54 protein-coding genes and 2 pseudogenes (2 of these 56 running past the window's edge) are annotated in these 57671 nt (G+C 39.6%); 25 read left to right on the plus strand and 31 right to left on the minus strand.

Going from position 1 to position 57671, the window contains the following annotated elements; genetic code table 11:
* Both DSM106972_RS30540 and DSM106972_RS30545 read right to left on the minus strand, forming a co-directional pair.
* A protein-coding gene (locus DSM106972_RS30540; RefSeq protein ID WP_127084211.1) for a DUF3531 family protein crosses the window boundary here: on the minus strand, positions 1-82 show its 5' portion. It extends 371 nt beyond the left edge of the window; only the first 82 of its 453 coding nucleotides appear in the window; it begins with the start codon at positions 80-82; its stop codon lies beyond the left edge, outside the window.
* Positions 83-144: 62 nt separating this feature from the next.
* Positions 145-1077: a Sll0314/Alr1548 family TPR repeat-containing protein gene (locus tag DSM106972_RS30545; RefSeq protein ID WP_127084212.1), complete on the minus strand. Its 933-nt coding sequence runs from the start codon at positions 1075-1077 to the stop codon at positions 145-147.
* Between the two features lie 297 nt (positions 1078-1374).
* On the opposite strand from DSM106972_RS30545, the gene DSM106972_RS30550 reads away from it, so the two are divergent.
* From DSM106972_RS30550 to DSM106972_RS30570, 5 genes are all read left to right on the plus strand, one after another.
* Complete coding sequence (locus DSM106972_RS30550; protein WP_127084213.1) at positions 1375-2058, plus strand: ABC transporter ATP-binding protein; 684 nt, start codon at positions 1375-1377, stop codon at positions 2056-2058.
* Positions 2059-2315: 257 nt separating this feature from the next.
* Positions 2316-3050, plus strand: a complete 735-nt coding sequence (locus tag DSM106972_RS30555) for a phycocyanobilin:ferredoxin oxidoreductase (RefSeq protein WP_127084214.1) — start codon at positions 2316-2318, stop codon at positions 3048-3050.
* Between the two features lie 631 nt (positions 3051-3681).
* Positions 3682-5100: an HlyD family efflux transporter periplasmic adaptor subunit gene (locus DSM106972_RS30560; RefSeq protein WP_127084215.1), complete on the plus strand. Its 1419-nt coding sequence runs from the start codon at positions 3682-3684 to the stop codon at positions 5098-5100.
* A gap of 9 nt (positions 5101-5109) precedes the next feature.
* Positions 5110-6264, plus strand: coding sequence for an ABC transporter permease DevC (devC, locus tag DSM106972_RS30565; protein ID WP_127084216.1), 1155 nt, complete (start codon positions 5110-5112; stop codon positions 6262-6264).
* A gap of 192 nt (positions 6265-6456) precedes the next feature.
* On the plus strand, positions 6457-7173 hold the full coding sequence (locus tag DSM106972_RS30570; protein WP_127084217.1) for a DevA family ABC transporter ATP-binding protein: 717 nt from the start codon (positions 6457-6459) through the stop codon (positions 7171-7173).
* A gap of 98 nt (positions 7174-7271) precedes the next feature.
* Here the strand turns inward: DSM106972_RS30570 and DSM106972_RS30575 are convergent, their stop codons facing one another.
* Positions 7272-8153, minus strand: a complete 882-nt coding sequence (locus tag DSM106972_RS30575; protein WP_127084218.1) for a hypothetical protein — start codon at positions 8151-8153, stop codon at positions 7272-7274.
* Between the two features lie 98 nt (positions 8154-8251).
* Here DSM106972_RS30575 and DSM106972_RS30580 point away from each other — a divergent pair, with 98 nt between their 5' ends.
* Complete coding sequence (locus DSM106972_RS30580; protein ID WP_127084219.1) at positions 8252-9004, plus strand: HAD family hydrolase; 753 nt, start codon at positions 8252-8254, stop codon at positions 9002-9004.
* A gap of 35 nt (positions 9005-9039) precedes the next feature.
* Here the strand turns inward: DSM106972_RS30580 and DSM106972_RS30585 are convergent, their stop codons facing one another.
* Positions 9040-10368 (minus strand): hemolysin family protein, encoded by a 1329-nt coding sequence (locus tag DSM106972_RS30585; RefSeq protein WP_127084220.1) that lies wholly within the window; start codon positions 10366-10368, stop codon positions 9040-9042.
* Positions 10369-10590: 222 nt separating this feature from the next.
* Here DSM106972_RS30585 and mfd point away from each other — a divergent pair, with 222 nt between their 5' ends.
* Positions 10591-14217, plus strand: a complete 3627-nt coding sequence (gene mfd / locus DSM106972_RS30590; RefSeq protein ID WP_127084221.1) for a transcription-repair coupling factor — start codon at positions 10591-10593, stop codon at positions 14215-14217.
* A 53-nt stretch (positions 14218-14270) separates the two neighbouring features.
* On the plus strand, positions 14271-14447 hold the full coding sequence (locus DSM106972_RS51620) for a hypothetical protein (RefSeq protein ID WP_158632901.1): 177 nt from the start codon (positions 14271-14273) through the stop codon (positions 14445-14447).
* A gap of 158 nt (positions 14448-14605) precedes the next feature.
* Here DSM106972_RS51620 and DSM106972_RS30595 read toward each other — a convergent pair whose 3' ends face one another.
* Both DSM106972_RS30595 and DSM106972_RS30600 read right to left on the minus strand, forming a co-directional pair.
* Positions 14606-14998: a DUF3291 domain-containing protein gene (locus tag DSM106972_RS30595; protein WP_127084222.1), complete on the minus strand. Its 393-nt coding sequence runs from the start codon at positions 14996-14998 to the stop codon at positions 14606-14608.
* 347 nt (positions 14999-15345) lie between these two features.
* The gene (locus DSM106972_RS30600) at positions 15346-16530 is read right to left on the minus strand and encodes an FAD-dependent oxidoreductase (protein ID WP_127084223.1); all 1185 of its coding nucleotides are present in this window, start codon (positions 16528-16530) and stop codon (positions 15346-15348) included.
* A 743-nt stretch (positions 16531-17273) separates the two neighbouring features.
* On the opposite strand from DSM106972_RS30600, the gene DSM106972_RS30605 reads away from it, so the two are divergent.
* The 3 genes from DSM106972_RS30605 (at position 17274) to DSM106972_RS30615 (ending at position 18719) form a co-directional block, all read left to right on the plus strand.
* Complete coding sequence (locus tag DSM106972_RS30605; RefSeq protein WP_127084224.1) at positions 17274-17633, plus strand: Mo-dependent nitrogenase C-terminal domain-containing protein; 360 nt, start codon at positions 17274-17276, stop codon at positions 17631-17633.
* A 79-nt stretch (positions 17634-17712) separates the two neighbouring features.
* A complete protein-coding gene (locus tag DSM106972_RS30610; protein WP_127084225.1) occupies positions 17713-18456 on the plus strand; it encodes a creatininase family protein in 744 nt (247 codons plus the stop codon).
* Between the two features lie 71 nt (positions 18457-18527).
* Positions 18528-18719 (plus strand): hypothetical protein, encoded by a 192-nt coding sequence (locus DSM106972_RS30615; protein WP_127084226.1) that lies wholly within the window; start codon positions 18528-18530, stop codon positions 18717-18719.
* A 25-nt stretch (positions 18720-18744) separates the two neighbouring features.
* Here DSM106972_RS30615 and DSM106972_RS30620 read toward each other — a convergent pair whose 3' ends face one another.
* The 3 genes from DSM106972_RS30620 to DSM106972_RS30630 form a co-directional block, all read right to left on the minus strand.
* On the minus strand, positions 18745-20136 hold the full coding sequence (locus DSM106972_RS30620) for a malic enzyme-like NAD(P)-binding protein (protein WP_127084227.1): 1392 nt from the start codon (positions 20134-20136) through the stop codon (positions 18745-18747).
* A 112-nt stretch (positions 20137-20248) separates the two neighbouring features.
* Positions 20249-21430: an RNA-guided endonuclease InsQ/TnpB family protein gene (locus DSM106972_RS30625; RefSeq protein WP_127084228.1), complete on the minus strand. Its 1182-nt coding sequence runs from the start codon at positions 21428-21430 to the stop codon at positions 20249-20251.
* Positions 21399-22058 (minus strand): IS607 family transposase, encoded by a 660-nt coding sequence (locus DSM106972_RS30630; protein ID WP_127084229.1) that lies wholly within the window; start codon positions 22056-22058, stop codon positions 21399-21401. The genes DSM106972_RS30625 and DSM106972_RS30630 overlap by 32 nt, the downstream gene beginning before the upstream one ends.
* A 293-nt stretch (positions 22059-22351) precedes the next feature.
* Between DSM106972_RS30630 and DSM106972_RS30635 the strand changes: the two genes are divergently transcribed.
* Complete coding sequence (locus DSM106972_RS30635; RefSeq protein ID WP_127084230.1) at positions 22352-23764, plus strand: serine/threonine-protein kinase; 1413 nt, start codon at positions 22352-22354, stop codon at positions 23762-23764.
* Here DSM106972_RS30635 and DSM106972_RS30640 read toward each other — a convergent pair.
* A complete protein-coding gene (locus DSM106972_RS30640; protein ID WP_127084231.1) occupies positions 23756-25651 on the minus strand; it encodes a response regulator in 1896 nt (631 codons plus the stop codon). The two genes, DSM106972_RS30635 and DSM106972_RS30640, sit on opposite strands and share 9 nt — an antisense overlap.
* A gap of 412 nt (positions 25652-26063) precedes the next feature.
* On the opposite strand from DSM106972_RS30640, the gene DSM106972_RS30645 reads away from it, so the two are divergent.
* The 4 genes from DSM106972_RS30645 (at position 26064) to DSM106972_RS30660 (ending at position 33077) form a co-directional block, all read left to right on the plus strand.
* Complete coding sequence (locus DSM106972_RS30645) at positions 26064-27491, plus strand: CheR family methyltransferase (protein ID WP_127084232.1); 1428 nt, start codon at positions 26064-26066, stop codon at positions 27489-27491.
* A gap of 633 nt (positions 27492-28124) precedes the next feature.
* Positions 28125-29987: an ATP-dependent zinc metalloprotease FtsH gene (gene ftsH4 / locus DSM106972_RS30650; protein WP_127084233.1), complete on the plus strand. Its 1863-nt coding sequence runs from the start codon at positions 28125-28127 to the stop codon at positions 29985-29987.
* A gap of 763 nt (positions 29988-30750) precedes the next feature.
* Positions 30751-31089, plus strand: coding sequence for a hypothetical protein (locus DSM106972_RS30655; RefSeq protein WP_127084234.1), 339 nt, complete (start codon positions 30751-30753; stop codon positions 31087-31089).
* A 38-nt stretch (positions 31090-31127) separates the two neighbouring features.
* On the plus strand, positions 31128-33077 hold the full coding sequence (locus DSM106972_RS30660) for a scytonemin biosynthesis sensor histidine kinase (protein WP_127084235.1): 1950 nt from the start codon (positions 31128-31130) through the stop codon (positions 33075-33077).
* Here the strand turns inward: DSM106972_RS30660 and DSM106972_RS30665 are convergent.
* From DSM106972_RS30665 to DSM106972_RS30680, 4 genes are all read right to left on the minus strand, one after another.
* Positions 33051-36656 carry a chemotaxis protein CheB gene (locus tag DSM106972_RS30665; RefSeq protein WP_127084236.1) on the minus strand — a complete coding sequence of 1202 codons (3606 nt, stop codon included), beginning with the start codon at positions 36654-36656 and terminating at the stop codon, positions 33051-33053. The genes DSM106972_RS30660 and DSM106972_RS30665 overlap by 27 nt on opposite strands.
* 150 nt (positions 36657-36806) lie before the next feature.
* On the minus strand, positions 36807-37493 hold the full coding sequence (locus DSM106972_RS30670) for a S1 family peptidase (protein WP_127084237.1): 687 nt from the start codon (positions 37491-37493) through the stop codon (positions 36807-36809).
* Positions 37494-37527: 34 nt separating this feature from the next.
* On the minus strand, positions 37528-38313 hold the full coding sequence (locus DSM106972_RS30675; RefSeq protein ID WP_127084238.1) for a S1 family peptidase: 786 nt from the start codon (positions 38311-38313) through the stop codon (positions 37528-37530).
* Positions 38314-38336: 23 nt separating this feature from the next.
* Complete coding sequence (locus DSM106972_RS30680) at positions 38337-38993, minus strand: COP23 domain-containing protein (protein ID WP_325052227.1); 657 nt, start codon at positions 38991-38993, stop codon at positions 38337-38339.
* Between the two features lie 249 nt (positions 38994-39242).
* Between DSM106972_RS30680 and DSM106972_RS30685 the strand changes: the two genes are divergently transcribed.
* Positions 39243-39722 (plus strand): GNAT family N-acetyltransferase, encoded by a 480-nt coding sequence (locus tag DSM106972_RS30685; protein WP_127084239.1) that lies wholly within the window; start codon positions 39243-39245, stop codon positions 39720-39722.
* Between the two features lie 77 nt (positions 39723-39799).
* Positions 39800-40111 (plus strand): hypothetical protein, encoded by a 312-nt coding sequence (locus DSM106972_RS30690; protein WP_127084240.1) that lies wholly within the window; start codon positions 39800-39802, stop codon positions 40109-40111.
* 686 nt (positions 40112-40797) lie between these two features.
* On the opposite strand, the gene DSM106972_RS30695 is transcribed toward DSM106972_RS30690, so the two are convergent.
* Positions 40798-42498: a tetratricopeptide repeat protein gene (locus DSM106972_RS30695; RefSeq protein ID WP_127084241.1), complete on the minus strand. Its 1701-nt coding sequence runs from the start codon at positions 42496-42498 to the stop codon at positions 40798-40800.
* Here DSM106972_RS30695 and DSM106972_RS30700 point away from each other — a divergent pair.
* Positions 42479-43213 carry an FHA domain-containing protein gene (locus DSM106972_RS30700; RefSeq protein ID WP_233787167.1) on the plus strand — a complete coding sequence of 245 codons (735 nt, stop codon included), beginning with the start codon at positions 42479-42481 and terminating at the stop codon, positions 43211-43213. The two genes, DSM106972_RS30695 and DSM106972_RS30700, sit on opposite strands and share 20 nt — an antisense overlap.
* Here the strand turns inward: DSM106972_RS30700 and DSM106972_RS30705 are convergent.
* The 7 genes from DSM106972_RS30705 to bchB form a co-directional block, all read right to left on the minus strand.
* On the minus strand, positions 43210-43758 hold the full coding sequence (locus DSM106972_RS30705; protein WP_127084242.1) for a hypothetical protein: 549 nt from the start codon (positions 43756-43758) through the stop codon (positions 43210-43212). The genes DSM106972_RS30700 and DSM106972_RS30705 overlap by 4 nt on opposite strands.
* Positions 43755-44303, minus strand: a complete 549-nt coding sequence (locus DSM106972_RS30710) for a restriction endonuclease (RefSeq protein WP_127084243.1) — start codon at positions 44301-44303, stop codon at positions 43755-43757. Before DSM106972_RS30710 ends, DSM106972_RS30705 begins: the two co-directional genes overlap by 4 nt.
* A 171-nt stretch (positions 44304-44474) precedes the next feature.
* Entirely contained in the window at positions 44475-44822 is a 348-nt protein-coding gene (locus tag DSM106972_RS30715; protein ID WP_127084244.1) for an immunity protein CdiI family protein, read from the minus strand.
* A 99-nt stretch (positions 44823-44921) separates the two neighbouring features.
* Entirely contained in the window at positions 44922-45146 is a 225-nt protein-coding gene (locus DSM106972_RS55455; RefSeq protein WP_325052228.1) for an immunity protein CdiI family protein, read from the minus strand.
* Positions 45124-45294: an immunity protein CdiI family protein gene (locus DSM106972_RS55460; RefSeq protein ID WP_325052229.1), complete on the minus strand. Its 171-nt coding sequence runs from the start codon at positions 45292-45294 to the stop codon at positions 45124-45126. Before DSM106972_RS55460 ends, DSM106972_RS55455 begins: the two co-directional genes overlap by 23 nt.
* Positions 45295-45313: 19 nt before the next feature.
* On the minus strand, positions 45314-45523 hold the full coding sequence (locus DSM106972_RS30725; RefSeq protein ID WP_127084245.1) for a hypothetical protein: 210 nt from the start codon (positions 45521-45523) through the stop codon (positions 45314-45316).
* A 14-nt stretch (positions 45524-45537) separates the two neighbouring features.
* Positions 45538-47064 carry a ferredoxin:protochlorophyllide reductase (ATP-dependent) subunit B gene (bchB, locus tag DSM106972_RS30730; protein WP_127084246.1) on the minus strand — a complete coding sequence of 509 codons (1527 nt, stop codon included), beginning with the start codon at positions 47062-47064 and terminating at the stop codon, positions 45538-45540.
* A 266-nt stretch (positions 47065-47330) separates the two neighbouring features.
* Between bchB and DSM106972_RS30735 the strand changes: the two genes are divergently transcribed.
* Positions 47331-48005 carry a hypothetical protein gene (locus DSM106972_RS30735; RefSeq protein ID WP_127084247.1) on the plus strand — a complete coding sequence of 225 codons (675 nt, stop codon included), beginning with the start codon at positions 47331-47333 and terminating at the stop codon, positions 48003-48005.
* 78 nt (positions 48006-48083) lie between these two features.
* On the opposite strand, the gene DSM106972_RS30740 is transcribed toward DSM106972_RS30735, so the two are convergent.
* From DSM106972_RS30740 to DSM106972_RS30765, 6 genes are all read right to left on the minus strand, one after another.
* A complete protein-coding gene (locus DSM106972_RS30740; RefSeq protein WP_127084248.1) occupies positions 48084-48827 on the minus strand; it encodes a M50 family metallopeptidase in 744 nt (247 codons plus the stop codon).
* A 72-nt stretch (positions 48828-48899) separates the two neighbouring features.
* Complete coding sequence (locus DSM106972_RS30745; RefSeq protein ID WP_127084249.1) at positions 48900-49223, minus strand: FHA domain-containing protein; 324 nt, start codon at positions 49221-49223, stop codon at positions 48900-48902.
* 14 nt (positions 49224-49237) lie between these two features.
* Positions 49238-50179 carry a double zinc ribbon and FHA domain-containing protein gene (locus DSM106972_RS30750; RefSeq protein ID WP_127084250.1) on the minus strand — a complete coding sequence of 314 codons (942 nt, stop codon included), beginning with the start codon at positions 50177-50179 and terminating at the stop codon, positions 49238-49240.
* A 190-nt stretch (positions 50180-50369) separates the two neighbouring features.
* Positions 50370-51101 (minus strand): 6-phosphogluconolactonase, encoded by a 732-nt coding sequence (gene pgl / locus DSM106972_RS30755; protein ID WP_127084251.1) that lies wholly within the window; start codon positions 51099-51101, stop codon positions 50370-50372.
* Between the two features lie 74 nt (positions 51102-51175).
* Positions 51176-51895: a ribonuclease PH gene (gene rph, locus DSM106972_RS30760; protein WP_127084252.1), complete on the minus strand. Its 720-nt coding sequence runs from the start codon at positions 51893-51895 to the stop codon at positions 51176-51178.
* A 98-nt stretch (positions 51896-51993) separates the two neighbouring features.
* Entirely contained in the window at positions 51994-52542 is a 549-nt protein-coding gene (locus DSM106972_RS30765; RefSeq protein ID WP_127084253.1) for an adenylate kinase family protein, read from the minus strand.
* 343 nt (positions 52543-52885) lie between these two features.
* On the opposite strand from DSM106972_RS30765, the gene DSM106972_RS30770 reads away from it, so the two are divergent.
* Both DSM106972_RS30770 and dcd read left to right on the plus strand, forming a co-directional pair.
* Positions 52886-53422 (plus strand): P-loop NTPase family protein, encoded by a 537-nt coding sequence (locus tag DSM106972_RS30770; RefSeq protein ID WP_127084254.1) that lies wholly within the window; start codon positions 52886-52888, stop codon positions 53420-53422.
* 63 nt (positions 53423-53485) lie between these two features.
* Positions 53486-54055 carry a dCTP deaminase gene (gene dcd / locus DSM106972_RS30775; RefSeq protein WP_222596594.1) on the plus strand — a complete coding sequence of 190 codons (570 nt, stop codon included), beginning with the start codon at positions 53486-53488 and terminating at the stop codon, positions 54053-54055.
* 91 nt (positions 54056-54146) lie between these two features.
* Here the strand turns inward: dcd and thyX are convergent.
* Together thyX and DSM106972_RS55470 are read right to left on the minus strand one after the other, a co-directional pair.
* A pseudogene (thyX, locus tag DSM106972_RS55465) lies at positions 54147-54581 on the minus strand (FAD-dependent thymidylate synthase); the annotation flags it as partial.
* 12 nt (positions 54582-54593) lie between these two features.
* Positions 54594-55478 (minus strand): annotated as a pseudogene (locus DSM106972_RS55470) (FAD-dependent thymidylate synthase); the annotation flags it as partial.
* 175 nt (positions 55479-55653) lie between these two features.
* Here DSM106972_RS55470 and DSM106972_RS30785 point away from each other — a divergent pair.
* A complete protein-coding gene (locus tag DSM106972_RS30785) occupies positions 55654-55869 on the plus strand; it encodes a CAB/ELIP/HLIP family chlorophyll-binding protein (protein WP_127084257.1) in 216 nt (71 codons plus the stop codon).
* Between the two features lie 135 nt (positions 55870-56004).
* On the plus strand, positions 56005-56583 hold the full coding sequence (locus DSM106972_RS30790; protein WP_127084309.1) for a thioredoxin family protein: 579 nt from the start codon (positions 56005-56007) through the stop codon (positions 56581-56583).
* A gap of 137 nt (positions 56584-56720) precedes the next feature.
* Here the strand turns inward: DSM106972_RS30790 and DSM106972_RS30795 are convergent, their stop codons facing one another.
* Complete coding sequence (locus DSM106972_RS30795) at positions 56721-57224, minus strand: hypothetical protein (RefSeq protein WP_026092952.1); 504 nt, start codon at positions 57222-57224, stop codon at positions 56721-56723.
* A gap of 208 nt (positions 57225-57432) precedes the next feature.
* Between DSM106972_RS30795 and aroA the strand changes: the two genes are divergently transcribed.
* On the plus strand, positions 57433-57671 hold the beginning of the coding sequence (gene aroA / locus DSM106972_RS30800; protein ID WP_127084258.1) for a 3-phosphoshikimate 1-carboxyvinyltransferase. 1114 nt of this gene lie beyond the right edge of the window; 239 of the gene's 1353 nt are visible here — the first part of the coding sequence; it begins with the start codon at positions 57433-57435; the stop codon falls past the right edge of the window.

Below are 57671 nucleotides of genomic sequence, written 5' to 3' on the forward strand. Positions count from 1 at the left end.
TCTCGCGTTGTGATGGTACGGTACTAAATTTAAACCAAATCCAAATATCGAAAGGGTTAACCTCACGGAACTGTACAAGCATAAAAGGAAGGGGGAAAGAAGAGAGTCACAATATAATATACTTCCTTCCTTACCTTGCTTATCCTATTTCCCTAAATTAGCTACACTACTATCGGCGTTACGTCGTTCGCGTTCAATTTGCTTGACCAACCCAGACGGAAGCTGAGATTTTCTGGTTAAAGCTTTATCGAACATGCTTACAGCTTCGCGCATCATGGTTGGGTTTTTGTCTTTATTGGCTTTCGCGCGTAAAATCTGTGCCTTCAAATATTGTACTTCTGGATTATCTGGTGTACCCTTTAATGCTCTGTCGGCATATTGAAGCCCTTTATCGTACTGCTTTAAGTCGCGGTAAGCAATGGCAATACCTCTATCTGCCAGATATTGAGGAGCTGCATTTTTTTCTAAACGCTGGATAGCTTGGGATGGGTCGGCAAATGGTAAGTTGACGGCTAACATCAAGTCCATGTAACCCTTCAATAAATTCAACTCTGGGTCTTGCGGTGATATTTTTTCTGCTTTATCTAAAAGATCATACACTTTTCGTAGTCTACTCAAAGCAGCAGGCGCCCCATTCACTGTTCCCTGACGAGTTAAAATAACTGCTCCTCCCAAAAACTCTCCAACTGCTGCGTATAAATTACCACGTAGTGCATCGGTAGAAATTAACTTTTGAGCAGTTTCCAAGGTTTTCTGACTGTAAGTATCAAGCCCAGCAATATCATTATTTGTATACGCCAATGAAGCTTTCATAGCATACGCAAGGGGTTCCGAAGGCTCTGTGGCTATTGCTTTTTGCAAAAAACGGTCGGCAGCTTGATAATCTCCCTGTAAAAAAATAGCTTTAAATGCGGCTTCTGTGTTGTCGCCAATGTTACGCGGTTGAGTCGTTCGGAATGGATCCAAAGCATTGGCGCCTAATGTGCTGCTAAGTGTAACAAATACCGCCAATCCTGCACTTGCGAGTTTTGTTAAATTAAAAGTGTGGATTGATGGATAACAAAACCGTTTGTCCATAAACTTCCTCAGTGATTATACTATTGTAGCTGTCTTATGTGTTACTTATAATCGCAATAACTATCCCCTATTGCCAGCGCACAGGTTGCGTTCGTTGCTCCTACGGTAGCTGACAATGGAGATTTTTTAAGGTTCCCGTTATGAAAGTAGCTATTATAAACATGCTAAGTTTGCCACAATAGAGATGTAACTGATATAAGAATTTTTCCACTAATCAGGGGAATCTTTCGGAACTTTATCGTTGTTCGTAGTGTAGTTAATAAGTAAGTTGCTGCCTTTTTTTGGTAATCTTAACAAATGCTCTATCTCAGAAACCTGACCTATCATCCCACGGCTTGCCCAGACCCAATTCTCAAATCTGTTAACCTAGACCTAGAATCTCAAAAGCTCGGTCTAATTATCGGGCCAAGCGGTTCTGGTAAAAGTACAATGCTCGAAATTTTATCTGGACTCGCCGAACCAACCTCTGGCAAAATGTTTTGGCGCGAACAAGAACTTGTCCCAGAACAGATGCAGCAACTAGCTGGATTAGTATTTCAGTTTCCAGAACGTCACTTTTGTGGTGGGACAATTTTAGAGGAATTGCGGTTAGGACATCCAGAGATAGGTACCGAAAGAGTTAGAGAAGCACTTGTCTCAGTTGGACTAGACCATTTATCGTTATCGACCAAACCACATGCTTTAAGTGGAGGTCAACAAAGGCGCCTAGCACTAGCAGTACAATTAATTCGCCAGCCACATATATTATTATTAGACGAACCTACCGCTGGTTTAGATTGGTCAATGCGGCGCCAGTTAGTAAACCTACTTGCCAAATTAAAACAGCACTGGACACTATTAGTAGTCACACACGATGCAGGTGACATGCTAGAAATAGCAGATTATTGCTGGAATATCAGCCACGGAGAATTAAAATCCATCGACCCCATCGCCTTACAAGCCAAAACCAAACACCCGTTGCCAGTCGTAGGGGCGGGTTAACCAAAATCTTCTACTAACATCAAAATATAACTAAACCCGCCCCAAAACCCGCCCCAAAACCCGCCCCACCAAACGGACGGGTGATTTAATTTACCAAACAAACAATACAAATTCGCCATAGTCAGGCGCCCAAGCAATCCATTTGATTAATAAACATAACTTTACGTTGCGTTGCAGCTAGTTAACACCCTTACTCCAGTGGTACACGTGGGGCAGTACACTGGCAAATAGATAATATTCTTTAATTAAATTAAGATATGTCAAGGACTTCTATGCCCTCAGTGCGTGAGCAACAACACCCACTTATTCGTCAATTAGCTAATTGTATCGAAGAGGTTTGGCAATATAAGCTCGATTTATCGCCTTATACTTTGCCCCCAGAGCTAGGATATGTTGAAGGTAAACTAGAGGGTGAGAAATTGGTGATTGAAAATCGCTGCTATCAAACACCTCAGTTTCGGAAAATTCATCTGGAACTAGCGCGTGTAGGAAACATGCTTGACATTTTACATTGCGTGATGTTTCCTCGCCCTGAGTATAATTTACCAATGTTTGGTTGTGACTTAGTTGGTGGTAGAGGACAAATCAGCGCTGCAATTGTAGACTTGTCACCAGTTAATTCACGCACTTTACCAGAAGCGTACAATAAAGCACTATCATCACTCGAACCTCCAAACTTTTCAAACCCGCGCGAGTTACCCCAATGGGGCGATATATTTTCTGAGTTTTGCACTTTTGTACGTCCCTCTGATGACGGAGAAGAGGAAAAATTTGTATCGCTTGTTCGAGACTTTTTGAACATACACTGTCACTTGGCCGTCAACTCTAAACCTGTTCCACCAGAGCAAGTAACACAAATTCTAGCTGGACAGCGTAATTATTGTACTAAGCAACAGCGAAACGATAAAACCCGTCGAGTGTTGGAAAAAGCTTTTGGTTCTGATTGGGCCGACCATTATATGACTACGGTTCTGTTTGACTTACCAAATTAAAACATAGAAACCTCTAAGAAACCGGGTTTCTACGCAAAATCTTCATTTTTTTACAAGATTTTGGATAAAGAAACCCGGTTTCTGGTTTCTGTTTTATTTGCAACATTATTATTGTATTAATTGTTATTAGGTGTTTTCAGAAAGTCAATTTAATCAAAACAGCGATATATTTTACATTAAAATCAATATTTATCCAATCTTTAAATAAAACGAATAAAATCAATCGAAATCTTGATAATAGATATATAATAGCAAACAACAGTTAGCTCTACATAAAGAAACTGGGTTTCTACGCAATTATTGTTGTTTTTATTACCAGGCAACAACGAAGAAACTCGGTTTATTACAATTTGATTTTATTCAATCTATTATTCAATAACTATGTCAATTATATCATAAGGTTAGCAATGAGCATATTCTCTTTTGAGAGATGATTAAAATTAAAAATAAATCATTACAAAGGTAAGTTATTATTATGCTATTTGTCTCTTAATGTACAGCTATTAATTAATATTTAACTGAAAATAAACATTGCTCAATCAAAATAATTCCATAAGTAAGTAAACAATATAAATAATTTCAAAACCTCTTTACACCTCATATTAACTACCAATTACTAAAAGAGCTAATCATGTCAAGATGGACAGAAGAGTCAGGGACAGAAAGACCTAGAGAACGACGGGAGTATACATGGGGACTTGCTGTAATTGTGCCTTTACTACTTACAGCAGGGGTGTTAACAGTTGCAAAATGGCAGCAGCTTCAAAGCCTTAACAACCCGGCGCCTATTAACAGACCAGTTGCTAACAGCGTTAATGCTGTAGGACGCTTGGAACCGCGCGGTGAAGTGATTAGAGTATCTGCTCCTACTTCTGGAATACAAACCTCAACTCGAGTAGAGCAAATTTTAGTCAGGGAGGGAGAAAGAGTCAAAAAAGACCAAGTACTTGCTGTTTTGGATAACTTTAAGAGTAACCAAGCTGCCTTAGAAGAAGCCAAAGCAAAGCTACTTGAAACTCGTGCCAATTTAGGAAGTGTAAAATCAGGTTCACCTAGAGAACTGCAAGCGCAAAATGCGGTAATCAATCGTTTGCAAGCTCAGTTACGAGGAGAAAGTGAAGCTCAACAAGCTGCTGTTAACCGTTTACAAGCGCAGTTGCAAGGAGAACGTATAGCTACTCAAGCAACTGTAGATAGAATTGCAGCAGAATTACGTGGGCAAACAGATAGTTTAACTGCTACTGTCGCACGTACTCAAGCTGAACAGCGTAACGCTGAAGTTGATTTTGAACGATATGACACTTTATTCCGCGAAGGCGCCATATCAGCACAGGAACGCGACAGAAGAAGATTAGCTGCACAAACAAGTTCTTCACAAGTTACTGAAAGTCAAGCACAACGTCGTCAAGCGATTGCGACTTTACAACAGCAACTAGCTGAAGCGCGTGCAAATCAGGTAAAGACAATTGCAACATTACAACAGCAAATTACCGAAGCAAGAGTGAATCGCGATAAGACTATTGCGACCTTACAAAAGCAAATCGAAGAAGAAAGGTCTAGATTTGGCAAACTCCGCGATGTCGCTCCAAGTAACGTTCAAATTGCTCAAGCTCAAGTCAGTAGTGCAATTGCCAATCAGCGCAGAGCCGAAAACGAACTTAGTCAAAGCTACGTCAAGGCGCCTATTTCTGGAGAAATTCTCAAAATTCACACCAAACCCGGAGAAGTTATGACTTCAAACGGGATAGCAGAAATTGGACGTACTGATGAAATGTTAGTTGTAGCTGAAATACCAGAAGACAATATTGGTAAAGTTCGACTCGGACAAAAAGCAACAATTAGTAGCGAGAACGGCGCCTTCAACGGACAGCTACAAGGTACTGTGACTGAAATTGGTCGAAAAGTTGGTAAAAGAGACGTACTCAACACAGACCCAGCAGCAGATATTGACGCTAGAGTTGTTGAAGTCAAAATTTCCTTACCCCGTGAAGATAGCGAACGAGTATCTGGTCTAACATTCGCAAAAGTTCTTGTTGAAATTGGAATTTAAAGAGTCAAAATGTTGCGTAAAATCCCTTTAGCTTGGTTACAACTTACTCGTGAGCGAACTCGTCTTTTGATAGCACTTGCGGGAATTGCGTTTGCGGACATTTTAATATTTATGCAGCTTGGTTTTCAGGACTCTTTGTATTATAGTAACGTTCGCTTTCACGCCAGCTTACAGGGAGATGTTGTATTAATTAGTAATCAATCGAGTTCTTTAATCTCGATGAAAAACTTTTCGCAGCGTCGTTTATATCAAGCTTTAAATTTTAAAGAAGTCGAATCGGTTCATCCTATTTATTTAGATTTTACCAGTTTTAGAAATCCTGTAACTGGTTTCCCTCGTAATATATTTGTCATGGGCACTAATCCGCAATCGAATATATTTGATATTCCTGGGGTTGCTGAAAATCTTGATAAACTAAATTTACCTGATGTAATTTTATATGACCGTGCGTCACGCTCAGAATTTGGACCCATTGCTCAAAAATTTGATGCGGGTGAAACTGTTACAGCAGAAGTCAGATTACGACGTATCCGAGTTGTTGGGTTATTTACGTTAGGCGCCTCGTTTGGTGCAGATGGAAATATTATTACTAGTGATATTAATTTCTTAAGGATTTTTAACAATCATCAACAAGGTTTAATCGAAGTTGGATTAATTAAATTAAAACCCGGCGCCGATGCCAATGCTTTTGCTCAAAAATTAAGAAAGTATCTAACCCAAGAAGTCAATGTCATGACAAAACAACAGTATATTGACTTTGAGCGCAATTATTGGGCAAGTAATACAGCTATTGGCTTTATCTTTACACTCGGCGCCATTATGGGCTTTATAGTAGGAATCGTGATTGTTTATCAGATTCTTTATACTGAGGTTAATGACCATTTATCTGAGTACGCAACACTAAAAGCGATTGGTTACACGCATAAATATTTACTCAGAGTAATTTTACAAGAATCTTTACTTTTAGCTGTTCTAGGTTACTTCCCTGGACTATTTGTAACTCTATTTTTATATCAAAAAGCACGCGAAGCAACTTTGCTACCTGTGTTTATGAATTTTTCTCGTGCCGTCATAGTATTAGTTTTAACAATTATTATGTGTTATATTTCCGGTGTCATAGCTGTTAAAAAACTAAATGCGGCTGACCCGGCTGATATTTTTTAATTAATTAGTAATCATTAATATTGTTGCAAATAATGCAAAACCAATGCCAATAAAGAGTAAAAATCTTAATCAGGACTTAGAAACCGGGTTTCTTCGTTGAGATATTGTAATAATCATGACGATTTTGCTCCCGAAACCCGGTTTCTTTACGTAACTACTCGCTTCAGTTGTCACAGCTTTCAAATATTATTTATGACCAGAACAGAGCCAGTAATTTCCATAAAACATCTTAACCATTATTATGGCAAAGGCGCCTTAAAAAGACAAATATTATTCGATATTAATTTTGATGTTTATCCTGGGGAAATAGTAATTATGACTGGACCCAGTGGTTCAGGTAAAACTACTTTGCTCAGTTTAATTGGTGGCTTGCGCTCAGTTCAAGAAGGCAGCTTACAATTATTAAGTCATGAATTATACCGAGCTAATCAAAAAAAGCTAGTTAACATTCGACGTAATATTGGCTTTATCTTTCAAGCGCATAACTTACTAGGATTTTTGACCGCTCGACAAAATGTACAAATGGCTGTGGAGTTGAATGATAATATTTCTCAACATGAAGCAATACGAATGTCAGAAGCGATGTTGAAAGCAGTTGGTTTAGGCCCAAGAATAAACTACTACCCCGATAATTTATCAGGAGGTCAAAAACAGCGTATAGCAATTGCGCGTGCTTTAGTGAATAATCCAGCGCTGGTGCTAGCAGACGAACCGACAGCAGCATTAGACAGACAATCAGGACGCGACGTTGTGGAATTAATGCAGCGACTAGCAAGAGAGAAAGGAACTTCAATTATGTTAGTTACCCACGACAACCGAATTTTAGACATCGCTGACCGCATTATTAACATGGAAGATGGTGTCTTAGAGAGTGATTCTCAAAATGTACTTGTAAAAAGCTACGACTAGCACTCATCACTCATCACTCATTACTCAGCACTCAGTACTCAGCACTCAGTACTCATTACTTAATTGGTAGATGCACTTATTTATTTAGATTTACTGGTTTACCTTGTGTTATGTCCTTGCTTAGGTGATTTTACTCCTTGTGTACGACCTGGTAGGGTATTTTCTGGTGTAGGGGTTGGCATACCATTGGCTTGACGACTAGTGCGAAAAGTAACGTTTACACCTTCGTTCGATTGTTCGAGAACGAGCAAAGGTGTAGGTTTTGCTTTTTGATCCCAGTGCATAAAGGCAATTCGACCCTGAATTGTTGGTTGCCAAGTATCGTGGTCTTCCGCAGGACTAAGATAAGTTTCTATACAATCAATAATTTGACTAATAGTGGCAGAAGTTGCCTGGGTAGGTAGCTTCATTAGTCTAATTTGAATGCGGAATAAGACTCGTTTGATGATGTTGGGAGCAGTACCTATTTCATGCTCAACATCAAAAATCTCATCCACCTGGCGCCCATTACTATTGGCAATACCAACAACCCCAGTGTTCGTTTGAGATGGACGTAATGCTTGTGTAATCTTATCTTTTACTTTAATTTTAACTTGGTTAACAATTGCAAAGTGGAACACCTCTTCAGCCATCCGCATACGCAAATAGTCGAGGTTAAACTCGCGCGAGTTGATTAAATCAGGGTTTGTTTCCATTTTGCGAATAGTTTCGAGAGCTAACTTTAGCTTTTTTTCAAATTCGCTGGTTCGGAACTTTTCAAACCTGATTCTTTTGTTTAGCTTATCGCTTTGCATCTTGGTGTATATTGCTGCCGCAACTAACAACACCAAAAGTACGCCAGATGTAACCATCCATATCGATGGTGCTTCTGAGTTTTCAGCAGCAGCGATGTTTGCTTGACTAGTTTGAGTCGTTTGTGTTGTTGAAGTTACCTTTTTAGGTTTTGACCCTGTTTGAGCTATAAAAACTGGTGTTGACATAATAGATAAGCATAAATTTTACCTCTCTCGTTTAGGATGCCCAAATTCGCAGTATGATTTTTGCGTGTAAACATTGAATCTATGAAATTTTTGAAACCATGCCAAATTCCTTGAATTTGAGTCAAATTCGTCTCATTGCTACGGATATGGATGGGACTTTAACGGTATCTAATAAATTTACAAGCTTGCTCTTACAGGGATTGGAAGATTTGAAAGAGAGTAGCACTAAAGTGCTTATTACGACAGGGCGCAGTGCGGGTTGGGTAAGTGGAATAGCGCATTATCTGCCCATAGTAGGTGCTATTGCTGAAAACGGTGGATTATTTTACTCGTGTAATAGTGAGGCGCCAATATATTTAACGCCTATTTCGGATATAATTACTCATCGTCAGCAATTAGCGGCTACTTTTGAGCATTTAAAGCTAAAATTCCCCAAAATTCAAGAATCTGCTGACAACCGTTTCCGTATAACTGACTGGACTTTTGATGTTGCTGGACTAACTTTAGACGAAATCAAAACGTTGGCAAATCTGACTCAAACAATGGGTTGGGGATTTACCTACAGTAATGTACAGTGCCATATAAAACCGCAAGGACAAGACAAAGCAGTTGGACTATTAAAAGTTCTGCAAGAATATTTTCCTGAAATTACACTCGAACAAGTAGTAACAGTTGGTGATAGTCCCAACGATGAGAGTTTATTCGACACTACCTACTTCCCCAATTCTTTTGGAGTCGCCAATGTATCACATTATCTTGATACCTTACAGCATAAACCTGCTTACATTACAAGCGGCGCCGAAGGAGAAGGATTTTGCGAACTAGCAAGAATGATATTGCAACGGATGTAACGGATAATTAATATAACCTATCCGTTACATCCGCTTTATCCGTTGCCAGTGTCTGTATCTTCCTTTTTCTCTAGTTTCGGTACAACTAAAACTTTATCAACGCGGTTTCCGTCCATATCCATCACCTCAAATCGCATATTTTGCCATTCAAAATGGTCTGCGGCATTAGGTATACGTCCAAGATGGGTAATAACGAAACCTCCTAAAGTCTGGTAACTACCTCGGTCTTGAGAACGTAATTCCTCAATATCGAATAATTCCATAAATTCATCAACAGCCAACATCCCATCTAGTAACCACGAACCATCTTCACGTCGTATAACTTGAGGGTCATCCTGGTCATCTACAGAGGGAACGTCGCCAACAATTTCGATTAAAATATCATTGAGCGTTACCAATCCCTGAATTACACCGTATTCGTCAACAACTAATGCCATATGCGTTACCGTTTGTTTGAACATTTCTAAGACTTTCAAACCACGAGTGCTTTCTGGCACAAACACAGGTTGACGTAAACCAACGGTTAAATCCATTGGCTGACCAGTGAAACTCCTTGCTAAAAGGTCTGTAACGGGGAGAATACCAAGAACATTATCAAGACCACCTTGGCATACAGGGTATCTAGAATAACCACTTTCAATTATTTTCTGACGATTTTCTTCCGCAGAATCTTCTAATTCCAGCCAAACTATATCTGGACGAGGAGTCATTAAAGCGCTAACTGGACGGTCTCCTAGGCGAAACACCCGTTCTACCATATCTTGTTCAGCTTCTTCAAACGTTCCTTCCTCGGTTCCTTGTTCGATTAAAACGCGAATTTCTTCTTCTGTTACTTGCGGTTCCGTTGATGGTCGCATTCCTAATAGCCGTAGCACTGCATTAGTAGAAGCACTTAAAAGGTAAACTACTGGTGTAGTCAGCTTCGATAGCATCTGCATTGGAATAGCCATTATTGAGGCTATTGACTCAGGATTGTTTAGTGCTAAACGTTTTGGCACTAACTCACCCAAAATCAGCGTTATGTATGTAATGATGACGATAGCTAATACTTTTGCTAACTGCTCTCTGTATGTTGGCGACAGTGCTACTGAATTTAGAATAGGCGATAGTCGCTTCGCTATGGCTTCTTCTGCATAGGCGCCTGTAAGAATAGTTAGCAGTGTAATACCAATTTGGACAGTTCCCAGAAACTCGTTAGGTGAAGAAGCCAAACTCAACGCGACACGCGCTTTAGTATCACCCCGTTCGGCAAGCTGCTGCAAGCGGACTTTACGCGCAGAAACAATCGCCAACTCAGACATGACAAACAAACCGTTGGCGAGGACTAATAGAAAGATTATTAGAATTTCGACTGTTGGAGACATTATAATAATTGCCGAAGACAACGGCAGACCCTGCTTAAGTTTAAATTTTTTGGTATCTAGTATTCAAGGTTATTTGATAAAACACCTGTCAGGTAAAATGTTAACACCGTAATCGCTACTTACTCCCCGCACTTAAGGCAACAGTCTTCTAAAATAGTTTGAAGTAGGCACTACATATTTGATTGTGCTTTAAAATGAGTTGCACGCCCAAGTTTAACAAATATGACATTTTCCTCCATCGTGCGCGCGCTGGGACGCTTACCTCTCACATCTGAACTTATTACTAAGTTAAATCGACAAGAAGATTTATATTTAAGTGGTATTCCTCGTCTACCCAAAGGTCTAGTTACTTCTGCCTTGGCAAGAACCGAAGGGCAGAATTTGTGCGTGGTGTGTGCGACTTTAGAAGAAGCTGGACGCTGGACAGCACAACTCGAAGCGATGGGATGGAGAAATGTGCTTTTTTACCCAACTTCTGAAGCATCACCATACGAACCATTTGACCCCGAAACCGAGATGACGTGGGGACAAATGCAAGTTTTAGCTGATTTAGTCAAAGATAAAGGAGAACAGACGAACCAAATTGCAATTGTCGCGACTGTTGGAGCGTTACAGCCACATTTACCACCTCGTGAAGCATTTCAACCTTTTTGTTTAACTATAAAGCCAGGAAGCGAGATTGATTTAGATGAATTTGGCGAACAAGTTACAAAACAAGGTTACGAACGGGTTGCTTTAGTTGAAACAGAAGGGCAATGGAGTCGGCGCGGTGATATTGTTGACGTGTTCCCAGTATCATCAGAATTACCAGTGCGCTTAGAATGGTTCGGCGATGAAATAGAGCAAATTCGCGAATTTGACCCCGCTACACAGCGTTCTGCACTCGATAAAGTTCCAGAACTAGTTTTAACGCCAACAAATTTTAGTGTTATTTTTACCGAAGCTCTTAACAATAGTGCTGAGTATAAAGTGCTGAGTGCTGAGTTGGAGAAAGACTCAGCACTTAGTACTCACCACTCATCACTCATAGAAGGAAGTCGTAGATTTTTGGGTTTGGCTTATGACAAACCAGCATCTTTATTAGATTACTTACCGAAAAATACCTTTATAACTATCGACGAACCCGAACAGTGTTATGCACATAGTGACCGTTGGGTAGAAAATGCTGAAGAACAGTGGCAACAATTAGTTCATGGAAAATTGGAACTGGAAAACGAAGACGAAGAAAACGATATAGAAAACACCTCTCCCTCTCTTCCCGCACTCAGCACTCAACACTCAGCACTCAGCACTCAGCACTCAGCACTCAACACTCAGCACTCAGCACTCCTAAAAATTCATAAGGAATTTGGCGAGTGTTTACTTGCTGCTTCTGCTTTTAAACTAATTTACTTATCGGAACTAGCAGAAACTATTATTACTGAGCAAGGTAATCAATCTGGACTAAACCTTGCTAGTCGTCCGGTTCCTGTAACTCCGCACCAATTTTCTAAAATAGCCGAGACTATAAGGCAAGAACGTGACCGCAATTTCTCTGTGTGGGTTATTTCAGCACAACCGAGCCGTTCCGTATCTTTACTACAAGAGCATGATTGTCCAGCGCAGTTTATTCCTAACCCGAATGATTTTCAAGCTATAGAAAAACTACAAACAAATCACACACCGGTTGCACTCAAATATTCTGGACTCGCTGAACTTGAAGGGTTTGTGCTGCCAACGTACCGAATGGTCATTATTACTGACCGTGAGTTTTATGGGCAGCACTCACTTGCAACTCCTAGCTATGTTCGTAAAAGGCGCCAAGCTACTTCTAAGCAAGTTGATTTAAACAAGCTACGTCCAGGTGATTATGTAGTACACCGTAATCATGGTGTAGGAAAGTTTCAGAAGCTAGAGAGTTTAACGCTGAATGAGGAAACGCGCGATTATTTAGTTATACAGTATGCCGATGGATTGTTACGTGTAGCTGCTGACCAAGTAGGCGCCCTTTCAAGGTTCCGCGCGACTACTAACAAGGTGCCTGAACTCAATAAAATGACGGGTAAGGCATGGGAGAATACTAAAAACAAAGTTCGCAAAGCCATTAAAAAGCTAGCGGTTGATTTGTTGAAGTTATATGCAGCAAGGTCACAGCAACAAGGATTTTCTTTTCCCCAAGATATGCCTTGGCAAGAAGAAATGGAAGATTCTTTCCCTTATCAACCTACACCCGACCAGCTTAAAGCTACCCAAGATGTGAAACGAGATATGGAAAGTGACCGACCGATGGATAGGTTGGTATGTGGGGATGTGGGTTTTGGTAAAACCGAGGTAGCTATTCGCGCGATATTTAAAGCTGTCACCGCAGGCAAACAAGTGGCACTTCTGGCGCCTACTACTATCTTGACGCAGCAACACTACCACACTCTTAAAGAACGCTTTTCGCCTTATCCTATTAATGTAGGTTTACTCAACCGTTTTCGTTCTGCTTCCGAACGTCGCGAAATTATAAAGCGCCTTGCCACAGGAGAGCTTGATATTGTAGTTGGCACACACCAGCTTTTAAGTAAAGAAATTAGTGTTAAAGATTTAGGGCTTTTAGTCGTAGACGAAGAACAACGCTTTGGGGTGAACCAAAAAGAGAAAATAAAAAGTCTTAAAACTCAAGTTGACGTACTCACCCTTTCAGCAACACCTATTCCCCGGACGTTATATATGTCACTTTCGGGAATTCGGGAAATGAGTTTGATTACCACTCCACCACCTTCTCGGCGCCCAATTAAAACCCACTTGGCGCCACGTACCGCTGAATCAGTACGTGCTGCTATTCGTCAAGAACTTGACAGAGGCGGACAAATATTCTACGTAGTTCCACGAGTAGAAGGAATTGAAGAAACCGCTATTTCTCTACGCGAAATGGCAGGAGGCGCCAGAATAGCCATAGCTCACGGACAAATGGACGAAAGCGATTTAGAATCAACGATGCTGACATTTAGCAACGGTGAAGCTGATATTCTGGTTTGTACCACTATTATTGAGTCGGGGTTAGATATTCCGCGCGTTAATACAATTTTGATAGAAGATGCCCACCGTTTTGGTTTAGCACAGCTTTATCAATTACGTGGACGGGTAGGACGTGCGGGTATCCAAGCACACGCATGGCTATTTTATCCACAGCAACGTGTATTGTCAGATGCAGCACGGCAAAGACTACGCGCTATCCAAGAATTTACACAGCTAGGTTCTGGGTATCAATTGGCGATGCGTGATATGGAAATTCGCGGTGTTGGAAATTTATTAGGCGCCGAACAGTCAGGACAAATGGATGTAATAGGCTTCGATTTATACATGGAAATGCTCGAAGAAGCCATCCGTGAAATACGCGGTCAAGAAATACCCAAAGTTGAAGACACACAAATTGACCTTAACCTCACTGCGTTTATTCCTGCTGACTACATAACCGACCTCGACCAAAAGATGAGCGCATACCGCTTTGTTGCATCAGCAAAATCAAAATACGAACTCACACAAATTGCTGCTGAATGGAACGACCGTTACGGTACTATTCCCAAACCAGCTTTGCAGTTACTAAAGGTAATGGAACTTAAACAACTAGCTAAAAATCTTGGCTTTAGTCGCATTAAACCCGAAAATAAACAGCACGTTGTTCTCGAAACCCCTATGGAAGAACCTGCATGGAACTTATTAGCAGCTAATTTAGCTGAGAATTTACGAACTCGCTTCGTTTATTCCCCAGGTAAAGTCACCGTGCGCGGTTTAGCAACAATGAAAGCTGACCAACAACTCCAAACTCTAATAGATGCTTTCGACAAAATGCAAGGCGCCGTCCCCGAAGCAGCAGTTGTATAAGTTGTAGCACAGGCTTCTAGCCTGTGCAGTCATCATAAAGCTAGACTCATGTCATGCTGAGGAACGAAGCATCTCCAACTGTCATGCCCAGGAACGAAGCATCTCAAACTGTCATGCTAAGGAACGAAGCATCTCCAACTGTCATGCTGAAGAACGAAACATCTCAAACTGTCATGCCCAGGAACGAAGCATCTACAAGATTTTCACGTAATTTCATAGTAAATTTTTAAATCGTTTTAAGTATAAGTATCGTTAGTTATGACAGTCAAGAAAAATTAACCGCTAATATCATGTCCGGGTACATAACCATAATAAAATCCTCCTAGAGACGCGATTAATCGCGTCTCTACAATTTAAATTATGATAACTGTAACGCACCATCAACAGACTACACAACAAGATTTGGCGCCAAATAAGGTTTGACAAAAGTAAAAGATTCAGGTGAGTCACCATGCAAAGCAAGATATTCTAGCTTTGCCTTTCCCTCTTCCACTGTTGGCAAATAACCAGCAGGAACCCACCACATACAAAAATGCTCCCCTTGGTATCTTTCAAACCATTTACGACGTTGAATAAAAAACTCACCATGTAAGCTTTGATAGACATATGCTTTGAGCGACTCTAAACTTTGCCAAACAGATAAATTCACAAGCATTCTAGAGTCAGGGTAAGCTCGAATATCAGTCGCGTTGCCTGAAGATGTTTGTAACCTCCAAACAAAACCTGGACTCTTATCAGCAATTGAGTTTACTTCATCAAGTGCAGTAGCAAACTCAGCCATTAGTGTCAAAAGTTTTGGTGGGTAGGGAGCGCAACGGATACAACGGATTTAACGGATGAGTTATTCGTCAAAAATATAGATTTTGTTATCTAAAATTACTTATCCGTTACATCCGTTAACATCCGTTGCTAATATTTCTACCAACCAAAATTAATGACACGAACCACTATTGGTCTATGTGAAAAGTTTTGGTGTGTTATTTTTTCTTACCTCTTTCTTTGTGTACTTTGTGTCTTTGTGGTTCGTTCCTCTCTCCGTGTACTCTGTGCCTCTGTGGTAAAAAGAATAAGTGACTGCACAGGCTTCTAGCCTGTGCTACAAATTATAAAAATTAATGACACTAAGCACTATATAGTTGGTGGTTGGTAGCTCAAAATCCAATCTTGAAATTCTTCGTTGCTCATTTGTAACTGTTGCAGTACAAGAGAAGGAGATTTTTCTTCCTGAGTTTTATAGTTATCCATTTCAGCCTCAGCGCTACGGTTTTGAATAATTCGCGTGCGGTCGATACGGCGCCGTTCATAATTATTAAAAGCTTCAGATATATTTTTATATTGAGCGAAACACCAAGCAAGTTCACAAACATCTTCAAAGGTAGTATTTGTTCCTTGTGCCAAAGCAGGCGCCATTGGATGTGCAGCATCACCTAATAAAGTAACTCGACCATTACTCCAAGTATCTAAAGGTGGTCTGTCATAAATGGGTGCTTCCAAAATTCTTTCAGAAGGTGTCATTTCTACAAGTTGTTGTAATGGTTTTCCCCAATGAGCAATTTTACTCAAAACCTCAGATTTCGCTACATCTAAATTTGGAGAAAGAAAAAAATTTGGTAATAGCTGCCGATACAACCAAGAAAAATAACCATTACCTAAGTTTAGCAAGAACATAAATTCTCTACTACTTCTGACAACTCCAAGTTCACCTGGGTTTAATAACTGTTGGTCGCATTTAATAACCGCGCGCCAAGACATACTACCTAAGTAACGAGCTTTACCGTCCTTAAAAAGAGTTTCTCTAACAGCAGAGTTTATACCATCGGCGCCTATTAACAAATCGGCACGTACTTTCTTATCATCATCAAAATATATATCTACACCATTATCATCCTGTGTAAAACCGATACAACGATGATTGAGATGAATATTATTCTCTGGAACTTTTGATACCAAAACTTGCTGTAGATGCCACCACCAAACAGTTATCAGTGGTAAACCGTATTTATCTTGATATCTAGCGGTTTTATTTGTTCTTATTGTTTCACCCTGATTATTTTTTAAAACACTTTGACTAACCTCACAACCAGAGTTTTTAATTAAAGACACAATTCCCGGTTCTATTGCATCAAGGCATTTTAAGCCATTTGGCAGCAAACCAAAACCACCACCAACTGGACGAAAATCTTTAGCTTTCTCATAAACTTGCACATCATATCCAAGTTTTCTCAGGGCAATAGCACAAGCCAAACCCCCAAGACCGGCACCAACAATCGCAATTTTGTTAACTTGGATTGCTTCTTGCGTATTTGTATACATATTTATATTATTTGTTGATTGAAATCAACTTTTTTTATGCTCAAGCCATTTTAGCAGCATAGATGCTAATACCGCACGATAAAAAACTCATCCGTTACATCCGTTACATCCGTTGCCAACTCTACCCTCAAGCAGAAGACTCTCAACACATCTACCGTTAGAGCAGTTAATTTTACCAAATTAATAAATTAATTTTATATTGTTCAATTTAACCCTTTCATCAAGAAGATAAATAACTATATTCACCTGTAGTTATTTCTTTTCCCTTAGACTTCGTATTAGCTAATCTAAATTATTACAAAATGTAACTAGCGATACATTTTATCTAAAAATTTATCACATATAATCAATTTCCGTCAAAGAGCTTATCCCCAAGATATACCCGCAGTATGGGACATACGGCTCTAATGGTCGGGTAAATACTACCATAAGATATTGTTGATTTTATAACAGCATGGCTAAACTTGAGATATGGCAGAACTATAAGATATATCAGTAATAAATAATCAAAGTAATGACATTTGTGAAGTTTTTTTGTTATTTTGTATTAAGCGGGACAGTTCATGTCCTGAAGCTCAGATTAAATTACTGTTAATTCACAAATTTCAAACGAATTCCATATATTTAGTTTGCTTTGCATCGGTGCCTATATTGCTTGTTAATCAAACTAATATTGAGAAGAACTAAAGTTAAAATGCGTGGATTGAATAACCGCAAACCCAGACCAGGAGAAAGTCGCTACTATGATTACAACTAACAAAACCCATATTATCGTTCCTGCTTTTGTCGAAGGTGTTACAGAAGCAAAGCAATCTATTAAAAAACAATTATTCGCGACAAAGAAAATTGATTTGTTACAACCACTGCGTAACAAGCTTGATTCATTAGAAATTGAAAACCGCAAATTTGCCAAACTAATCGCTAAACTAATTCCCGCACAATGTCCATTCGAGCGTGACATTACCCTTTTTGGTCGTAAGATAGCTCATATTCCCCCAATGTGCAAGTTGAATCCTTTGTACGACCAGTTCGTAGGTTTGCGCTTCCGTGCTTTATGCTATCTAGTAGACAAGTGTGGAGAGGATATTCAATCATACTGCTAAAATTCAATTAAAGCTTTGTAGCGTGCATAATCGTGATAGAGATACCCAAAAGCAATAGTCACGAGGATGCTGATATAAAATGTTGCTACATTTAAGTACATGGCAAGAAGTTGAAGCTTATTTACAGCAGTCACAAGGCATTATCTTACCCATAGGTTCTACCGAACAACATGGACCGACAGGATTAATTGGTACCGATGCAATATGTGCTGAAGCAATATCTAAGGGTGTTGGTGAAGCAACTCACGCACTAGTGGCGCCGACAATAAATGTAGGCATGGCACTACATCACACTGCTTTTCCAGGTACAATTAGCCTGCGTCCAAGTACAATCATTCAAGTCATACGTGATTATGTAACTTGCTTGGCAAAAGCTGGTTTTCGCAAATTCTATTTTATTAATGGGCATGGTGGCAACATCGCCACACTCAAGGCGGCATTTTCAGAGACTTACGTCTATTTAGAAGAATTACAAAACGGTCATGCAAGTCTAGTTCAGTGCCAAGTTGCAAACTGGTTTATGTGTCGCGAGGTATTGAAATTAGCGCACGAATTATACGGGGATCAAGAAGGTTCCCACGCAACGCCCAGCGAAGTTGCACTCACACAATATATTTACCCAGAAGCAATAAAAGTGGTGCCGTTATCTGAAGAAGTAGGTAAAGGACATAAAATCTATGGTGCTACAGATTTTCGGCGCCGTTACCCAGATGGACGCATGGGTTCCAACCCTGCTCTCGCAACACCCGAACACGGTCAGCAGTTTTACGAAGCTGCTGTCAAAGAACTTAGTAACAGCTATTTAGAATTTGTTAATAGTTAAAAGTTGTAGGGTGGCATAAGCCACCTTACTCATTAGTGCAAGAACTGTAACAAGAGTTGAGCAAGAAGTTTATGAAGAAGGCTAATGAGGAAATGGATGATGAGCTTCGGGCAGAATATGACTTAAAAAGTCTACGAGTTAGGAAATCTGGTAGTGGACGAAAAAATGTTGGCGATGTAACCGTTGGTTTGGAACCTGATGTTGCTAAAATCTTTCCTAACTCATGTACGGGCGGGTTTACCTATACCTTGCTAAGTATGTAAAATTTAGGTGAACCCGCCCCTACTATTAACTTCTTGCAATTCCTTCATTGCGTGCCGCGCGCTGAACTGCTGCTGCAACGGCGCCTGCTACACGTTCGTCAAAAACAGATGGTACTATATGTTCTTTACTCAGGTCTTTGGGGTTGACTAAAGAAGCTATAGCGTTTGCTGCTTCTAAATACATTGATGTTGTGATTGATTTTGCGCGACAATCTAAGGCGCCGCGAAATACTCCTGGGAATGCCAAAACGTTATTAATTTGGTTGGGGTAGTCGCTGCGTCCTGTTGCCATTACCGCTACATCTGAACTCACTAATTCAGGCTGAATTTCGGGGATGGGGTTTGCCATTGCAAAAACAATTGAGTCTTTAGCCATTGAACGTACCATTTCTGGAGTTAAAACACCGGGTGCGCTAACTCCTATAAATACATCTGCTCCTTGAATGGCGCCTGCGAGTGTTCCTTGGGCTTTTACAGCAAACTCGCGTTTTTCTTCGTTTAAGTCAGTGCGATTTACTGAAAGGATTCCTTTAGAGTCACACATTAATATAGTTTCGGCGCCTGCTTTTTTAAGTAAGCGGGCAATTGCTACACCTGCGGCGCCTGCACCATTTATTACAATGCGGATTTTCTCCATCGGCTTTTGCACTAATTTTAAAGCGTTAAATAGTGCAGCTAAAGTTACAATCGCTGTACCATGCTGGTCATCGTGAAAAACCGGAATATCTAATTCTTCACGTAATATGCGCTCAATCTCGAAACAACGGGGAGCAGCAATATCCTCTAAATTTACACCTCCAAAAACAGGGGCTAAATTTTTAACTGTACGGATAATTTCATCGGTATCCTGTGTTGCCAAGCATATGGGGAAAGCATCAATACCAGCAAATTCTTTAAAGAGCATTGCTTTACCTTCCATTACAGGTAAAGATGCTTCTGCACCTAAATTACCTAACCCTAATACGGCACTTCCATCTGTAACAATGGCAACAGTATTTCGTTTAATGGTAAAGTTGTAAACATCATCGGGATTTTCAGCGATAGCACGGCAAACTCTCCCAACTCCAGGAGTATAAGCCATTGCTAAATCGGATACACTTTTAAGCTGAATTCGGCTGGTAATGCTAATTTTGCCACCACGATGCAGATTAAACGTGCGGTCATACACATCAATAACTTTAATGTCGGGCAAAGCTTTTACCGCTTGTACTATCGTTTCTGCATGTTCGGTAGATGCTGCATCAACGGTAATATCACGAGTCGTGACGCTGCGTGTTTGCTCAATTAAATCAATTTGCCCAAAATTACCACCGCTTGTAGCAATTGCTTTTGTAACGGTAGCAAGCATTCCCACGCGGTTGGGAATTTCTAGCCGAATCGTTAAACTAAAACTCGAATTAGGTGTGAGGTGCAGCATTTAAACTTAACATTCTTCACAGAATTGTTAAATTATAACATTATAGGGAAAGGTACTAACCATAGACAGTGGTTTCCCATCTCCATAAAGGTTGCTGCCAACAAAGCCGGGATTACCCAGCGCAGGAAATAACTAATTTGTTATCCTGAATTTCAAAAGCTAAATTAGCTACTGGCTTGATAAGGTTATTAATTGCCCCTACCCAGTCACGAGGTAAAGTAAATTTACAGTGTGGACAAGTAAAAGTTTTGTTACTTCCTAATTTGGAATGAACTGTACCGCATTTGGGACAACTTTTCGAGGTATAAGCTTCATTAGTTCTGACGAGCAAAACACCATGTCGGTTACATGACTGTTCTAAAGTAAGCGCGAACCGACCAAATGACCAAGTAAGCATGGAACGGACAGACTTACGGTTAATTTTCCTTTTTGCCTTTAAAACCATCTGTGAGGTTTCATAAGTTGGGAGAAAAATCACTTTATAATTCTGTACTAACAAACTTGATACTTTGTGATGCATATCGTTTATCAAGTTCTTAATCCTTATCCTTACCCGTTTAATTGCTTGCCCTAACTTATACCGAAACTTTTTATTTTCCTTACCACTGGCTTTAATCTTCCGACCAATTAGTTTGTCAAGATGAAGGCATAATCTAATGACTCGCCCTATATCTTTCTTGCCAAACTCTAAGATAGTTTCGCCATCAAAACCAGTTAAAAAGGTACGGACACCTGGGTCAAATGCAATCACTTTTTGACTTGATGATATTTCTGGTTCCTTATACTCTGGAAATATCGCAAACCATTGATAACCGTTTTGGGAACGTTGATAAGCTAGCTCAGTTCCATAAACACATTCAGTGGGCAATTCGTATCCACTAGCTGTGCAAAATAGCAACCCTTTAACCTTAGAAACAAACCAAGTTCCACCTTTAAAAGCATCATTCTTGAATTGAATTACTTGTGAGTTATCTCGGCAAGAACGAAACCTTATTGTTACAGTAGTACGTTCGATTTTGGGTTTTCGAGTCATTGCTTTTCTCGCTTGTCTAAAAGCAGATTGCGCTTCACAAACCGCTTCTTGACGGGTCTTACCTAAACACGCAGTCCATACCGAACCTTTTTCTTTTTGCAGGTTTTGAATATGCTGGTCAAGACTGACATTTTTTGGTAGTTTCTCTCCACTATTAAAAAATGCAACGCACTGATTATAAACCCATCTATAAGCTGCTAGCCATTGCTTCCAAATTAGATGTAATTCCTTACAAGGAAATACCGGAATCTTGACACTCAAGTTTGGAGGAATGTTTTGCGACTTCTTGAAAGGATTCTGTCCGTAATTCAAGAGCGAGTTGTTTTCGGTATTTTCGCAATCCGTATAACCTTGAACTGAAACAATCGACGATGGAGAGCATATCGTTAATGAGTTCCTCTTGGGGGCTGAGTTTGCGGTTATCGAGAACCACGAGTTCGCAATCAAATTCTGTACACAGCCATTCAATAAGGTCGAAGCCGAATCTACAAAGCCTGTCTGGATGGGCAACAACAAGGCGTTGAATATCTCCTGACACAACTCGTTTGAGTATGGTAATAAACTTGTGCCTCCTAAAATTGAGTCCTGACCCAATTTCTGAAATAATTTCTGCCTCTGGGTATCTTGTGCCCAAGAAATCAATCTGTCTATCCAAGTCGTCTCGTTGTCCATTGGTTGAAACTCTCCCGTAGCAGACAGTTCGCTTTTGAACAGTGAGAGTTGCAAGCCCTGTAAACTGCTCGACTTCTGAGCGTTTAAATCTTCTTTGCCCTCCTGGTGTCCGGTAAGCTTTGATTTTCCCTTCTTTTTCCCATCGACGGATTGATTGAGCGTGACATCCAATAAGGTTAGCTGCTTGTGATGAGTTGAGCCATTCCGAATTTTCCATTCATGTTTATCCATATAATTGTTGCTTAATACACAATCATCTTATAAGCTTTGTGAGTTTTTATCAATATTGTTAATAAAATTGTTACTAGTGGGAAGCTCTGCCATGCTCTCTGTTAGATTTTAATATTCAATATTAGAATGGTGAAGGTAACATTTTCTAGTAATGCTTCAAAAACATCGGCTTAATGGTTCCGAAAAAACTTTCACTCAATAAAAATCTGTGTAACAATCGAAATCGAACGTAGGATTGACAACTGCGAGCAAAACGTCTCCGATGCAAGGGTTTATTCGATGTTGGAAACAAAGCTCCGAGGACGCTACCAAATTATCCGGGACTTAGGTAAAGGAGGATTTAGCGAGACTTATCTGGCTCTTGATATGGATTTACCTGGGAATCCTCATTGTGTTGTCAAGCTGCTAAAGCCTATATTTACAGATTCTGAGTCTTTAGAAATTGCCGCGCGTTTGTTTGAGCGTGAAGCTCAAGTACTATATAGAGTCGGTACTCACGACCAAATTCCACGACTTTTAGCGCATTTTGAGGAAAATCAAGAATTTTACCTAGTTCAAGAGTATATTCCCGGAACTCTCCTTAGTAAAGAATTAGCCAAAGGGCAAAAATGGAGTGAGGAGCAAGCTATTAATTTTTTAAAAGATTTGTTACAGATATTGGAGTTTGTTCACACAGAGCAAGTTATTCACCGTGATGTTAAGCCAGCAAATCTAATTCGACGCAGGTCTGATAATAAAATTACTTTAATTGATTTCGGCGCCGTTAAAGAAATCACTGCGGTAATGGAAACAAGTCAGGGTATTACAGTAATTGGTACCCCTGGTTATACACCAGTGGAACAGCGGGATGGTAATCCGAAGTTTAATAGCGATATTTATGCTGTGGGAATGACTTGTATTCAGGGATTAACGGGTATAAATCCTGATACACTACAAAAAAAACCCGAAGTTGTCTGGAATAAGCAGGACGTTAATCCTCAATTAGCAACAATTATAGATAAAATGGTTTGCCGTGACCATCGGCGCCGTTACCAGTCAGTTCCAGAAGTTTTACAAGCACTGTCAAAGCTTGAACAACCCACACTATTAGAGTCGCTATGGAACACTAAGAAAAAAGTCGCATCAGTATCTGTGATTACTATATTAATAATTTCAGTAGCTGTTTTACCAGTGACGCATAAAATAATACAGCAATTAATTACTGCTCCACTGTTATTGTTTCCTGTTAATTTTTCTGTTTACGAAAATTTAAATTACGCAATCAAAATTAAATATCCTCAAAATTGGGTGAAAAACGAAGTTGAAGATAAAACCACAGGTGAACTAGTTCGATTTTCCCCTTATGACAGAAATAATTCAGATACAGGCGCCGAGGTAATATTTGAAGTACAGCCTTTGAAGCGACCGCTTGTATTATCAGAATATACAAATTTAAAAGTAAACGAAATAATCCAGTTTTTCCCTGAAGCAAAAATACACGAATCACGGTCTATCACGTTACCAAATATACCACTGCCAACTCATGAAGTAGTGTATTCTGGCAAAGATAATAAACTAGGTATTAAAAGAAAAGCTGTTTGGACTGTTAAAGATAATACTGCGTATATAGTCACTTATTCTGCCACCGAAAGCGAATACGATAAATACTTAAGTACTGCGACTACAATGATTAATTCCTTAGAATTATTGTAGACGCAGCCGTTCGAGCCGATTTAGTATGCGAGTAATTAATTCTGGTTCTACAATTGGCTTACTCAGGTAATCATCTGCACCTGCCATAAATAGCTGATTCACTGTTTGTGCATCTTTACGATTAGATAAAAATAGTACTGGTAAATGATTCCAATATGGGTCATTTCGCACTACTTGACATAAATCTATACCATTAATGCTACTTAATGACATTTCTGTATCTAAAATTAGCAAGTCGGGATGAAAAGCATTTAATGTGTCCCAAAACCGTTGGGAATTATCGAGCAGAGTTAACTGGAATCCCCAAGTTGAGAGTAAAGTGTGTAAATTATCTAACACTTGCGAGTCATTGTCCACAACCATAATTTTGGCGCCAGTGACATCAGCACGCTGTAGTACTTGAATAACTGCTGCCATTACTAAGGCAGGAGCTACAGGTTTATGTAAAAAAATTTGTGCCCCTAAACGAGCGACTTTTAGCCGATAAGTAAAATCTTCAACTTCCGTAAATACTAGCACGGGTAAAGCCAAATTTTTACTCGTTAGTTCTGCTAATAGTTGTAAGCTACTTTCAACTGAGTTAGAAAAGTGTAAGTCAACTAGTACGACATCTGGTGTATTTTGTGCGATTACGTCTTTAGCATCAGTTAGTGGCGCCACAAAAGCTTCAATTCCACACAATGCAGCTTCCTCTATCAACTGCTGACAAAACAAGGCATCATTATCCATGATTAACAACCGGGGTTGTTGTTTCATATTAGCGAAACGCTGCCTTTGGCAGCGTTTCGCTACCGTAATTGGGGGTTCTAATACATTTGCTCGTTCGAGTTCTTGCCGTAACGCGACGACAAGTTGCGAGAGACGTTCAAGTTGAGCAATACTTTGTTGTATTCCATCTCGAAAAATTTTTTCAATTTCACGAGATAGACACGAAGCTTCAGTAAAACCAAAGCTAGCCAAAGACCCAATTAACATGTGTGCTTGTGCCTGTGCTTGTTGCGCGACTTCTTCAGTTTGCGTACCGACAAGCAGCGCCGTAATACTTTGTTCTAAACTTGTAATCTGTTCACTGTACCTGGGCTTAAATCGTTTCCAAATATCAGCCAGTGCCGAAGAAAATTGTGATTTATATTGTGGTTTATACTGATTTACTATAGTAGTATCAATTTCTGTAGGTAGATTTGTGTCTGCCGCAGTTGTAAGCTTCATTTGATCTAGCTTTGAGTTTAGCCGATACCCAAATCTGTGAACTGTCTCAATTAAATCATCCGCCTCTGCAAGCTTAAGTTTCCGCCGTAAAGCCTTGATATGCGCTCTGACAGTATTTACTAAAGGCATTTCTTCAGATGACCACAAATAATCAAGCAGCATTTCTTGAGTAAATATCCGGTTACTGTTACGCAAAAATAGTTCTAGTAGAGCGTATTCCTTTGCAGTTAGATGCAAAAGTTCCCCATTGCAGATAACTTTAGAGCTGCTGGTATCAAGTCTAACATTTCCTGCCTGGATTATTGAGGAGCGAGATGGAGTTTTGCGACGCATCAAAGCGCGTATCCGAGCTAACAACTCATTCGTGTCAAAAGGCTTAATGACATAATCATCCGCTCCTGCATCTAACCCAATAACTTTGCTTGTACTGCTGTCTAAAGCCGTCAATAGCAAAACCGAGGTATCATTTTTTTGAGCGCGTAGCTGTCTGCAAAACATTAGACCATCTAGCTTTGGCAAGATAATATCTAACAACACCAAGTCATATAAAAACATTTGGGCAAGCGATAGTCCAGTCTCACCATCAAAAGCCAAATCGACTGTGTAATGCTGATGTGTAAGAATATTTTTCAACACAAGAGCGGCGCCTTCATCGTCCTCTACTAACAAAATTTTCATACAGGTAAAGAATTGGCTTTATTATTGCATCTACCGTAAGGAGTATCTATTATTTGGAATGAGTTATAAAAAGGCTAATTTTTGTTACTCACTACAGTTAGCACAATCTTTTTATATTATTTACTGATTAGTTCACAAAATATTCACTTAAATCTTTTAAATTTAGAGAAACCGCGAATATCATCAATACCCGCCCCGGTTTATTTTAATAATACTTTTTCCAACTCAACTTGTACTTTTTTTTACCAATATATTATTAATCACTAGGTAATAAAGGTATTATTTATTACCAAAGGTCAGAAAAAAAATAACAAAGAGAACTATAGGAATCCGGTTTAATTTTTGAGCGCGCACACGTAAGTGGGGCTATGCCCTACCTACGTATATTAAGGTAATTACACATAATTGTAATATGAGTCAATTAAAGTCTAAACAAGAATTTGAAGCTTTGTTAAATTATCTTAACGAAGACCTTGGTTGCGATTTGACTGTTTATAAGCGCCCTAGTTTGGTGCGTCGGTTTGAGCATCGTATGCAGGAGTTAGAAATTGGTGATTACACAGATTACTTAGAGTATTTAAAGAATCATCCCCAAGAGTGTGTTCCTTTATTAAATACAATCTTAATTAACTTTTCTAGCTTTTTTCGCGACCGCGATAGCTGGGATTATCTGGCAAACGCAATTATTCCTGAAATTATTACAAGTAAGCAACCAGGAGAGCAAATTAGAGTATGGAGCGCTGGCTGTGCATCTGGGCAAGAAACTTACACAATTGCTATATTACTAGCAGAAATGCTGGGTATTGATCAATATTTAGAGCGAGTTCAAATATTTGCTACGGATGTAGATAAAGATGCGCTACTCCAAGCGCACCGAGGTTCTTATAATGAACTAGAAATAGTAGGTATCGATGATAAAATATTGTCTAAATACTTTGATAAAAAGTTTGAGAACAATGAACAACGCTATATTATTAACTCCAAACTGCGTCGCAAAATTATCTTTGGGCGCCATGACTTGGCTTTAGATGCGCCGATGTCCAAAATTGACTTGCTTGTATGTCGTAATGTACTTATATACTTAAATTCTGAAATTCAAGCAGGAGTTATAGTTCGCTTCCATTTTGCTTTAAATGATAATGGTGTTCTTTTTTTGGGTAGTGCGGAAAGCTTGCTCAACAGCCAAAATATTTTCAATCTCATTAGTATAAAGCATCGTATTTTTGCTAAAGCCTATAATTTAACGTTGCAGCAACATCTGTTAATTCGACCGACTACTCGACAAAAAAAGAAAGCAATGATGAATACTTTAACAGACGAAACCCAAATTTGGAAAACAGCCTTTCTAGCTAGTGCATTCCCTCAAATAGCTGTTGATTGTAAGAGTCGTCTGCTTTTGGCTAACGAACAAGCGCAAACGCTATTTGGTTTGAACAACAGCGACCTCTTAAAACGAGTACAAGAGTTAAAAATTGGGCGCCTTTTACTTTTAATCAATTTTTGGAGTTTTAACGAGCTAAAATGCAACCCTCGTTCTACTAGTTTTAAGCCTGTAGAGTGGGTAACTGACGGTAACAAAATTTATTTCGACATTTATATTACGCCTATATTAACACAAAGTGGTGCTATATTAGGAGCGAACCTTACTTTTATAAATGTTACAAGCTATACAGAGCTTCAACATGAAATAAAATGCTCAAACTCAGAAATCACTAAGCTTACTCAGAAACTACAATTAGTAAAAGTAGTATTAAATACAACAATTAATCAACTAGAATCTACCCAACAAGAGTTAGACAGTGCGTATCAAGAAATTGATTTTAGAAATGAGCTTCTGTAATTAACAATAAGTATTATTAAGTTTATATGTATCTATCATAACATCGTATTTTGAGTATTAATGTCTAAGTCAACTTTAAAATTTATTTTTTTGTATTAATAAACACAATATATATTAATATTATAATCAATCTGTAGATAGAATAGATTACTTAAGCGCTAGTAGTAATTTGAAGGTGTAAAAGAAAAATATAAGGAGTGGCGCCAAAAATTTATACTAAAACTTCTAGTACAGGCAATGAGAATACCAATACCTGCACTTTAAACTCGTAAAGAGATAAAACGGGCTGAAGATAATAAAAGCTGACAACTAAAAGAGGAAGTGGATATGTTGAAATCAGAGATAGAAAGTGAGATATCTTCTCTCATAAATTTTATTTTGATAAATATTGATAATGTTGATGATGTATCTGAAAAATTAGTACTGTTCGATAATCTAATCAATAATGTTACTAGTAAATTATTAGATGTTATTTCTATTTCTAAGCATTCAGCAACGGATTTAAGATAAATATTGAAGTATTAACTATGTTAGCTAACACAAACATCACCTCCTTAATTAAGGATAAGCACAATGCTTTAATTTGGGGATTCGCAAATAAAACGTCTCAAACTATAAGGATTTGTAATTGCAATGCCAATTAAAGAACAACGAACTCCCACTCCTTCGCGCGTAATCGGTAACATTCTTCTGGCTATATCAGCTTTGTTTCTAATTACAAATTTTATATTGCCTTTTGTCTTAGGTCCTCAAATTCCCGGTGTTCCTTATAGCCTGTTCATCCATCAAGTTGAGGCAGGGGAAGTTGAGCGGGTGCAAGTTGGTCAAAATCAGATTAAATTTCAATTGAAAACGGTCGATAACGAGCCTGGGACTGTGTTTTCGACTACACCCATATTTGATTTGGGATTACCCAAGTTGTTAGAAGAGAAGGGTGTTGAATTTGCCGCTGCTCCTCCACCTAAGAATGCATGGTTTACCAGTCTTTTGGGCTGGGTAATTCCACCTTTAATTTTTGTGGCAATCTGGCAGTTTTTTCTCAGACGGGGCGGTGGTGGTGGACCCCAAGGTGTTCTCTCGATTGGTAAGAGCAAAGCCAAAGTTTATGTGGAGGGAGAATCTGCTAAGACGACCTTTGCCGATGTGGCTGGGGTACAGGAAGCGAAAGCCGAGTTGGTTGAGATTGTAGATTTTCTCAAAACTCCAGGACGCTACACCGAGATTGGCGCCCGGATTCCCAAGGGAGTACTGCTAGTAGGGCCACCGGGAACTGGTAAAACGTTGTTGGCTAAAGCGGTGGCAGGAGAAGCTGGTGTGCCGTTCTTTAGTATCTCTGGCTCTGAGTTTGTGGAACTTTTTGTTGGCGTAGGTTCTTCACGAGTTCGTGATCTGTTTGAGCAGGCAAAGAAACAAGCTCCCTGCATTGTGTTTATTGATGAATTGGACGCAATCGGCAAATCTCGCAGCAGTGGTGGGTTTTACGGCGGCAATGATGAGCGCGAACAAACACTCAACCAGTTGTTAGCAGAAATGGATGGATTTAGTGCAGAAGGTGCAACAGTGATTGTATTGGCAGCCACAAATCGCCCTGAAGTACTAGACCCCGCTCTCTTGCGTCCTGGTCGATTTGACCGTCAAGTTTTGGTAGATCGCCCAGATTTGTCGGGACGAGAAGCAATTCTTAAAATCCATGCTCAGAAAGTAAAACTGGGTGAGGACGTTAATCTTAAAGCAATTGCAACTCGCACCCCCGGTTTTGCTGGGGCAGACCTAGCAAACCTGGTGAATGAAGCGGCTTTATTAGCAGCCCGCAATCAACGCTCCAACGTTGCTCAAGAAGACTTTGCAGAAGCGATTGAGCGGGTGGTGGCAGGTCTTGAAAAGAAAAGCCGTGTCCTCAACGACAAGGAAAAGAAAATTGTTGCTTACCACGAAGTCGGTCATGCCCTGGTCGGTTCTTTAATGGGTGGAAGTGGTCGAGTTGAGAAAATTTCTATCGTTCCTAGGGGTATGGCAGCACTGGGTTATACGCTGCAACTGCCAACAGAAGATAGGTTCCTTATGGACGAAGCAGAACTCCGAGGTCAAATTGCCACCTTGCTTGGTGGACGTTCAGCCGAAGAAATTGTGTTTAACAGTATTACTACTGGTGCAACTAATGATTTGCAGCGGGCGACAGATTTGGCGGAGCGGATGGTGACTACTTACGGGATGAGCAAAGTCTTAGGTCCGTTGGCTTACCAGCAGGGACAGCAGGCTATGTTTCTGGATAATGGGGCGCCTAATCCCCGCCGAATCGGAAGTGAAGAAACCGCACAGGCAATTGATCGTGAGGTGAAGGAAATTGTGGAAACGGCTCATCAGCAAGCTTTAGATACACTCAAGCTCAACCGAGATTTACTAGAGGAGATTGCTACTCAACTTTTAGAAACAGAAGTTATTGAGGGTGAGAAATTGCACAGTTTGCTAAAGCAGGTTCAAACTGTAAACAATTGAACTGTAGGATTCCTGTTTGATTTTTGAACACTACGTAAGGTGGCAAAGCCACCCTACTATAAATAAAGAAAAATTTTAATTTTTATATAGCATTCCTACGTCATAAAATTGTACTTAAAAAATTATAAAAAATCACATAATTATCAAATTATTCTGACTCTAAAATCTCTATCTCCTGTCCCAGAGGGGGCAAAATCTGCTGCACTGCCAATCACTTCTTTAAATTGGACATACGTTTTATTTTTCGGCGCCTTTCATGATTAGCATGTCCAGGCGCCGTTTTTTATTTTGATCAGGATTAATTATATTGATAATACACTATTACATATTACATCTATCTTAATGAATATTTTTGAATTAAGATTAGTGATAATAAGCTTAATTCTCATTACTTAATATTGTGAACATGATATAGGAATCAGTAAGTAGGGCTATGCCTTACAAGACTTTGATATGGTGGGCGGTGCCCACCTTACGTAGTATTTTAAAAATCAAACAAGAATCCTATATTTTGGGGTTATTTTTGCACTATTTAGTAATTTATTCACAAAATATTCACTTAAATATTTTAACTTAATAATTAAACCAAATAACACTTTTTGTAAAGTTCAACTTGTGTCTGATTTTACAAAAATATTTCAAGCTATTACTTAAGTAAAAAGTGTAATAGTTTACCTGTGTTTATTTGATTTGGAAAAGCCTAAGTTTTTTAAGTGTCTGGTTTACTTAGTTACAGTTCGGTAGTTAGATGAGGTTTAACAAAATGACTTACAAGATACGTCGTGCAAAGAGTCATGTACAAGTACCTAGAGATATTGAAACTAATCAAAACTGGCAACATCAAAAGGTAATAGATAATTTGAAGTCAAAAATAGAAAAATTAAATTTAGAATTGCGCTGCAAAAATTACGAGATACAATGTCTAAAGTCTTCGATAAATGTAGAAAACAAGGTATATAATCTAATTCTATTAATATTACTAAATAGTGATAATGACCATGAATTATCTAAAAGCTTGGTAGAGTTAGATAAGGTGATGAGTGATCTGATAAATGATTTATTAGATGTTTGTCATAACTCTAAGTATTCAGCAGAACCATAACAGTATAAGTAGGTAGGGAAAAAGGATAAAAGAAGACTATGACCATTGATAACTATACGTTTATTGAGTCTAATTCTAAATTATTTTTACCAACAGAAGAATCAAATTTTGCTCAACTCCTAATAAATCGGACTACAGAAGCTGCATTTTGTTTAGAAGCAAATGGGAAATTTACTTACGTAAATGATGCAATCTGCGTTCTTAGTGGGTATTCCCGTGAGGAATTACTATCCATGACGGTAGATGAGATAGACATAGATTTTTCACCACAACTTTGGTCAGAATTATGGCAAGCATTGAAATCGCATTCACTAAGCTTTGAATCTGGCTTTCGGACAAAGACAGGTGAAATAATAAAAGTAAAAGTAACTATCAGCTATGCAGAAGATAAAGGTCAGGAATTTTGCTGTGCTTTTGCTCGTGAAAAAAATGAACAAGTAGTATTGAACGTACAACAATACACAAATCAGTCAGAATCAAAGCAAGATTTACAGTCAGAATCTAAAACTTCACTTTCTTTACTTGAATCCACTCTCGAATCTATTGCCAGTGGCATAATTGCAGTAAACAACAAGGGAGAAATTACTTATTACAACCAAAAGTTTCTGGACATGTGGCAAGTACCAAAAACGGTAAATATATCTAAAAAATATAACCGCAGCAAAGCCTTTTTTGAGGCACAAGTTAAAGATTTAAAAGTTTATCGCTCGTGCGTTTGGGAAATATCCAATCGAGACGATGGTGAGAGATACGACTTGGTAGAATTGAAGGATGGGAGAATTTTTGCACATTACTCACAACCGCAGCGATTGGGTGAAAAAATTATCGGTAGAGTCTGGAGCATTTGGGACGTTACAGAATCAAAACGAATTGAGGAAACACTCAGGCTAAATGAAGCGCGATTTCGGACTTTAGCAGAAACCACCGAAGCTAGTATTTTTTTAATTCAAGAAAAAAACATTTGTTACGCTAATCCAGCAGCGGAGATACTGACTGGCTACACAATCCAAGAATTAGTAACTAATTTCAATCTAGACAAACTCATTTTAGGCAAAAAATTTACGCAGGTAAACAAGCAAGATGGAATAGCTTTATGTGAATATCAAGAGATGCAGATTCTCACAAAAAATGGTAATCAGCGTTGGCTAGCTTGCACAGTCGCACTGCTGGATGGAATGTTTGATTTTGCTGGTAAGCCAGTTGAACTGATTACAGCCATTGATATCACCAATTACAAACAGGCAGAATTAGAGCTTTGCCAAGCTTTAGAACAAGCAAAACAACTTGGCGAACAGAAAGAGCGTTTTGTTTCTATGCTTTGCCATCAATTTCGCACTCCATTAAATGTTGCGTCATTTTCTGCTGATTTACTCAAACGTCATAGTCACCAATGGACTGAGGAAAAGAAATGCTCGTATTTCGGTTTAATTCAACTTGGTATTAAACAAATTAGTGAATTGTTGGACGAAATTTTGCTGTTTGGTAAGGCAGAAGGTGCAAAATTAGAGTTTCAGCCAAGAGAAATAGAATTAAATCTGTTTTGCAATGAGATTATTTTTCAGGTAGAGCTTGCGAATAGCAACCAAATATCAATCAATTTTATTAGTCAAAATAATTCTATAACTGCTGATTTTGACCCAAAAATGCTACAGCTTATTTTAACGAATTTGCTCTCGAATGCCATCAAGTATTCACCTGAAAATAATAGCGTGACGTTGGAACTATCCTGTGAAGATAAAAATATAATTTTTAAAATTAAAGATACAGGTATTGGTATTCCTGAAAAGGATAGAGAACGAATATTTGAGCCATTTTATCGCGGCAGCAATATTGATAGTATTCCCGGTACTGGTTTAGGGCTATCGATTGTTAAAACTATTGTCGATTTACAAGGTGGTGAAATTTTTCTAGAAAGTCAAGTTGATGTGGGCACTACATTTACCCTAAGATTCCGACAACTTTTACGAAGTCGGGAATCTGCAAGCTAAATTTGCAACTGCAAATGCTAATCGATCTGGAGGTACAGGTTTAGTCAAGTGCATTTGAAAACCTGCTGTAATTGCAGCCACAGAATCTTCGCTACGTGCATTCGCTGTTAGCGCTGCGGCAGGTATTTGTCCCCCTAATTCGGCGCCTAATTGTCGAACTCGGCGAATAAATGTATAACCGTCTTCTCCTGGCATACTGATATCAGAGAGTAACACGTCATACCCATTGGGGTTGGCAATTAGGGATTGTATGGCATTCTCAGGTGTAGCAACTGTTGTAACGTCGGCGCCATATCCTTCAAGTACCACTGTAAATAACTCACGCACATCAGGCGAATCATCCAAAATTAATACTCGCACACCCGCTAAAGTTGTAATATCTTCAACTGGCATGGAGATGTTAACGGCGCCTAATAGTATGGCAGGCTTTGAAATTTGAGTTTGCTTAGGCAGTCTAACAGTAAATGTCGCTCCGTGTTCTTCACCCAAACTATCAGCGCTAACTGTGCCACCATGAAGTTCAACAAGGTGACTGACAATTGCTAGCCCAAGCCCAATTCCAGGATTCGCTCGACTCTGAGAACTATCCGCTTGACGAAAGCGCTCAAAAACATAAGGCAAAAATTCCGCGTTGATGCCTTTACCAGTATCGCTAACTTGAATTTGGGCTGTGGAGTCAATATATTCTAATTTAATTTCCACTCGTCCAGTTGGGGGAGTAAATTTAATCGCGTTAGTAAGTAAATTCCAGATAATTTGCTGTAAGCGAACTGGGTCGCCAAGTATTTGTTCGGAAGCAGCATCAAGCGTAGAGACAAGTTGAATTTGTTTCGCATCCGCACTAACCCTAACTACCTCAATCGCTGTTTCTATTATTGGAGCAAGTTCAATTAAACGGGCATCCAAACGCATCTTGCCAGAGGTAATGCGGGAAATGTCTAACAAATCCTCAATTAGTTGAGTTTGGATTTTAGCGCTGTTTTCGATTGCCTCAAGCCCACGAGCAAGCTTACTTGCATCGACTTTCTGCCTACGGAGCAACTGCGCCCATCCTAGTAGAGAATTAAGTGGATTTCTCAACTCGTGCGAGAGGATGGATAAAAACTCATCTTTGCTGCGATTAGCTGCCTCCGCCGCTGCGCGAGAGGACTGTTCAAGCTCCAAAAGTTGGCTGCGCTCACGCCGTAACTGTTCTTGCTGCGTAATATCATCAATTGCCAAAAGTATCATGTCCTGATGGTTTGGTTGAGACATTCTACGGGCATTTAGCATCATGGTTTTGCGTCCAATTTGCTCAAACTCATGCTCAACCACCAAGTTTTGAAACTCAGATAGCTGGTTATTGCTGGGAACAATTTGTTCTAGAAGCTCACGCAAATCGGGAATATTCCATTGTCCATTTCCTAATTCAAAAAGCGGGCGCCCTTCGACTTGAGTTGTTGTAACCTCAAAAGTCTCATAAAAAGCTCGATTTGCGGTGATGACTTTTAAGCTGGTATCTAGTACCACTAAAGGTTCCCGCATTGTCTCCACAATCGCCTCGGCATAATTACGCGATTCTGTCAATTGTTCGGAAGACCGTTTGAGCGCGTCAATATCCACCAATATCATTACCGCACCATCGATCTTATTATCAATTGTTCGGTAGGGACGAATTCGCAAGTCATACCAATGCCCTTTCTGATCTTGCACTTCTTGCTCTTTAACACTAAAAGTATTAATCACCGACAAAATTTCTTGCTCTAAGCCTGGGATATTAAGATTATGATTAATGTCCCGTAACGGGCGCCCCACATCAGTAGGAATCAAGTTGAGGATTTGTTGTGCTAAGGGAGTAAAGCGGCGGATACGGACATCGGCGCCTAACATAACAATTGGAATGTTAGTACTACTAAGTAAATTCTCTAAATCGTTACTAAGGTGGTTTAATTCGAGATTGCGCCGATACAGTTCGTCGTTAACGGTGTTTAATTCTTCATTTGTCGCTTGAATTTCTTCTTTAGCGGTTTCGAGTTCCTCATTCGTGCTTTGCAATTCCTCATTGCTAGAGAGAATTTCCTCGTTGGCAGCTCTCAAATCCTGATTTGAGGCTTCCTGTTCTTCAATAACCGATTGCAAATGCTCTTTGGTAGCTTTTAATTCCTGTTGGAGCCTTTGAATTTCTGGATCAATTTTTGGCTTTCTACCACCAGTCTTAGTACTAGTTTCTGGTTGAAGTGTCGCAGTCGCATCCTCAAACAAAATCAAAAAGTAGCGTTCTTCTAACGTCCGAGCTTTGAAGGGAATAATGTTAATAGTTACCAACCGTGCCTGCTCGTTTTCCCAGATTTGCAACCCCTCTTTTGTAACAGGCGCATCCAGCTTCTTTGCCTGCCCAACGGCGGTGCGGACTTCTAGCCGCAAGTCTTCTCGAACCATTTTGAGCAGATTTAAGCTCGCCCTTCCCGGAGTCGGTTCGAGATAGCGACTCGTTTGTCCCCGAAATTGCAAAATCTCCAAATCAAAGTTTGTTACCACGCCAGCTGGGGCATAGCGATTTAATACTATTCGATCTGCTTCTTTCTGCAAATCAAGGTCGGTAGCTATCCGTGCCGATTTATCTTTCGTAATTATCGGAAATACTTCAGTTTTTAAGGCTTCAAAAGCTTCTTTGTCACGCATAAAACTGGTGACATTAATCAAAACATCTTCGTACAGTGCCTGTACTTCTACAGGATTATTTTGGAGAAATGTTACATAATCCTCCAATTGCAGTATCTGGTACAGCATCATCCGCCGATAAATTCGCCGCTGCAAGGTAGTGTGTTTGTAAGAGCTAAAGTCAACTCCCGTAGCAACCCGCAGCAATACAAAGATGGTTTGTAAGGCATTTTTGCCTTCTATTAGTTCCTCTGGCGAAGCGACTTCTACCAAAGTGGTATCGGCAACGTAGGGATGACGGCTGATTTTTGCTAACTCAGCAGCAATCTCGCTCGGTGTTAAAATGAAGTCTACATGCCCAGTAGCGACGGCGGTATTCGGCATACTGCTAACTTGTGCCGTGTCTTCACATTGAGCAAAAGTAATTCCCCCCGCTGCTTTAATTGCCTTTGCTCCCAAGGCGCCATCACTATCACCCCCTGATAATACGATTGCGAGGGCTTTGTTACCCCGATCCGACGCTAGCGAAAAAAAGAAAGTATCAACGGTCATCGCTAGTCCGCGAATCTTCTCACGCGGCATCAGTTTTAGTACCCCTTCAGAAATGACCATCTGCTTACCAGGGGGAATCACATAAAGTTGGTTCGGTTCTACGGTAGTATTATCAACCACTTCATGCACTGGCATCTCGGTTGCACGGGAAAGAATCTCTCTCAACAAGCTTTTATGATCTGGTGATAAATGTTGCACCAGCACAAATCCCATGCCAGTATTAGTCGGTAGATGCTGCAACAATTGTGTGAATGCTTCTAATCCACCCGCAGATGCTCCAATCCCAACAATGGGAAATATATTCGAGTTCCCTTGCTGCTCTCCATTAGGCGCCGACTTTTCAGTACGTCGAGATTGAGATTTCTTCTTCGGTGGTCGCCTATTCATTAATACGTGTCGCTTTCAGAAAAGGTAAAAAATGAATCAATATTACTTAATTAAGGTAAAACATAGTTATCACTCTACACTTAACTATCTTACTACTAACGTAAGCTTTCATTTAAAAATCAAACCGGATTCCTATATATATATATATATTTAACGATTGCGCCAAACTGCATGGCTACGCGCGCTTAAAAAAGTATTGATGGGAATAGCAAACCTTAAAATTTCCAAACGCTTGCCTTGCTTTTCAATTTCTCTAGCAATACCGTTAATACCTATTAAATTTCCTTGTTCGTCTAATACAGCACCCCCGCTCATTCCGGGTACGGCTCGATTATCGTACACTAAGGTATAACCCTTTTCACCATTTTCCAAGCGACTGCGAATATTACCTTGAGTAAATTGGTAATTACGTTCTTCTGTAACTCCAGGTATACTTGAAGCCCATCCAGCTACATAAACAGGCATTCCTTCATATGCGTTATCAGAATTTCCCGCACTGGCGACGTTATAATTTTGTACGCTGCTAAATTCTAATATTGCTAAATCTAACCCTAATAATTCTCTAATACGCTTTACCGAATAACGGGCGCCGTCATATGTTTTAATTTCATAATTACCATCATCCGCAACTACATGCTGATTAGTCAAAACGTAATAAGTATTTCCTTTACGCTCAATAACCACTCCAGAACCGACGCCTGAACCACCAACAACAACCGTAAACTGTTTAGCGATAGCATTAATTTGTAACGGTGACAACCCAAAAGCCACTTGCGGTTGAATTACAACAACCGCAGCACCGAACAGCAATGCTGGGAGATTATCTATAAATTTCATACATAGCGCCGATTTTTGAAATCGGGAAGTCAATTTATGGAAATAACAACTTGAGATAATTTTCTAATGGTATTCCCCAGCTATATTGTTGCATTTGTTTTTGCTCTAGCAGTGCTGGTTCTGTTCCGTCTTGGTATATATAAGGATTGCCCCAAAGAGGTTCAGCGTGCATACCGTTAATGGCGATAACCTCACCTGCATGATTTAATACAGGCCCACCACTCATACCTTTTTGGATATCGTTAGTGTAAGCAATTTGATACCCACCTTCTAATGCTTTACTAAGAACGAGGGAAACTCGACCACTTTTGATTACAAATCCTTTATCTCTCGAAGCTTGTGTATCTCCTGGAAACCCTGCTGCATAAACTTTGTTACCTTTCTTCAGCTTTGACGTTGAACCAAGCTTCGCTTGAGGGTAACGTTGATCAACGCTTTGAAATTGCAATAACGCTAAATCAGCTTTTTGTAGAGATGTTGAATGTGGAGATACTACATTTAACTTCTCTACTGGTGTTGCTGAATATAATCGACCATTGTTAGTTTGAATTTGATAAGGTGGTTTACCTGCCCGAAGTACATGAGCATTTGTTACCACAGTATAAACTTGTCCCTGATTTTTAATTAATATCCCTGACCCCAAAAAATCACCTGCCAGGATTTTAACTGTAATTGACGAGGCAATGTGTTGGAGTTGCGGTTGGGATTTTATAGATGGTTGCTCAAGCGCAACCATAGAATACGGCACTTTGGGCACCGGCAATAATGATAAACCGCTCAAACTGGCAATAATGATAATAAAACTTTGGCGCCAATTCATCGATTACACTTAAAACTCATCAACTACTCTTGATTCGTAACACTACCAACTTGCTCAGACTCACTCCTATCATCAATGATTTTCTGAATATCAAAATAATCAGCATCATCGATAGTCAAATAATCTAAGCTCTTATTACCCTCATTAAGTAATATAGAGCCATCGCTGCTACTTCCAGCACGATTATCGAGTAGTTTTTGCATAACTTGGCGAGGGTTTGCATTACTTTTAAGAGTTACTAACACCCCACTTGGTAAACAAGGGCCTCCCTTATAACTGGCAACACACAATACAGGTTGCCCGTTAAACTTGCCAGCACGTAAAAAGTTAAGCGTACCATTACTAAAAAACCTTTGGAAACGCGCGGAAATATCCTCACACCGTCTGACAGGTGTCCAAGGAGCAGGAAAAGCTGTATCAACCCAGCGAATCATTGGTTTATTACCCCGTGGTGTACGAACTAGAGTTGCTGGTACACCCCTACTGACCCCGCAATAAAACTTATTAATTTGGGCATTGGTGGGTTCGCTTATGGTACTGGTTATAGTGAGCGCAATCGCTGTTACGCTCAGGATTTGAAAAAACGCACCGAGCTTCATCATATCGAGTAAGCCATTTACAAAGTAGAATCTCCCGGATTTTATAGCTGTCCAAGTATTGGCGCCATAAGTCCGTTCCATAGCCGCTAACCTGATTTTTACGTTTAAAGCTAATTGCTCTAAAAAATACTCAATTCAACTTCAGTTTATCGGATTCTCCATAAATTACAATACGATTTCAAACTTCAAATTATGCAACACAGGTAATATTTAAGTAGTAATATTCTTTTTGACGTAATTTGCATCACAAAGTACAATCCCAAAGATAAAACTAACACCATTAATTATGCTTATATATAATGTTTAATTTGTTACTCACTATCAAACATAATGAGAAAATATCAGTCTCAAGACCAAGAAGCAATAATAAAAATGATTGATTACATATATCGTGAGTATGGCGACAAAATTTACTTAGAAGGCGCCGATAGTGATTTACTAGATATAGAAGCAAATTATCTACAAGATGGAGAATTTTGGGTAGAACAAGCTTCGACAGGGCAGATAATAGCTTGTATAGCTGTAAAAAAATCTACACAAAATAGTTCCAATCCACTTATCGCCTCATTAAAACGATTTTATCTACTGCCAGAATATCGAGGTTCGGGACTCGCGCAGCAAATGCACAACACTGTTATCGAATGGTGTAAACAAAATCACGTTGCTCAAATATATCTTTGGTCAGATACAAGATTTACCCGCGCGCACTCCTTCTATCGTAAGCACGGATATGAACAAAAAGGTATTCGCGACATGAACGACGGCGCCATGCCATATCAAGAGTATTATTTTATAAAGAATATAATGTAACTGGAGTGTTTAAAAATTCTCCAATTGTGGAAATCAAATTGTGGAACAGGCATCCCTGCCTGTTCGGAGGATGTATAATGTTAAGCTGGAACTATCGTGTCTTTTGCGAAGATAATGGTGATTATATCATTCGTGAAGTCTTTTATGCGGAAGACGGTTCTATTGTTAGCTGTACAGAAAATCCCGTTGAACCGTTTAGAAGAACACTTGAAGAATTAGCTAATGATATTGACTTTTTTAAACAAGCTTTGACATTGCCTGTATTGACTCTATCTGATATTCCTATTGGTGAAGTGAAACAGCGAACCTCAAAAGGAGATACTAAAAATATTTCTCACGACGACTTGTTATTGAAACTTGGTTTAAGTCAACCTTCAAAAGCAAATTAGCAAGATGCCTTATTTTGTTACTGAGCGTGATTCCTTTTTTACCTGATTTAACTACGTGTTGAACTGTGAGAGCAGTATACGTATTACCTGTTTGCTTGATAATTAATCCTGAAACTGAGTTTGTAAAGTTTTGAGTATCAACTATTTGTACTGTAATCTCTCTGGCTATTTGTTCTATTTGCTCAACTGAAAGCGCACACAACTTGCAATTAAACTATGACTATTTGGGTGCCGATTAATACAGATGACATTATGTATCATTTCATATTTACAATAGAAGTTATGTTCAGCCTTTGGTCGGTTCATAATTGATCCCCCCAACCCCCCTTAATAAGCTATCCATTACCCGGATCTTTCTCAACATTCATGAGAGTGTTCACTCACATCCCTCTAACCCTTATGGCGCCGTTTTTTATTCTCAATAAAAACCGTTTTTTAGCGATAAGATGAAAGCGAAATTGTCAAGTATGTTTGACACCTCAGTCTTCAAGACGCTTTTATAATAAGGGTTTTAAGATTGTTAAGAAAGATGTGACTAATGCATAGCTTAATAAGGGGGGCTAAGAATTTACTTATTTTCACCCTTAATAAAGAGGAGTTTAAATCCAGTTCCCCCCTTATTAAGGGGGGTTAGGGGGAATTAGCTATCGTCAAAACCTACGCAGTATTTGGTATTAGTTTACAATCTATTTCTTCATATTAGTAGTTATAAACGTTTGAATTTCTGGTGATGTCAAAAGCGGCTTTGCATCATTAAGTATGATGTTTGACCATAGTCGCTCTTTCTTGAGATAATCTACATTTGCCAGACGAGGTTCTAAACGCAGTGCTTCTTTTGCCAGTTCCAAACTTTGTTGAGGTTTATCTTTATATAATGCTACTGCCAATGCGAATAGAGACTCATCACTTTGTCTATTAATAGCAATAGCATCCTGCCAATGCTTGATTGCGGCTTGAGTATTACGCTGGTCGTACTCAATGAATGCAAGATTGCTAATTACTATGGAGTTTTTTGGTTCTAATTCGATTGCTTTTTTATAGTTAGCTATTGAATCAGGTATTTTTCCTTGGGAGTAATACAAAACACCTAAACCGTTGTAGCCAGCAGCATTATTAGGATTAATGTTAATCGCTTGATTGTAATCAGAAATAGCTCCTTGATTGTCACCTAAGTCGTTACGGACTCCACCTCGACCAACATAAGCAAGCAAATAATTGGAATTAATCCTAATTGCTTCGTCAAAATCAGCAATAGCTCCTTGCTTATCTCCCAAGTCGCGACGAAGTAAACCTCTATCTACATAAATATCAGCATTATTTGGATTAATATGGATGGCTTTTGTGTAATCTCTAATTGCCCCTTGTTTGTCGCGTAAATTTGAGCGTGCCTTACCGCGATTAAATAAAGCTATGGCATTATTAGGATTACTCTTGATGTCTTGGGTGTAATAAGCAATAGCTTGATTATAGTCAGCGTCTGCTCTTTTGTCGTCTCCTAAATCTCTAAAAACATTGCCTCGGTCTAGGTAAACATTGGAATTAATCGGATTAATCTTGAGAGATTGAGTATAATCATCAATTGCCCGCTTCTTATCCTCTAGATTTAAGTAGGCATTAACTCGGCGATAGAAAGCATCGGCATTGTTGGGACTATCCTTGATATCTTGGGTATAATAAGCAATAGCTTGATTGTTATCAGCGTTAGCTTTTTGTTTATCTCCCAAATTTTTGTAAATATAACCTCGATTTAGATAAGCATTAGAATAAATTGGTTCTATTTTGATGGCTTGGGTGTAATCATCAATTGCTTGCTTATTATATCCTAAGTCTGAGTACACAATAGCGCGACTATAGTAAGCATCGGCATAATTTTGCTTAAACTTAATAGCTTGTGTGTAGTCATTTATTGCTTGTTTTTTATCCCCTAGGTCTGAGTATATACCACCGCGAGAATAATAGACATCGGCGTTATTTGGCTTGAGACTGATAGCTCTATTATAATCAATAATTGCTTGCTTTTGATTTCCTAAACGAGAATAAACATTGCCTCGTTTGTAGTAAGTATCTGCATCCTTTGGGTAACTATTAATATCTTGGGTGTAATAAACAAGTGCTTTATTATAATCATCATCTGCTCTTTGCCTATCTCCCAATTCTTTATAAGCGCTAGCTCTTATAAAGTAAGTCCAGCCGGAATCCGGTTTAAGTTCAAGCGCTTTGGTATAATCGCTAATTGCCCCTTTATAATCGCCTAATCTGTAATAAGCAGTACCTCGATTAAAATAAGAAACTTCATAATCTGGTTCAATTATAATTGCTTGGTTAAAATCTTGAATTCCCTCAGTAGCTCTACTAATATAAATACCTATGACTGTAAGCTTTGACAAACCTACAGTTTTTGATTCACCAGCTTTTATTGAACTTGGTAATAAAGGTGAAATTTTACGCTTGTATCTTGAAAAAGACCAGCATAAACTTGGAAGAGACCCAGAATGGGCAGATTTGAAAGTACCCGTTGATTGGGGTTTGGTATCACGTCGTCAAGCAATATTTGTACGTGAAGGTAATTTATATCGTATTTTTGATGGAGATGGTACTAAGAGTAGTACCCACGGCATTTTTGTAAATGGAACGCGCGTTTCGGCATCAAGTGGCTATCTTCTCACGAGTGGAGCGCAGTTAGAAATTGCTAAATCTAGCGACCACATTCTATTGACTTACTCAAACGCAGTAATATCGAAACCTCCTGAAAACATCGTTTTACCAAGCAACAGACGTTTGGTGTTAAAAGGAATAAAAGAATTTCCGATTAAACTTGGACGCGCTCCTAATTCTGATGTTTACTCATCAATGCAACTTGACGCACCAACGGTTTCCCGTCTCCATGCAAAAATCTATACCAATGGAAACGGCGCCTATGGTTCTTTAGTAGATGTCAATACATTAATTCCTGCTAATACCCCAACCGAAATTATTAAAACATCTTTTGTATATAGCGCCACTTGGAAAAACCTAGGCTTAAACTGGGGAGTTTTGATTATTCATATATCAGTTTGTATAGGTGTCTCATTGTGGCTGCAAAAACGTAAAGATATTGTTTAGGCTTTGATATATGTGGCAGAAACATTGGATAGAAAATTAGTAATATCAGCTATGATTGGATGCTGCCGTACTTGGCTTAACTCCTCAGCGTTCATATTCTCAAATATTGTTTGGATGTATTGTGACTTATCACCTAAGAATCTAGACAAAAATCGCTTTGGATGACAGCAAGCAAACTCCCACTCCAAATCAGTAAAATGTTGTCCAATCAGTTTTTCAATCAAATCACGATTTTGTAATAAAACAACTTCAATTTCCGGAACAGCCATAATAATTTTATATGGAACACCTGGAGAAGATTGACGCATTAAAAAATTTATATCATTAAATTTCTCTACGACTATATCTTTATCATCTGCACGCGTGTTTACTATTAAAACTACAGGTATTCTATCAGACCCAAGAATTGTCGTCGCCATTGAATGAGCAGCATACTGACCCGAACCTGCGAAATGTTTTGTATTTTCAAGCAGTTTATTAGATAATATTTTTTTGATAATATCTAAATCGGAATTAAATTCTGTTATAATATAAGCCTGAATCATGGTAATCTCCTATTAATATAGTAATTTGGAACACCTTGTTCAACACAGTATCGATATTTTTTGAGAAGCGCTAGTCGCATAAATTGATTTTGCAAACAATAATATATTTCTCCCTGTTCCCACAGAAGAATAGTTTGAGGAGCTATATATTTGGCTAAAGTAGCAGCAGCATCTGTGAAACCATTACGACTAAAGACGCAACCAATCGCTGCTACGGGTCTGCGTAGCAATTGGTTTCTAAGTTTGGCAATTGGTTCAACATTCACTTTTGCACTTGTGTCTTTACATTCTACAAGACAGTTCAGACCATCAGAATAAATAGCTCCGTCAATTTGCTCAAGTTCCTCCTCCTCATCTATCCGCACACTATATGGATAGAGGACTTCGGCGCCTTCAAGTTGAAATGCTCTTATAATTAAATATTCTAGAGCTTTTCCTGCATCCCAATCAGGAGTATCTCCTGCCTGTATCTGAGACCAAAGTCTAATTAAATCGTCCAAATTATAAGTTTTTATCCTGGCTTCGTATTCTGCACCAGTAGGCATGTAATTATTATATCCTGTAACGAACTATATTAATACAAACTAAATATAACTCGTTGAGCTTATCATTTGTACTAGCGTCACTGAATATTAATAAAAACTTTGATTGAACTTTAAATTCTAAATATCTGTTGGTTTATTCTTGACCAGTTACTGAGGTTATAAACAAGAATGTTATTGCTGCAAGGCTTTTAACTCACCTAAATTTGTAATAATTCTAAATAGTCTGTCACTAAAATATACAACCTGATAATCAGGCGCCAGTTCTGTTTGCAGTTGCTTCCATAAACTAATTCCTTCTTTTTCAAAAGCAACTTTAGCTTCTAAACTAGGAAAACCTGGAGAGTCAGTAGGGTCTTCCCAATTTAAGGTAGCATCATAAGCCTTTGCCCATTTATGTAAACGTTCAATTGTATTATTACTCAAAGGTAAACTTTCAGGCTCTATATCTCCCACTTCATCATCATCCCACCATAATGGATCACATCCATAATCTGTCATTAGCTTAATTTTTCTAGGCATATAAATCCAATCAAAAAAATTCTAGCATTTACCCTGTTATTGAGTGCCTACGTCCTACAGTTCCCCTTTGCTGCTAATAAATCAAGTTCAATGATTGGTTCAAACTATATAACTGAACGGAGCTATTATCGTAGAGCTTCGCGCTTCAGCTAAATTGGCTACAACTTTATGTAATCTGTTACTAAAATATACAACTTCATAATCTGGCGCCAGTTCTTTTTGTAGCTGCTTCCATAAACTAATTCCTTCTTCTTCAAAAGCTGAAGAAGCTTCTAAACTAGGAAAATAGGATGCGGCTGGGTCATCTTGATTTAATGCGCGCATCGTAAATATCTGCCCATTTTTCCAAACGTTCGACAGTAGCATTACTTAAGGGCAGGCTGCTTGGGTCAATGTCACCAGCCTGAGTAGAATTTGTCCACCAGAGTGGATAGCATCCATAATCAGCCATTAGCTTAATTTTTTTTGCCATAGCTACTTTACCGTATTACCTAAAGTTCTATTAAATCTGTATAGGTTGGCAACGCTTGACCGAAACCCAAGATATTGCTTGCTGATGTTGGGTTGCCGCGTCGCGTAACCCAACCTACAAATCTCTTTCCTAATATTGTCTCTGTAGAGACGCGATTAATCGCGTCTCTACTGTGTCTCTGTGGTAAAAAATATCGGTTGGTTTGCGTCTCGCCTTTTGGACTGCACATCTGAGACAGATGTGCTACGCGCCTACTGCTTCTTTCGCTGCGTAAAGAACTTCTGCGCTAATGTTGCCAATACCGCGTTCGCGCGCAAATTTTTCTGTGTTACGCTTCACTTTACCGCGTACAAAACCTGGTATTTTGTTGAGTTCTGCTAAACCGTCTTTTGTCCAGTTTAAGTCAGATTCGGCGGAGATTCCTTTGGTAATAACTTCTTTAGTGTCGTGTCCACCAAATATTTCTAATAGGTGGTCTTCCATTCCCAAAGTAAAGGAGTTATATACTAAGTCGGCTACTTGGTTTGTTCCTTCGTAACCCATGAATGGTTTGTAACCTATTGGGAAATTCTGAATATGGATAGGCGCCGCTATTACACCACAAGGAATATCTAACCGTTTACCAACGTGACGTTCCATTTGTGTGCCGAATATAGCTGAAGGTTCAACGCGCGCTATCGCATCTCCAATGGCGCCGTGGTCTTCGGTTATTATTACTTCATCACAATATTCACTAACTTGTTCACGGAACCAGTCAGCATCATATTTACAATAAGTACCTGCCCAAACAACGTGAATTCCCATTTCGCGCGATAAAATCTTGGTCATTGCTGCTGCGTGGGTAGAGTCACCAAACACTACAGCTTTTTTACCAGTTAAGTTTTGGCAGTCGATGGAACGCGAGAACCAAGCAGCTTGTGATACATACAATGTTTGATTATTAATAAACTCTTCATAATCAACATTGGCGCCACTCGCGTTGATAACTTGCTGAATTTTTCGGATACAACGCGCTGTTTCTACTACACCCATCGGCGTAATATCTACACATGGTGTTCCAAATTGTTCTTCGAGATACTTCGCTGTTGCTAAACCGAGTTCGCGGTATGGACACAAATTAAACCATGCACGGGGTAAATTTTTTAACTCGTGAACTGAGGCGCCTTCTGGTATTACAGCATTAACTTCGATACCTAAGTCAGCCATTAACCGCTTTAACTCGGTGCAGTCGTGCTGGTTATGAAACCCTAAAGTGGAAATACCAATGATGTTAACTGAGGGTTTTTCGGTTTTACCTTCTGGTAACTCACCTTTTTTACGTGCTTTTTCAATGTAAAACTGGACGATTTGTTGTAATGTTCGGTCTGCTGCTTGTAACTCGTTGACGCGGTAGTGGTTAACGTCCGCTAGCATCACGTCACCTTTGGCATCGAGTTGCGCGCGTTCTACAAAGTTTTGTAAATCTTCTTGCAAAATGCTCGATGTACAGGTAGGAGTCAAAATAATTAAGTCGGGGTGTTCTTCTTGGTCTTTACGGGTGATGTTATCTACCACCTTTTCTTGTGAACCCCGTGCTAATACATGACGGTCTACAACACTCGCTGTAACTGGGGTAAAATTTCGCTCTCTCTCTAGCATCGAGCGCATTACGTTAAAATAATCATCCCCTAAAGGAGCGTGCATTATGGCATGAACGTTTTTAAAAGAACTGGCTATTCGTAGCGTACCAATATGAGCAGGGCCTGCGTACATCCAATAAGCCAACTTCATATATGTTCTCCCTTAGCATTTCTTTTTTATTAACGTTTTTGATTGTCGCAAAACTTTTGGCGCCTTTATGCCTTAGAGAAATGAAAGTTATTATTTGCTGGCAACAGATCATAAACGGATGTAACAGATGTAGCTCTAAGTTATAAACAAAATAAACCATCCGTTACATCCGCTCTTATCCGTTGCCAGTAGTTGTCCGAAATGATTGTATAACTGCGTGTAGCTATTTTTAGAATTAACATACCTTATAAATACGTATATACATCATGTTTCTCAATTCTAAAATTGCTATCGCTACATTGAGTCTACTAGCTATTACAAGCATTTCAGGGTTTGCGGCTAATGCAATACTGCCTCAAAAAAAACAGCCTGTGATTACTGCTCAAGCAAGTAAAGTAACAAAAAACACTATTATTCCTGGTAAGCAGGTAGGCGCCATTACTAGAAAAACGAAGCGTGCGGATTTGGTAAAGTTATTTGGCGCCTCTAAGCTAAAGGATGAGACAACAAGATTTTTTGGTGGGGAAGCAGAGTTTCCCGGTACGGTAATAAATTTGGGTAAAGATAGAGGGTTGACTGTTCTTTGGAAAGATAAAACCCGTACTCAAGTTAGAGGTGTCATGGTATATGACTCACAGTGGAAGACTCCTGAAGGTATTGGAGTGGGAACTACTGTTAGTCAGTTGCAGCAAAAAATAGGTAAGTTTAAAATGAGTGGCTTGGGTTGGGATTATGGTGGTATTCCACAACTTCAGGGGACTAAAATAGCGAATTATCAGGCTAAACTTGTTTTGCGGATGAGTGTAGATGAAAAGCTTGCTCAGAAGTATGAGAAAGAGTCGCTAGCAATTTCAGGTGACGGTGTTACATTGTCTTCGAGTAATCCTAGTTTGAACCGTTTGGGTGTTAATGTTAGGCAAATGATTGTGTTTTTTGATTAATTCGTAATAATCACTCGTACTAATCACTTTAGTGATTATGGTAATCACTGAAGTGATTATTACGACGGGGGTTGGGCATCATGTGCGGTAGGCTACGCGCAGGCTTTGTATCAAGATAATTAATGATGCAACTGCCATTCCGGCGCCCCAAACCCAGTATGGTAACAGTAATTGCTGTTGAATTTGGGCGGTATCAGAAAGTCCTAATGGTCCTGCTGTATAACTAAATAAATAATCTAATTGGTGATAAGTACTTATGCAGGCTTGGACTCCTAGAAATTGCACGGCAAAACCTTGTACCCAACGACTAGCTTTGAGTCCAACCGCCAGAATTGTTACACCAAGTAAGGGTATTAATACAAATCCAAAGGGTGAACGAACCCATATTAAGGTTGATATTAATAGACTTATTCCTAATATTTTTAAACTTAATGATGCTGTTTTAAAGCTGCGTGATGCGATAATTAAACCGGCGCCTGCTATTGGTGGTCCCATTGGTCCTGCGGCAGCAACTAGTGCGCGACGTATAGGATCCCAAGATGAGGGAAATGAAAATGTAGCAACCCCAGAACCGTTAGAGAATATTTGTAACTGCTCAAAATTTCCTCCCAGTAGCGCTGCTGTTAAACCATGCGCCATTTCGTGAAACCAAGTTGCCAAAATTGTAAACGGATAAAGAATATAGTCACCACCAGGAATTTGCCATAGCACCGCTGTTGCAATGGCTGCTGCTATCAACCATTTAAGCCCCATGCGGTTTATAACCGCTGGGGCCTCCTCTTTTGCGAGCAAAGGTTCGTTATATTTCCACTGTTCGCTCATACTACATCCACTTATACACTTGACTCTATCGTAACTAGACTGAACTGGGTTTGTGGGATGTTGCCCAAATATCTAGTTGATTGGCGCCAATGTATTTGTTTCCAAATGAATCTGAATTTGCGGACCAGAGCGTGCTAAACGAAAAATAACTCCATCGCTGACTCCGGATTGCAAAATTTTCTCGCCATTTATATATGTTCCATTTGCTCCCAGACTTACGATTTCCCAACCGGGAGTTACACGTCGTACTTCTACGTGGTGGCGAGAAACCACAGCACTATAAAGAACAACATGATTATCGCTCGCTCGTCCAATACGGATTATAGATTCGCCCTCAAAAGTCCAACTTTGAGGTGGAAGAGATTCTAGTGGGTGTATGAGGGTAAGTGTTATCACGCGCCGAATTGGTATTAAATTTCTACTGTTTGAAACAGAAATGTTACCAAATCACCCTTGCCTAAACCAATGCGGTCGCCTGGTCGAAGCCTGTGTCTATTGCCGGGTAGCAATGGTAAGTTATTAATGTAAGTGCCGTTTGAACTACCTACATCTTCTATATAGTATGCGTCAGCTTCGACGCGAATATCGGCGTGAATCCGCGAGACAATTTCCGAGTTCGAGAAACCCGATACATCGATATCTGGCGGGATACGGTCATTCGGTTTACCAATATGAATTACCGGAATATTTTGCGGTAGTTCTATGGTTTGTTCCGACTGCACGTGAACAAGCCGTGAGGTTATTTGCTGTAGCTGGGTTCTAGCTGGCGATGGTGCAGGCGCCGGAGTCTCTGGTTCCGCTTGTGTAACAGGTTCAGGAATAAATGCTACAGGCTCTGGTTCCGGTGGTGCTACAGGCTCTGGTTCCCGTGGTGCTACAGGCTCTGGTTCCGGCACTATAGTTGGGGGTGGTACAACGATTGGTGGCGAAGTTGCAATTGGCGGAGCTGTAACGGTAGGTGCAGGAAAATTTGCAGGAGCAGGTGTGTATTGTGGTCTTTCATTGACAACGACAGCTGTCGGTGGAAGAGGTTCTGGGTCTGGAACTAAAAGCGGAGCAGGAGGCGCCGTCACCACAATTGGTTGTGGTACTACTGTTTCAGGTGGTGGAACTTCTTGTGGCACTTCTACAGGTGTTTCAAAGGCAACTGTAGGTGGTGCTACCGTGGGATAAGGAGTACCAACAGCAGCAGCCCGCAAATTAAAGCCGCACTGACCGCAGAACGATGCATCTGCCTGCACGGTTGCCCCACAGCTTGGACAGCTAACTGTAGCTGGTAATGGGGTGTAGCAAGCTTCACACTGAACGGCACCGTCTGGGTTAGGGTGATTACAGTTAGGGCAGACGATCATGGAGATAAGCCTTTGTTCTAGGTCATCTAATGGTTATTGTAAAAAGCAAAGAATTTGCTCTCACTTTTAATTATTTACTTTGGCGCAAGACAAGTTAGTTGCTAGCAGCACAAAAGAATAAGCGTGTTTCAGTTTTGGGTTTTTAGATATACTGAAAGTATACCCATACCTTTATCTGCCATATTATCTGTTATACAGACGCAGCCGCTAACTCGTCACCCGCAGCCGCATCTAACAGCCACAAAAGCTCTCCTTGCGGTTTAATCAAGCGAGATGGGTAAGTAAAGTTGTCAGCAGCAGGTGCAAACACTTGCGCTAAAGATGGTTTTTTATTAGCACCAGCCACTACAAACATAACGCACCGAGCCGCGTTAATAAATGGGTATGTGAAAGTTATGCGCTGACTATCTCCTTTATTACCAACGGTAACAAGCTTATCAGTAACTTTTAAAGCATCGGTATGAGGGAACAATGAAGCCGTATGAGCATCGTCACCCATACCAAGTAAAATTACATCCAATGCTGGGAATTCTAAGGCTTTGACTTGAAAGAATTCTTGGAGTTCTTTTTCGTGTTTTGCTGCTGATACTGCTGGGTTGCCATCAAGAGTTGGCATCGCGTGAATATTTTGTGGGGGAATATTAACTTTGTTCAACCACGCTTGACGTGCCATCAGTTCATTACTATCTGGATGGTTAGGTGGAACGTAACGTTCATCACCCCAAAACACGTGTATTTTCTCCCAAGGTAGATTTTGAGCGGCAATCGCCTCATATAATGGTTTAGGCGTACTACCTCCCGATAAAGCAATTGTAAACTGTCCGCGTGCTTCGATAGCTTCAGAGAGCTTCGACAAGATTATAGACAGCGAGCGTTCAATTAGTGCAGGCAAATCAGGCAAAACTTCTACTTTCCGATTCATGTCATCACCACGTTGCTGACTTATCAGCAATTACAATAGCGAAAATATTCGCTTTCCTTTGTGATCACTTATATTTAATTAACGAGAATTGTATCCCGCTGTGCTGTTAATAGCTGTGTAATGCCCTTTTCGGCAAAATCCATTAACTGATTTAACTGAGTTCGGCTAAAACTTCCTTCTTCAGCAGTTCCCTGAACTTCGATAATTCCAAGATTTTGATTCATCACCACATTAAAGTCTACTGTTGCCGCGACATCTTCAACGTAGTTCAAATCTAAAAAAGGTTCGCCTTCTAACAATCCCACTGATACTGCCGCGACTTGTCCTACTAACGCAGAGCGTTCTAACACACCTTGTTGCAGTAATTTATTTAAGGCGCCAGCGACAGCTATAAAACCACCAGTTATGGCTGTTGTTCGCGTTCCTGCATCAGCTTGTAAAACATCAGCATCAACAGTTATCGTCCGTTCGCCCAATGCCTCAAAATCAATTGTCGCTCGTAGCGAACGACCAATCAATCTTTGAATCTCTTGTGTCCGTCCCGATAACTTTAAAAATTCGCGTTCATGTCGCTGTTGCGTAGCCGATGGTAGCATTCGATACTCAGCAGTCAGCCAGCCTTTACCTGTTCCTTCAAGAAACCTAGGAACACCATTACTTATACTTGCCGTGCATAGAACCTTGGTTTCGCCGCAAGATGCAAGTACAGAACCAGCAGCATAGCGAGTAAAGTTTTGCTGAAAGCTGACTTTCCGCAGTTCAAAGGGTTGCCGACCATCGGGACGCTGCCACATATGTAAATTGCCTCAAATTTATAATAAAAGAGGATACATTCCCTTTATGCAATACTGTTAAATTAATCTAATTGATTTTATATAACTGAGGTAAGACATCAACCGATAAGTGAAATTATATCTTCAAGGACTTTATTAGGTGGCTGGTCGCCATTAACTGTAATTAAACGGCGCCTGCGGTCGTAATACTCTAAAATTGGAATAGTCCGGTCATAGAACAACTCAACGCGACGTTGAACAATCTCTGGATGGTCGTCGGGTAAAGAACGTCCCAGAGAACGACTTACCATTACAGCTTCAGAGACTTGTAAGTATACAGCAAACGACAGCTTTTGTCTTAATTCATCGAGTAAAAAATCTAACTCCTCAGCTTGGAAAGCAGTACGAGGATAACCTTCTAATATCCACCCACGTTCGACATCTATATTTTTAAAACGTACACGAACAAACTCAATCATCAATTCGTCAGGGACAAGCTCACCAAGCTTTATATAAGGCATTGCAAGACAACCTAACTTTAATGAACTTGCTACAGCTTCACGTAAAACCTCACCCGTGGAAATCAGACAAATATCAAAGTGCGTACAAAGACTTTGAGCTTGCGTACTCTTCCCTGAACCTGAACCTCCTAAAATCACTAGTCTCACGACAAAACACTCCTAATGTAGTCAAAAATAAAACTGTCTAAATTTGTTGTGCCCAAACAAACGGCAAATGTAACATAGATAGACTGCTCCCAAGGCTTTGATTTTTGAATCAATTTCTGTATCGTGAATGCTGGTTCTCATTTTTACGACATCTAATGTGAGTAAGCGTGTAAATATAAATTTTAATTCCACTTGACTTAAAGGCAAACCAAATGATTGACTAGGAATGCCACTTACTTGCCCACACTAAATTAAAAAAAATCCTGGCTATAGAGAAAAAAAGATTCAAATTCAACATCCGCAAATTCTCTCAAACTCATTGTTCCTTTTTAAACATTAAATTATGGTTGTTCAGTTAGAAACCCCAAGCACAAATCAGACTCTAAGATTACCATATACAGTTGAGGGTTTAATACAAGTTTTTACTACATCGCATCGTAACTTTTTTACCACAGTTATGGCAGAAGCACTTAGAATAGCAGGTCAAGGAACTCCTGTACTAGTAGTGCAATTTCTTAAAGGTGGTATTCATCAAGGGTGCTCTAAACCAGTAAAGCTAGGGCAAAAACTAGATTGGATTCGTTGTGATTTACCGCGATGTATTGATACACCCCATCTTGAAGACAGCGAAAACGAATCGCTACAGGAATTGTGGCAACATACACAAAAAGTAGTATCTTCTCTTAAGTATTCTCTCGTTGTACTAGATGAGTTAAGCTTGGCAATAAATCTTGGCTTAATACCCGAAGCTGATGTATTAAGCTTTTTGGCAAGGCGCCCTCCCAACATAGATATCATTCTCACAGGTCCAGAAATGCCCAAATCCATTTTGGACATAGCAGACCAGATAACAGAAATTCGCTGTAGTCACAGACCGTAAAGTATTTTATAAATCCGCTCCCCCATTAACACCGTGATTAAAAACGACATTTGGATTCAACAAATGGCTCAACAGGGAATGATATCTCCCTTTGAACCAAGCTTAATTCGTCAGTTAAAATACGATGATGCATCATCACCACGTCACGTTATTAGCTACGGACTATCTTCTTACGGTTACGATATCCGCTTATCTCCTGTAGAGTTCCGCATTTTCCGTCATATTCCCGGAACCGTAATAGACCCCAAAAACTTTAACCCACAAAACTTAGAATCTACCCAACTTCATACAGATGAAACAGGAAGTTACTTTATACTTCCTGCTCACTCATACGGTTTAGGCGTAGCCCTAGAAAAATTACAAGTTCCAGATTACATCACAGTAATTTGTATCGGTAAATCTACTTATGCACGCTGTGGAATTATTGCCAACTTAACACCAGCAGAAGCTGCTTGGCGTGGTCATCTAACTTTGGAATTTTCCAACTCTTCAAGCGCTGATTGCCGTATCTACGCATCCGAAGGTGTAGTACAGCTATTATTCCTAGAAGGAGAACCTTGTGCAATTAGTTACGATGCTCGACAAGGTAAATACCAAGACCAAGCCGAAAAAGTTACCTTAGCAAAAGTCTAATTGAGTGCTGAGTGCTGAGTGCTGAGTGCTGAGTGGTCATTCCTAACTCCTAACTATACTCAGCACTCAGCACTTTTAACTCATAACTTTTTTAAGGCGCCAATCTTCCTTTACCTAGTCGAGTAGACTTATACCATGTTGCAATTGCAGGCGCCCATTCTTCAAGATGAGGAAACATCATTTCACACAACTTCTGAATTTCTAGCTGCGCGTCTTTTTTGTAACGCAAATCAAGAAAATGCAGAAGCGAACGTAAATTAAAACTAACGACAAAGTGCTGTCGATAATCAAACGGAACCTTTCCACGTGCGTGTTCCTCAGACATTCCAGATTCAAAATCAGCTTTATATCGCTTTGCGGCTTCTAAACACCACTGTAAATCCGCCTCTCTTTTTTCAGGCGAGTAGTAATATTTTTTACCTTGACGGTCGCTATAATATCCAACTGGACGTAAGTAAAAAACATCTTCCACTTCTTTCTTACCTTCGAGTACGTCAATAAATTGATTACCTGTATAGCGAAATGAGTTGTGGACAACTATACTGTTGGCAACAAAATTATGCCACGCACCCTCAACTTCCAAGTCATAAGTCATTTGTTCGCCTAAATACTCAACATTTTTTATCTTGACAGGATGCGTTTTTAAAGTTTTTTGTACAGATAACTCATTTAAAATTTGGGATTCTAAGCAAGCTTTATTTTTGTAAAGAGCATTCTCGTATGTTATTACTCCATTACACATTACATAACACTGCTCAGTCATACGAATGACACGACCATCGTTATCAGTGACTAATCCAACGGAGTCCCCCATTGTTTTCCATCCTTCAGATGTAAATAAACGATGATTTACAGTGCAGTCTAAAGTCTTGCCATCTTCCAACGTAACTCGGTAAATAGGCTGAATTCCGCTACACATAACATCTTTTATATGTCCAGCTTCAAAAAACCCTGATTCTTCATTTAAAACGCGCAAGCGCATATTACGAATTCGCTGTTTACAGTCACGTCTATATTTACCTGGTTGCTCTCCATTAGTCCAGAGTTCGTATAGTTCGCCAATCGTTTTCCTTAATTTCCGATTAGTTTGGTTATTGCAATCAACAAAAGTAATTTCTGTATTTGCTGCCAAACACTGAACATCAAATGATACACCGACTCTGTGAGTACGTGCCTGCTGCATAACACTGTGAGGAAAATAACCACAGTTAAAAACTATCTGTGGATGCTCCATTGGCCCAAAATGTCCTCTGTCACCAGCTAGCAAGCGTTTGATTATCAACTCTCCACAAGCTTCTTCGCTAGGAAATGTATCACGCTCGTCGTACACGAACGCTTCTGTGTAGTCTTGGTGCATTGCAGCGTAAATGACCTGTTGGGGATTTGGGGTTTTGGCTAAAACCTCTACGCGGAATCGATCCATGAGCGGGACTTACGGTAAGTTTCTACAATATGAAGGCTGTGTAGCCCAGAGAGTCATCATATAATGCAACGCTTCAGGATACATATTTAACAAAATTGCTTAACACTCTTTACATAAATTAATATTGCGTTTACAATTGTTTACAAATCCAGTAATAAATATTTAGGAAAATCCCATGACATACAAAGGTGCTATCGTAGACGAACAGGGTAAAATGAACAATTTTGCTCTTGAGCCAAAGGTATATGTAGATGAACAAGGCGACCGTACTGGTTTCACTCCTTATGCTGAATTACTCAATGGTCGTTTAGCGATGATTGGTTTTATTTCGTTGATTGCGTTGGAAGTATTTACTGGACACGGTATTTTTGGTTTCTTGCAAAATCTCTAAATGTGAAAGTATTTAACTAAGTAAAAATAGTCGTAGTAATTGTGATTCGACGATATTTAATAAACCCGCTCCTACATGTCGATGTGTTGGAGCGGGTTTATTATGGTTTTAGGCACTACACAAAAAGGTTTTTATATGGCTTTGACAGCATCTACAATGGTAAATCTTGGTACACAGGCGCCTGAATTTTCACTACCAGATGTAGTATCAGGAAAAACTATCTCACTATCTAATTATGAAGGGAAGCCGTTGCTGGTAATGTTTATATGTCAACATTGTCCATTTGTAAAGCATATCAAAGGCGAACTGGCTCTTTTAGGCAAAGATTATTTAAATACTGATTTGGGTATTGTAGCGATTAGTGCTAATGATGCAGAAAAATATCCTGATGATGCGCCTGAATCTTTAAAAGCAATGGCAATGGAATTAGATTTCAAATATCCAGTTTGTTACGATGAAAATCAAGAAGTGGCAAAAGCTTATACGGCTGCGTGTACACCAGATTACTTTTTATTTGATGCAAAACATAAATTAATTTACCGTGGGCAATTAGATGATAGTCGCCCCAGTAATGGTGAAGCAGTAACAGGAAAAGACTTGCGCGCGGCGATAGATTCAGTCTTAACAGGCAAAGAAGTTATCGGGGATCAAAAACCAAGCATAGGATGCAACATAAAATGGAAACCAGGTAACGAGCCAAATTACTTTGGGTAATGTTGGGTAAATGTAAATTAGGAAATAGTTAGTAGTACAGACATTTAACTGAAATAATTCCTCACTCACAAATAAAACTACTAACCATTACCTGAATTGGTCATCCATTAGTACAAGGGTGATAATCACACCTTTTACTAATGTTTAATCTCCAAATTTAAAATATAAGTCCCTAATTGAACTTTCCCCGACCATAATTCATACTCAACTCGTAAATGTTCGGGTAACGGATGTCCGTTAAGAATAAGACTACGAGTGTAATTACGGAGACGAATTGGTTCATGAGGTTGAAATGATTCGCTGGGTAGCCAATACCTACTTACACCACACACACCCTGTTCCCAGAAGTGGCGGTAACTCAGCTGTGCATTTCCTTGCATTGTCATAGTGACGCGATAAGGCGATATTTCCAGCCATATAATTCTAGGACTACCAGGGGTAGGAATGTTACAGCTTGGATACATTTCCTCGTGCGTTCGGCGAACAGATTCACTATTTTTTTGGTGCGGCGCCGTCAAGAGTAGATGGAATCTATCGCTGTCTTTTTGATACAATGTTGCCGCAGTTTCGACGACAGACCACACGGGAAGGTCTGTAGAAATGAGCGACAGGCATACGGGCTTGCGTTGGTGTGTCAGCATGGGAGCGATACCGGCAATTAAGTTCCAATTAAGAAAAAAAACAAAACACGGACTAGTGGTCAATACCTGATAAGAGCGAGCATCCTGATAAAATGGGCAATGCAAAACAACCGTAAAACTAAAGCAAAAATAAATTCAAGCGAGATAGAGCAGCCCGACCATAGAAAGCGGTAGGATAATGTTCGCAGTCACACGCCAGTTTATCCTAATGTCGCCTTCTGTTATAACCGTAGAAACAAAAGAAGACGTTTCGCTTTCTTTAGTTATTAACCAGATAAGTTCTGGTATCTCCTTACAGGGTCGCATACTCGTACCAGGTGATAAGTCTATATCTCATCGTGCCCTAATGTTGGGTGCTTTGGCACAAGGAGAAACGAAAATTCAAGGTTTACTTCTCGGAGAAGACCCTCGCAGCACTGCGAGTTGCTTTCAAGCGATGGGGGCAAA

The sequence above is a fragment of the Dulcicalothrix desertica PCC 7102 genome (assembly GCF_003991905.1).
GTDB classification, from domain to species: domain Bacteria; phylum Cyanobacteriota; class Cyanobacteriia; order Cyanobacteriales; family Nostocaceae; genus Dulcicalothrix; species Dulcicalothrix desertica.

Excerpts from the sequence above, each read along its gene's own strand:
- DSM106972_RS30710 (WP_127084243.1), bottom strand. The coding sequence starts at position 44,303 with ATGCCTACTGGTGCAGAATACGAAGCCAGGATAAAAACTTATAATTTG.
- DSM106972_RS30750 (WP_127084250.1), bottom strand. The coding sequence starts at position 50,179 with ATGATCGTCTGCCCTAACTGTAATCACCCTAACCCAGACGGTGCCGTT.
- DSM106972_RS30620 (WP_127084227.1), bottom strand. The coding sequence starts at position 20,136 with ATGCTGCACCTCACACCTAATTCGAGTTTTAGTTTAACGATTCGGCTA.
- DSM106972_RS30785 (WP_127084257.1), top strand. The coding sequence starts at position 55,654 with ATGACATACAAAGGTGCTATCGTAGACGAACAGGGTAAAATGAACAAT.
- pgl (WP_127084251.1), bottom strand. The coding sequence starts at position 51,101 with ATGAATCGGAAAGTAGAAGTTTTGCCTGATTTGCCTGCACTAATTGAA.
- DSM106972_RS30725 (WP_127084245.1), bottom strand. The coding sequence starts at position 45,523 with ATGTGCAGTCCAAAAGGCGAGACGCAAACCAACCGATATTTTTTACCA.
- mfd (WP_127084221.1), top strand. The coding sequence starts at position 10,591 with ATGACATTTTCCTCCATCGTGCGCGCGCTGGGACGCTTACCTCTCACA.
- DSM106972_RS30550 (WP_127084213.1), top strand. The coding sequence starts at position 1,375 with ATGCTCTATCTCAGAAACCTGACCTATCATCCCACGGCTTGCCCAGAC.
- DSM106972_RS30605 (WP_127084224.1), top strand. The coding sequence starts at position 17,274 with ATGATTACAACTAACAAAACCCATATTATCGTTCCTGCTTTTGTCGAA.
- devC (WP_127084216.1), top strand. The coding sequence starts at position 5,110 with ATGTTGCGTAAAATCCCTTTAGCTTGGTTACAACTTACTCGTGAGCGA.
- DSM106972_RS30795 (WP_026092952.1), bottom strand. The coding sequence starts at position 57,224 with ATGCTGACACACCAACGCAAGCCCGTATGCCTGTCGCTCATTTCTACA.
- DSM106972_RS30585 (WP_127084220.1), bottom strand. The coding sequence starts at position 10,368 with ATGTCTCCAACAGTCGAAATTCTAATAATCTTTCTATTAGTCCTCGCC.
- DSM106972_RS30700 (WP_233787167.1), top strand. The coding sequence starts at position 42,479 with ATGACTGTAAGCTTTGACAAACCTACAGTTTTTGATTCACCAGCTTTT.
- DSM106972_RS30790 (WP_127084309.1), top strand. The coding sequence starts at position 56,005 with ATGGCTTTGACAGCATCTACAATGGTAAATCTTGGTACACAGGCGCCT.
- ftsH4 (WP_127084233.1), top strand. The coding sequence starts at position 28,125 with ATGCCAATTAAAGAACAACGAACTCCCACTCCTTCGCGCGTAATCGGT.
- DSM106972_RS30630 (WP_127084229.1), bottom strand. The coding sequence starts at position 22,058 with ATGGAAAATTCGGAATGGCTCAACTCATCACAAGCAGCTAACCTTATT.
- DSM106972_RS30580 (WP_127084219.1), top strand. The coding sequence starts at position 8,252 with ATGCCAAATTCCTTGAATTTGAGTCAAATTCGTCTCATTGCTACGGAT.
- DSM106972_RS30715 (WP_127084244.1), bottom strand. The coding sequence starts at position 44,822 with ATGCCTAGAAAAATTAAGCTAATGACAGATTATGGATGTGATCCATTA.
- DSM106972_RS30665 (WP_127084236.1), bottom strand. The coding sequence starts at position 36,656 with ATGAATAGGCGACCACCGAAGAAGAAATCTCAATCTCGACGTACTGAA.
- DSM106972_RS30595 (WP_127084222.1), bottom strand. The coding sequence starts at position 14,998 with ATGGCTGAGTTTGCTACTGCACTTGATGAAGTAAACTCAATTGCTGAT.
- DSM106972_RS30560 (WP_127084215.1), top strand. The coding sequence starts at position 3,682 with ATGTCAAGATGGACAGAAGAGTCAGGGACAGAAAGACCTAGAGAACGA.
- DSM106972_RS30645 (WP_127084232.1), top strand. The coding sequence starts at position 26,064 with ATGAGTCAATTAAAGTCTAAACAAGAATTTGAAGCTTTGTTAAATTAT.
- DSM106972_RS30740 (WP_127084248.1), bottom strand. The coding sequence starts at position 48,827 with ATGAGCGAACAGTGGAAATATAACGAACCTTTGCTCGCAAAAGAGGAG.
- DSM106972_RS51620 (WP_158632901.1), top strand. The coding sequence starts at position 14,271 with ATGCTGAGGAACGAAGCATCTCCAACTGTCATGCCCAGGAACGAAGCA.
- DSM106972_RS30735 (WP_127084247.1), top strand. The coding sequence starts at position 47,331 with ATGTTTCTCAATTCTAAAATTGCTATCGCTACATTGAGTCTACTAGCT.
- bchB (WP_127084246.1), bottom strand. The coding sequence starts at position 47,064 with ATGAAGTTGGCTTATTGGATGTACGCAGGCCCTGCTCATATTGGTACG.
- dcd (WP_222596594.1), top strand. The coding sequence starts at position 53,486 with ATGGCTCAACAGGGAATGATATCTCCCTTTGAACCAAGCTTAATTCGT.
- DSM106972_RS55455 (WP_325052228.1), bottom strand. The coding sequence starts at position 45,146 with ATGCGCGCATTAAATCAAGATGACCCAGCCGCATCCTATTTTCCTAGT.
- DSM106972_RS30545 (WP_127084212.1), bottom strand. The coding sequence starts at position 1,077 with ATGGACAAACGGTTTTGTTATCCATCAATCCACACTTTTAATTTAACA.
- DSM106972_RS30770 (WP_127084254.1), top strand. The coding sequence starts at position 52,886 with ATGGTTGTTCAGTTAGAAACCCCAAGCACAAATCAGACTCTAAGATTA.
- DSM106972_RS30680 (WP_325052227.1), bottom strand. The coding sequence starts at position 38,993 with ATGGAACGGACTTATGGCGCCAATACTTGGACAGCTATAAAATCCGGG.
- DSM106972_RS30600 (WP_127084223.1), bottom strand. The coding sequence starts at position 16,530 with ATGTATACAAATACGCAAGAAGCAATCCAAGTTAACAAAATTGCGATT.
- DSM106972_RS30660 (WP_127084235.1), top strand. The coding sequence starts at position 31,128 with ATGACCATTGATAACTATACGTTTATTGAGTCTAATTCTAAATTATTT.
- DSM106972_RS30675 (WP_127084238.1), bottom strand. The coding sequence starts at position 38,313 with ATGAATTGGCGCCAAAGTTTTATTATCATTATTGCCAGTTTGAGCGGT.
- DSM106972_RS30570 (WP_127084217.1), top strand. The coding sequence starts at position 6,457 with ATGACCAGAACAGAGCCAGTAATTTCCATAAAACATCTTAACCATTAT.
- DSM106972_RS30655 (WP_127084234.1), top strand. The coding sequence starts at position 30,751 with ATGACTTACAAGATACGTCGTGCAAAGAGTCATGTACAAGTACCTAGA.
- DSM106972_RS30690 (WP_127084240.1), top strand. The coding sequence starts at position 39,800 with ATGTTAAGCTGGAACTATCGTGTCTTTTGCGAAGATAATGGTGATTAT.
- DSM106972_RS30640 (WP_127084231.1), bottom strand. The coding sequence starts at position 25,651 with ATGAAAATTTTGTTAGTAGAGGACGATGAAGGCGCCGCTCTTGTGTTG.
- DSM106972_RS30610 (WP_127084225.1), top strand. The coding sequence starts at position 17,713 with ATGTTGCTACATTTAAGTACATGGCAAGAAGTTGAAGCTTATTTACAG.
- DSM106972_RS30555 (WP_127084214.1), top strand. The coding sequence starts at position 2,316 with ATGTCAAGGACTTCTATGCCCTCAGTGCGTGAGCAACAACACCCACTT.
- DSM106972_RS55460 (WP_325052229.1), bottom strand. The coding sequence starts at position 45,294 with ATGGCAAAAAAAATTAAGCTAATGGCTGATTATGGATGCTATCCACTC.
- DSM106972_RS30635 (WP_127084230.1), top strand. The coding sequence starts at position 22,352 with ATGTTGGAAACAAAGCTCCGAGGACGCTACCAAATTATCCGGGACTTA.
- DSM106972_RS30685 (WP_127084239.1), top strand. The coding sequence starts at position 39,243 with ATGAGAAAATATCAGTCTCAAGACCAAGAAGCAATAATAAAAATGATT.
- DSM106972_RS30670 (WP_127084237.1), bottom strand. The coding sequence starts at position 37,493 with ATGAAATTTATAGATAATCTCCCAGCATTGCTGTTCGGTGCTGCGGTT.
- DSM106972_RS30705 (WP_127084242.1), bottom strand. The coding sequence starts at position 43,758 with ATGATTCAGGCTTATATTATAACAGAATTTAATTCCGATTTAGATATT.
- rph (WP_127084252.1), bottom strand. The coding sequence starts at position 51,895 with ATGTGGCAGCGTCCCGATGGTCGGCAACCCTTTGAACTGCGGAAAGTC.
- DSM106972_RS30615 (WP_127084226.1), top strand. The coding sequence starts at position 18,528 with ATGAAGAAGGCTAATGAGGAAATGGATGATGAGCTTCGGGCAGAATAT.
- DSM106972_RS30575 (WP_127084218.1), bottom strand. The coding sequence starts at position 8,153 with ATGTCAACACCAGTTTTTATAGCTCAAACAGGGTCAAAACCTAAAAAG.